This is a genomic window from Peteryoungia rhizophila, assembly GCF_004912145.1.
Taxonomy (GTDB): domain Bacteria; phylum Pseudomonadota; class Alphaproteobacteria; order Rhizobiales; family Rhizobiaceae; genus Allorhizobium; species Allorhizobium rhizophilum.
Genome location: NZ_STGT01000001.1, coordinates 279,435 through 337,105 on the forward strand (window position 1 = coordinate 279,435; position 57,671 = coordinate 337,105).

A 57,671-nucleotide genomic window follows, 5' to 3' on the forward strand; every position below is an offset into this window, starting at 1 on the left:
TCGACACTTCCTGACCGGACTTGGTGATCAGGGACTTGATATCCTTTGCCGCAGTCGCAGAACGCTGCGCGAGTTCGCGGACTTCCTGAGCAACGACGGCGAAGCCCTTACCCGCCTCGCCGGCACGCGCTGCCTCGACACCGGCATTCAGCGCCAGCAGGTTGGTCTGGAAAGCGATCTCGTCGATGACATTGATGATCTTGGAGATCTCGCTCGATGCCTGCTCGATGCGGCTCATCGCATCGACGGCACCGCCAACGATCTCGCCGGAGCGATCGGAATTGGCACGTGCCTCGCGGGCGAGCTTCGAAGCATTCTCGGCGCGCTCCGAGGAGTGGCGGATCGCCTCCATGATCTGGCGGATCGCCGTCGAGGTTTCGACGAGAGCTGCGGCCTGCTGTTCCGTGCGGTGGCTGAGATCGGCGGTCGCTGAGCTCACGGTGCCGCTCTTGCGATTGATCTCGGCGACATTGCCGTGAACGGAGGCGACGGTGGCCGACAGCCGTTCGAGCGAAGTGTTGAAGTCGAGGCGGAGTCGATCAAGATTGCCGACGAGCGGCTTGCGGATCGTTGCGGTCAAATCACCATTGGCGAGACGCTGCAGGCCCGTACCCAGAACCTCGATCGCCTCGGTAAGCTCGGCCTGGGCGGCGGCGCGTTCTGCCTCGCGCTGGTGGCGTTCGCTTTCGGTTGCCGTGCGGCGGCTTTCGTTTTCCGCCTCCAGTTCGCGCTTATCGATCTCGGCCTGGCGGAAGACGGCGACGGACCGGACCATGTCGCCGATTTCGTCGGAACGGTCGATGCCCTTGAGGTCGATATTCGTATTGCCGTCCGCGAGCTGTCCCATGGAAGTGACGAGTTCGGAAATGGGTCGGGTGAGGCTGCGCGAAAAGACGAAACCGACCAGCGAGCCGACAAGCACGAGGATCGCGCCGATGCCGAGGGACTTCAGTCCGGCGGACCAGACCTGTGCCAAGATTTCGTCTTCGCCCATCAGCGCTACCACGGCCCAGCGGACATCGCCGAAGTCGAGCGGAACGACGGCCGCGTGGCTCGACATGCCGCGATAACCTTCGATATCGCCGCTGCCATCCTGCCCGTTGATTGCGTCCGTCAGGAGCGGGGCGCTCATGCTCACCCTGAGGCTGTCCATGTCGGCGGTGCGCGGGCTGTCGGAGACGAGCAGGCCAGCCCTGTCGACCAGAACCGTTTCACCTGTCGTGCCGAGGCCGCGTGTATTGGCAAAGATGCTGTTCAGCTGATCGTTCGGCAGCTGATAGGCGAGCACGCCGAGCTTGCGCTCGTTCATGATGATCGGAACGGCGACGAAGGCTGCGGGGTCGCCGGCCGAGGGTTCGTAGGCTTCGAAATCCGAATTGGCGAACACCGCCGGATCGTCGCTCTCACTCGCCTTCCTGAACACCTTGCCGAGCCCGGTATCCTTATAGGGTCCGCTGATCAGGTTGGTTCCGAAGTCCCGTTCCTTCTGGACCGTGTAGACGATGTTGCCATCCACATCGATCAGGAAGATGTCGTAATAGCCTTGCGCCTGAAGGTGCTTGAGAAACGTGGTGTGCCCCTGCCGATGGGCGCGGTCGTAACTGTCCTTCTTGGCGCTGTCGAGATTGTACTTTTCACCGATCGGACTGGGGTTGTCGTCGATATAGCGCTTCTGGAGTTCGGCCGCCGGGTTGTCGCCGAGCTTCGGCCAGGCGCCGGTTATGCCGAACAGCGCCTGCTGTGTCATCATGTCGGACGCGGTGGCGCGTGCGTCGAGCTGGATGGCTTCGAGGAAACGACGTGCTTCGTTTCGGCGACCGTCTGCGGTCGCCTCCAGTTTCTGATAGACCTGCTCATCGAGGATGCGGCTTTGCTGCACGAGGCCGATCGTCACGGAAGCACTCAGGATTACGAGGGCGAACAGCGTCGCGGCCAAAGGCAGCTTCGTCGATATACGCATGAAGGGTCTCCAGATAGGTAGCGCGTCAGGCACTTCATGGCTGACACACGCCCGTTAGCAACAGGTTACTTCCCGCCACTTTTCCCGGCATATTCCACAACGCATATGTTTATTTTAGCATTCACAAAAAAGCCCGGTCCAAAATAATTGGGACCGGGCAAGAGGCAGGGCTATTGGCTGTCACCCTGCGGGGATGGAAGTGGGCTCAGTCGAACTTCTGGCCGCGCAGGGACTGCTCGGCACGGCGGCGTGCGAGACGGGTCAGCTGCAGCGAAGGATCGTCAGTGTAGCCGTGTCGGCGCAGCACATCCTGAACCTCCCCGCGGCTCAGGCCGAGGTCGTTCAAAAGGCGCTCGTCGAGATCGGCGAGGCTGTTCGCGGCAAGACGATTGCGCAGCGCAACGCGAAGGGATCCGAACCACCGGTTGAGGCGGGCGAGACGCGCGGCAAGCGTCTGGCTCGGCCGTTCAACGGCGAGGTCGAGGTCAAAGTCGAGGATCCGATCGTTCGTGCGCATGGCAGTGTCCTTTCAGCGGGCACGAGAAGATAGCCCCGTCCGCGAAAGCGGATAGGCGATGAGGGTTGGAGGTGGAAGCTTGGCCGGAAACCGGTCGGTGAGGATTACGAGAATGAAGATCGCAAAAGGATATTGATCAGTCCAACGAATGTTTCTAATGGTAGTCATCAACCCTTCTGATGGATGACCTCCCATGTCGGCCCCACTCGATATCGATCAGTTGCAGACCTTCATCGCCATTGTGGACACAGGCAGCTTCACCAAGGCGGCCGGTCGCGTGTTCAAGACCCAATCGGCCGTTTCCATGCAGATGCGCCGGCTCGAGGAACGGGTCGGCAAGCAGCTCTTCATCAAGGACGGGCGCGGCAACCGCCTGACGGCCGATGGCGACAAGCTGCTCAACTATGCGCGCAGGATCATCCGATTGAATTCGGAGGCGATGGCCGCCTTCGACGACAATAGGCTGGAAGGCACGCTCCGCATCGGGACGCCGGATGATTATGCCGACCGTTACATGCCAGAGATCATCGGGCGTTTTGCCAAGACGCACCCGAATGTCGAGCTCTACATCGTCTGCGAACCCTCGATGGACCTCGCCGACAAGATGGCCAAGGGCGAGCTGGACATCGCGCTGGTGACGCACAACCCGCTGCTGCGGCAGTCCGATGTGGTGCGCACCGAGCCGCTCTGCTGGGTCGGATCGGCCAACCATCCGCTGAAGGATGATGCACCCGTTCCGCTCGCTGTCGGGCGGCGTGACTGCCAGTGGCGCCAGCTCGCCTGTTCGGCGCTGGACGCGGATGGTCGCAACTATCAGATCCTGTTCACCAGCTGGTCCTCAACCGTCGTGGCGGCTGCTGTCCTCGCCGGTATGGCGGTCTCGATCCTGCCGGAATCGGCACTTCGGACTGGCATGAAGGTGCTGACGGCGAATGATGGCTTTCCACCGCTGCCACCGGTGCAGATCGGCCTTATGAAGCGGCCGGGTCTTTCGACCTCACTGGTCAACGCAATCACGGACCATATCACCGCCTGCCTCGACAACATCACGCCAGCACAGGTGGAAGACGACATGGACGGCGAGCCGAAGACCTATTCACGCTATTATCCGCGCCTTCGTGCCGGCAACATGATCCCTGGCTGGTAACGCGGCCGACGATACTGCTCAATAGGCGAACAGGGACACTCGCAGAATGCGACGCCACTGATCAAGGTGTTCGCGCGCGACGTCTTCTTCCTGCTGCGTGGTGTAGCGGATGACTTCGCCGGTCGCGAGGATCATCAGCTTCAGGTTGACACAGAATCGCGGATAATCGCTTTCGGGAACGAGATGCGACAGATCGCGATAGAAACACGCAATGACATATTCATGGTAGTCGGCGGATATCTGGCTCAGGTCACGATCCGCCACGATCGCTTGCCACAGAGTCATGTAGATCCGTTCTTGGCGGAATAGGGCATAAAGTTCGATCAGGCTGCCAGCTGCGCGTTCAGAGGCCTCCTCCAACGTATCGACCCCCAGAAAAATCTGTCGGATAAATCCATCCAGCCGTGCCGAAAAGCGGTCATGCAGTGCTTTGATGATCGCAGCCTTCTGCGGAAAAAACTGATAGAGCGAGCCGATTGAAATTCCCGCCCGTTGAGCGACCTCGCTCATGGTGGTCTCGGTGATGCCCTTCTCCAGGAAGAGCTCGACCGCCGCCTCCAGGATCGCCTCCAGTCGCTGGATGCTTCGTTCCTGTTGCGGCTTCTTGCGCAACTGAAGCCGCCCCTCCACCATCTGATCGTTCATTGCATTCCCCGAGCGCGGCGGCCTTCATGGCCGCCGACAGATGTCATGGCAATAGGCCAGGGGTCTGGCCAAATCGTTAACGATTTCCGTCTGCCCCATGATTGGACGATTTCACACAAAAATGGTGCGTCTCGACGTCAACCGACCACCTGAAGATGTCGCTCTCGCGCCAGGTCGAAGGTCTGGATGCCGTCCTTGGGGCGGCCACGATTGCGCCACTTCGGATGCTTCAGGGTATAGCTCGCGTCGTCATAACCCGCCTTCCAGTGTTCCTCGATCGAACGACGGGAAAATTCCACGTCCATGGCATGGGTGGCATGCGAGGCACGGCGATGGATGAGATGCACGATCGTCACGTCGTATTCGTGGCCGATGGAACGGAGGATCTTCGCATCCTCGTCATCCTGGAACTCCGGCGGCAATCTTTCCAGGAGGCGCTTGGCGGCGCGGCGGACGATCTGACGCCTGGCGAAATCGTCGGTGTTCATGCGGGTCCGGCTGGAGTAGCGGATTTCCTTTATGCGGCTCTCCACCTCGAACTGGTCGCGGGGCATGTCGCCCCGTGCGTTAAAGAGGTCGACCTGGAAGATCTCCAGATCGCGCGAGGCATCGTTGACGTTGAGCACATGTTGCAGCGGCGTATTCGAGACGAGGCCCCCGTCCCAATAATGCCGGCCGTCGATCTCGATCGGCGGAAAGCCGGGCGGCAAAGCGCCGGACGCCGCGACATGACGGGCATCGAGCTTGGTTTTACGGTTGTCGAAATAGGCGAAGTTGCCGGAGCGAATTTCGACGGCACCGAGGCTCAGACGGGTCTGACAATCGTTGAGCAATTCGAAATCCACCAGACGGTCGAGGGTCTTCATCAGTGGCTCAGTGTCATAGGCACTGACACGCACGTCCGGATTGGTAAAAAGCTGCTGCGGTGTCGGCAGGCGGGGTGAAAAGAAGCCGGGAATGCCGAAGGCGGTGGCGACGAGCGCGGCCGCATCGTTCTGGATGCGTCGCAACGAATTGTCTTCTGTCGGCCAGCCGAAGTCGAAACCCGACGACACTGTCTGCCAGAAGTCGCGCAGATTGGCGATCCGCCGCTCACGCGGACTTCCCGCAATGATCGCCGCATTGATGGCACCGATGGAGATTCCGGCCAGCCAATCCGGCTCGACGTCGTTCTCATGCAGGGCCTCGTAAGCACCCGCCTGGTAGGCTCCGAGTGCCCCGCCGCCCTGAAAAACGAAGATGCGATCGGTCGCCGCGTTTGTGCCTGTCTCTGCCATCTGCCTGCCCAATCATTGCTGCAGTGCAATAGATAGGCCTGTTCAAGGCTCTCTGCCAGTGCGTACGGCTTCACGCAGCGTTCACAATTGCAGCGCTTTCTTCGCATTCGACCCAAAATAAATGCAATGCGCGCTTCGATTTCCAGATTATGAAGGGCCACACGTTCTCATGACAGGAAAAACGATGATGCGTTCCAGAGCCACCCTTGCCACCCTGCTCGTCGGCGCGACCCTGTTCTTTCCAGCGCCGAGCTCCGCCGACGAGGCTGACATCGACCAGCAGATCGAAGCCCTGCTCGGAGATCCCCAGATCTTCCGGAGCACGATTGCCGACCTCCAACAGCGTGTTGCCGACGAAGATTCGATCGCGGTATCCGCCTTCATCTCCTATCCGATCACCGTCTCCATCGACGGCAAGCGCAAGACGCTTCGCCAGGCAGAGGATCTGGAGGAATATTACGGCGACATCTTTACGCCTGACATTGTCGAGGTGATCGTCAACCAGGACTATGGAAACCTCTTCGTCAACGGCGACGGCGTGATGTTCGGCAGCGGCGAAGTCTGGATGAGTGCCGTTTGCCTCGATGACGGCTGCAACGAGATCGAGGCCAAGATCATCACGATCCAGGCGGCGGAGTAACACGCGGCTACGGATGCCGAACACTGAAACGGCGCGGACCTGCCGCGCCGTCTTGACGTGTCGAATGTGCAGATCAGGCTGTGAGATCCAGAACGATACGGCCGTCGATCTTGCCCTCTTTCATGCGCTCGAAGATGGCGTTGATGTTCTCCAGCTTGTCCCAGCTGAAATGCGACGCGACCTTGCCTTCGCCGGCAAACTGCAGGCTTTCCTCGAGATCCTGACGGGTGCCGACGATCGAGCCACGCACGGTAATGCGCTTCAGGACGGTCTCGAAGACCGGCAGCGAAATGAAGCCCGGTGGCAGGCCGACCAGGGCCATCGTGCCTTTGGAGCGCAGGAAGCCATAGGCCTGCTCCATGGCCTGGGGCGACACGGCTGTCACGAGAGCGCCATGCACGCCACCCGTTGCCTTCTGCACCTGCTCGATGGCGTCCGCAGCCTTGCCATTGACCACGACATCGGCGCCGAGATCCGTGGCGAGCTTCAGCTTGTCTTCGTGAATGTCGGCTGCGACCACATGCATGCCCATGGCCTTGGCATATTGCACGGCCATATGGCCAAGACCGCCGATTCCGGAAATGACGACCCATTCGCCGGGCTTCACTTCGGTTTCCTTCAATCCCTTGTAGACAGTGACGCCGGCACAGAGAATGGGAGCCGCGGCGCCGAATTCCAGATTGTCCGGGAGGCGGCCGACGAAATCGGGATCGGCCAGACCGTATTGGGCGAAGGTGCCGTTTACTGAATAGCCAGTGTTCTGCTGGCTACCGCACAGCGTTTCCCAGCCGGTGCGGCACGGATTGCAGCAGCCGCAGGCCGTGTGCAGCCATGGCACGCCGACGCGGTCGCCTTCCTTGATGCGGGAGACGCCGGCACCGAGCTTGGCGACGTAGCCGACGCCCTCATGTCCGGGAATGAAGGGCGGGCTGGGCTTGACCGGCCAGTCGCCATTAGCTGCATGCAGGTCGGTGTGGCAGACGCCCGTCGCCTCATACTTGACGAGGATCTGGCCAGGACCTGGATCCGGGATCGGCCATTCTTCGATTACCAGCGGCTTGCCGAATTCGCGGACCACCGCAGCCTTCATCATCGATGCCATATCACTCTCCCTCGCTTGTTTGCGCGCGGCGCGTGTGCCGGCGGGCATGGAGAGACGTTATGCGCGGATGACGTGCGGCGGTTTGATCGGTGTCAAAGCGTCGATGGATTTCATGCAAATGTCATGGAAGGCGGGGAGCCTCAGAGCTCCCCGCCTCTCGATCAAGCGAGGTTCTTCTTGAGGAACTCGACCGTGCGCGACCAGGCGAGGTCGGCTGCGGCCTTGTCGTAGCGCGCCGACGAGGTGTCGTTGTTGAAGGCATGGTTCACGCCCTCATACATGTGCAGTTCGTAGGTCTTGCCATTGGCGTCGAGGGCCGCCTTGTAGGCGTCGATGCCGGCATTGATGCGCTCGTCGAGGCTCGCATAGTGCAGCATCAGCGGCGCCGTGATCGACGGCACCTGATCGGCCGGGGCCTGCGAGCCGTAATAGGCGACGCCGGCGCCAAGCTCCGGAGAGGCAACCGCCATGCGATTGACCATACCGCCACCCCAGCAGAAGCCGATCGCGCCGACCTTGCCATTGGTCTTCTCATGCCCGGCAAGGAAGGCGCGCGTCGCCTCGCCATTGGCCGTGGCACCGGCCATGTCGAGCGACTGGAACATGTTGCGCGCCTCGTCCTCATTGGCCGGCGTGCCGCCATTGGGCGACAGAAAATCGGGCGCGAGTGCGACGAAGCCTTCCAGCGCCATGCGACGGGCGACATCGCGGATATGCGGATTGAGGCCACGGTTCTCGTGAATGACGATCACGGCCGGCAGCTTGTCAGCAGCGTCCTTCGGGATTGCGAGATAACCTTTCATCTCGCCCGCAGCACCGGGGTAGGTCACGTCTTGCAGATCGAGGCGCGCGTCGTTTTCTTCCACGATGGCCGCATTGGCCTGATTGGCCGCCAGCATCGGCATGATGGCGGCGGCGGCGGCGCCGGCGAGCGCCGTCAGCTTCTGCATGAAGCCGCGACGGTCGAGGGTCAGGTGGGTGTATTCATCATAGGCATCGATCATACCTTGTGTGATTTCGGGCTTCGACATGACACTCTCCTCGGGGGACGGATTGGATGCCTCCGAAAGATAGCGCCGGGGTCCATTCCGCCCACACACGTTGCCGTGAAGGCTGAAGGCGTCAGCTGGTCGCCATCCAGGCGACAAGCCACAGCCACATCAGGAAGAGAGCCACGAAGCCCAGCATGAAGGAGAGGCGACGGAGGGGCAGGTTGCCGCTCAGCTGCATCGCGGCCTGGACATAGCGTGCCACGACGAAGAACCAGGCCAGGACCACGGCGACGAAGTTGTCCGCCTCGGTCATGAACAGCAGGACGGACACGGCGTAGAAGAGGACGGGCAGCTCGAACTGATTGGCGATCGCCTTGTTGACCACGCGGCTCTCTTCCGGCTCGGCCAGGTTCTCGCGGAAAGCGATGCGCTCGACCTTGCCGGCGCGCACCACGGCGGCGCGGCGGACGACGAGAAGGGCATAAAGGCAGAAGACGAGGAAGGCATGGGCCACCATGGGCCAGAACATTTCAAAACCGGTCATCTGAAAAGGACGTCCTTAAAATTCATGCGTGGTTGTGCTTCGGGCCGAAGGCCAAACGTAGCACCAGAATGCCCGAGATGACGAGTGCGGCAAACTTTACACGTGTCAGCCAGGCCAGCACTTCCGCCAGCAGGTTCGCTGTTTCCGGCAGTGGTATAGACGGTGGGAAGAGCATGAGGCTGGCAATGTTTTCAGCATAATCGACGACGATATAGGCGATCGGCAGGGAAAGCAGCGCGGGCAGCAAGCGTTCGGCCGGGCGGCCATAAAGGCCAGAACCGGGTGCCACCCGACGCATCAGCAGGACGAGGAAGAGGCCGAGAAAAGCCGGAAGGAAAAGGTCGGGGCCGAGATACATGCTCCGAAGAAGCTCGGCTGCCTCTGGCCTCGTCTCCAGCACGCCCGTGAGGGCGAGCAGCCCCTCCCCCGTGCTCTCGATATCGAGATCGGGCAGCGACCTCCCGCCGGTCAATTCAGCAAAGCGGGATGCAAAGCCAAGGTTCATCCACGCGAGCAGCGCGGCCGAGAAGACGCCGCTCGCCCAGAGGAGCGGCGCCTTGATAGGTCCCGGCAACGGCCCCAGGATCATGCGGCGCCCGGATAGTTGGGGCTTTCGCGGGTGATCGTCACACCATGCGGGTGGCTTTCGCGAAGGCCCGCTCCGGAAATGCGCACGAAGGTCGCCTTTTCCTGAAAGTCCTTGATGTCTTTGCCGCCGACATAACCCATGGCGGCCTTCAGACCACCGGCGAGCTGGTGCAGGACGGCCGAGACCGGACCCTTGTAGGGAACCTGGCCTTCGATGCCCTCGGGCACAAGCTTCAGCGTGTCGCGCACTTCGGCCTGGAAGTAGCGATCGGCCGAGCCGCGCGCCATGGCGCCGACGGAGCCCATGCCGCGATAGGCCTTGAAGGAGCGGCCCTGGTAGAGGTAGACCTCGCCCGGGCTCTCATCGGTGCCCGCGAGCAGCGAGCCGACCATGACGGCCGAGGCGCCGGCAGCAATGGCCTTGGCCACGTCGCCCGAAAACTTGATGCCACCATCGGCGATGACAGGAATGTCGTGCTTGTTGCCTTCCTCGACGGCGGCCATGACGGCTGCGAGCTGCGGAACGCCAACGCCGGCGACGACGCGGGTGGTGCAGATCGAGCCCGGGCCGATACCGACCTTGATGCAGTCAGCGCCGGCATCGATCAGGGCGCGCGTGCCCTCGCTCGTGGCGACGTTGCCGGCGATGATACGGATCGCGTTCGACATCTTCTTCACATGGGCAACCGCATCCAGAACCTTCTGGCTATGGCCGTGGGCGGTATCGACGACGATGACGTCGCAGCCCGCGTCGATCAGGCGCTCGGCGCGCTCGACACCGTCGTCACCGGTGGAGATGGCGGCCGCGACGCGCAGACGACCCTGGGCGTCCTTGGCGGCATGCGGGTTCAGCTGCGACTTCTCGATATCCTTGACGGTGATCAGACCGACGCAGCGGCCTTCATTGTCGACCACCAGCAGTTTCTCGATGCGGTGGGAGTGCAGCAGGCGCTTGGCCTCCTGCTGGTCGACGCCGTCCTTCACCGTGATGAGGTTTTCGCGGGTCATGAGCTCGTAGATCTTCTGGCTCGGATCGGAGGCGAAGCGCACGTCGCGATTCGTCAGGATACCGACGAGGCGGCCGGGACGGCTGGCGCCTTCGACAACCGGGATGCCGGAAATGCCATGCGCACCCATCAGCGCCTTGGCCTCGGCGAGTGTCGCCTCGGGGCCGATCGTGACAGGATTGACGACCATGCCGCTTTCGAACTTCTTCACCTGGCGAACTTCTTCGGCCTGTTCGATGGGGGTCAGGTTGCGGTGGATGACGCCGATGCCGCCGGCCTGGGCCATGGCGATCGCGAGGCGGCTTTCGGTGACCGTATCCATGGCGGAGGAGAGAATCGGCAGTGAGAGTTCGATGTCCCGGGCAATCCGCGTCGCGATATTGGTCTGCCCCGGCATCACTTCAGAGTGCCCCGGCTGCAGGAGGACGTCGTCAAAGGTGAGCGCTTCTGCGCCTGTTGCCGACATTACGATGCGTGCCATTGCCAATTCCTTCGTTTGAATAGGCAGAATCCGCCCGGAAAACGGGAAAGCCCGTTCGGTCGCTTCTGCATGAAATGCTTGGAAGTTGGCGAGGGCTGGTAACACGTTCATGACAGGAAGGGAATAGCAAAACGCGGCGCTGTTCCCGCCTTCCCGGCTTGCTGCGCGGCGCATACAGAAAAATCGACAATCATTCGAATTTTAATCAGCTGCTACACGGTCTCTGAAGTCATCGCTTATATAAGGGACGTGTTCTCAGGGGCTGGGGGCATAAAAACAATCAAGAAGACGTAGGGGATCGTCCATGACCGCATTGAAGAAGCGTGCCCAGGCACTCGAAAACCAGTTCGCCCGTCAGGCGGAGATCCAGTTCAAGGCTCGCGTGCGCGGCAGCAAGATGGTCGGCCGCTGGGCCGCCTATACGATGGGTCTCGACGATGTCGAAGCCTATGCGCGCACCGTCGCCGTCAAGCAGGTCGTCGAACCGCACAGGCTTCTGGAGCAGTTGCGCCAGGACTTCTGCACGGCCGGTGTCGCCGTGAGCGATGCAGATATCGACAGCCGCATTCATCACTTCATAGAACAGGCAACCGACGAGATCTTCGCCGGGCAGTGAGCGAGAAGTGAAGGGGCCGACGCTCCCGCGCGGCCCCTCTTCGTATCGTCAGATGTCGAACTGATAAGCCTTGGGCACGAAACGGTAGCCCTGATCGATCTTTTCGACGAAGCCCACCGCCGGGAACGGCATGTGGTAGCCGAGGAAGGCGAGCTTGTCGGTCGCGAGCATATCGAAGACCTTGGCGCGGGTCGCTGCGGCGGCTGCCTTGTCCATGTCGAAGCGCACTTCCCAATCCGGCCGCTGGAGCGACAGCACGAAGTGGTTTGCCGTATCCGCGGTGAGAACCAGCTGGCGGCCTTCCGATTCCAGGCGGTAGATCATGTGGCCAGGCGAGTGGCCAAAAGCTGCCATGCCGGTGATGCCGGAGACGACTTCTCCACCGTCACCGATGAAGGTCATCTTTTCAGCCATCGGTGTGACATTGGCCAGAACACCCTTGTGACCGTTCTCGGCCGGCGTGCCGACGCGGGCCGGATCTGCCCAGAAGTCATATTCGGCCTGGCCGGTGACATAACGCGCATTCGGGAAGGCCGGCTGTCCGCCTTCCATCAGGCCGCCGATATGGTCGCCATGCATGTGGGTGAGCACAACCGTCGTCACGTCTTCGCGCTTGTAGCCGGCGGCCGTCAAACCTTCCATGAACCGTCCGAGGCCATTCGCGCGACCACCTTCGCCGAGGCCGGTGTCGAACAGGATGACATCTGAACCCGTGTTGACCAGGACCGGCGCGAAGCTGTTCACGAAATTGTCGGCGGGAAGGAAATTGGCCTCCAGCAGAGCACCAACGGTTTCCACGCTCTGATTGGTGCCGAAGGTCTCCTGCGGGCTTCCGGAGGCGCGGGCGCCGTCCTTGACCACGAGCACCTCGAATTTTCCGACGTTGAACCGATGGGTTTCTGGCGGCATGGCGTGGTCGATATCCATCGAAGTCTCGGCGCCCGACTGCTGTGCAATGGCGGCCCGGGTCATGATCATCGGGGATGCCAGAGCTACACCGGCACCACCGAGAAGCATACGTCTCTTGATCGAAATCATCCAAATCTCCTCGGAAAAAATCCTCCGCCCGTATCGCGGGCTGCACCGCAAATAGGCGGTGGGCCAGCGGCGGAAAGCTCTCTCACACCATCGTGATGGCAAAAGCCTGGAACAGCGGAACCCGAAGGTCTGCCCTCCCCTTGTTTTTGCGCAATGAACTGCAAGATCGATTGCCTGGGATCGCAGAACGGCTAGAAGTCGTCACGCCCAGCGCCGTCCCGTCCGGAATGCCGATGAACCGCATCACGCCTCTGATCCTCGCCGTCGCACTCTTCATGGAGCAGATGGACTCCACCGTCATCGCCACGGCCTTGCCGACGATCGCCAAGGATCTCGGCGTCGGCCCGATCACGCTGAAGCTGGCGGTCACCTCCTATATGGTGGCGCTCGCGATCTTCATTCCGGTGAGCGGCTGGATGGCGGACCGATACGGCGCCAAGCGGGTATTCCGCGCGGCGATCGTCGTCTTCATGTTGGGCTCGCTGTTTTGCGCCATCTCGGACTCGCTCGTCACCTTCGTGGCCGCGCGTTTCCTGCAGGGCATGGGCGGGGCGATGATGACGCCGGTCGGGCGTCTCGTTCTCCTGCGCACGACGAAGAAAAGCGACCTTGTCTCGGCCATGGCGCTTCTCACCATTCCGGCCCTGCTCGGTCCGATCACCGGCCCGCCCGTCGGCGGCTTCATCACGACGTTCTTCAGCTGGCATTGGATCTTCCTGATCAACATCCCGATCGGGCTCCTGGGCCTGTGGTTATCAAGCATCTACCTGCCCGAGATCCAGCCAATCGAGACGGGGCGGATCGACTGGAAAGGTTTCCTGCTGAGCGCTTGTGCTGCATCCGGTCTCGTCTTCGGGCTTTCCGTCATGAGCCTACCGGCCCTCCCTGTTTGGGTCGGCGCGGCGGCGACCGTCGCCGGGATCCTGTCGATGATCCTCTATGTGATCCATGCGCGACGGCACCCGGCACCGCTGCTCGACCTTACGCTGTTTGCCAATCGTAGCTTCCGCGCCTCGATCATCGGCGGCACGCTGTTTCGCATCGCCGCCGGCGCCACGCCCTTCCTCTTGCCCTTGATGCTCCAACTCGGTTTCGGCATGTCGGCTTTCGAGTCCGGGATGACGACCTTCATCGCTGCCGTCGGCGCGATCTCCACCAAGTTCATCGCAAGGCGGGCCTTTGCGGCTGTCGGATTTCGCAACGTGCTGATCCTCGCCGGCATCTTCGGGGCGATCACGACGGGTGCGAACGCAGTCTTTACGCCTGCGACACCGATCGTGCTGATCATGGCGATCCTGCTCCTCGGCGGTTTCTGCCGCTCCTTCTTTTTCACCGGGGTGAACACGCTGGGTTATGCCGAGATCGAAGACCGTGCCGCGTCGCAGGCCACTTCACTCACATCGGTTCTGCAGCAGGTGAGCCTGGCAATCGGAGTGGCGGCAGCGGCTTCGATCCTGGAGGCGAGCACGCGGATGTCGGGGGAAACGCTGTCGCTCGGCGATTTCCACCTCGCCTTTGCGATCGTCGCGGGACTATCGGTCTTCGCGATCCTGCCCTTCTTCGGACTGCCGCGCGATGTCGGGTCGGCCGTTTCGGGCTATCGGCGTGTGCCCGAGGACGAGACAATCAGCGTGAAATAGTCACGTAGAATAGTCACTCTGGCCGCTCGCAAAGGGCCGAGAGCTTGTTGCCATCGGGATCACGCACGTAGCAGGCATAGAAATTCGGATGATGGGAGCGGATGCCGGGCGCGCCCTCGTCGGATCCGCCATGGGCAAGTGCTGCAGCGTGGAAGGCATCTACAGCCGCACGGGTGGTCGCCTCAAAGCAGGGCATCGAGCCATTGCCGACAGTGGAGGGCTTGCCGTCATAGGGGCGGGTAACCCAGAAGCGGCAACGACTGTCACCGGGGACGCCATAACCGACCTCGTCGGATTCGGTTGCACCCCGGATAAGGCCGAGTGTCGCCATGACCGGGTCATAGAAGCGCGCCGCGCGCTCAACATCGTCAGTGCCGAGAGTTATGTAGCTGAACATGCCGCCCGCGCCTCAATCTTGATCTTCGTCGGCGGGCATGTCCTCCCGCGGATCGCGGGCGAAACCTTCCTCGTCGAGTTCGACGATGCCCGGTCCGTTGCGGCCCTTGAAGCCTTTTGCCAGCAGGAACATCTCGACCGATTCCTGCCGCGACGACGCCGGCTTGATGTGCAGGACCTGGCGGAAATTCTGCTTCAACATGTTGAGCAGCTCCTTTTCCGTGCCGCCCTGGAAAGTCTTGGCGAGGAAATGCCCGCCCTCGGCCAGAACCTCGACGGCGAAGTGGGCGGCCACCTCGCACAGATGCATGGTGCGGATATGGTCGGTTTTCTGGTGTCCGGTGGTGGGGGCCGCCATATCGGACAAAACGAGATTGGGTGTGCCGCCGACGGCCTCGATCAGCTGGCGCGGGGCGTCCGGATCGAGAAAGTCGAGCTGCAGGATCGTCACGCCCGGGATCTGCGCCATTTCCAGGAAGTCGATCGCCGCAACGCGGATGTCGTCATCGGTGGAATCAGTGACCTTGGCTGCGATCTGCGACCAGCTGCCGGGGGCAGCGCCTAAGTCGATGATGCGCTTGGCGCCCTTCAGGACCTGATGCTTCTCGTCGATCTCCAGCAGCTTGAAGGCTGCGCGGGCGCGGTAGCCCTCGAGCTTGGCCCGCTGGACATAAGGGTCGTTGATGTGCCGCTCAAGCCAGCGCCTGGACGAGGCCTTGAGCTTGCCCTTCTTGACCTTCTGGCCGAGTTTGCGGCCGGTTCTGTTACCGGCGACGGGTGGTTTTGCCATGGTCAGCGCTCCCTGGAGACTGGAGGACGGCGGTTGCGGCCACGGCGCCAGACGCCATCATCGGCCATCATGTCGGTCAGCAAGCCCTCACGCAGGCCGCGATCGGCAACGCGCATGCGGCTCGACGGCCAGCGGCGGCGGATCGCTTCGAGGATCGCACAGCCGGCCAGAACGAGGTCGGCACGATCGGGCCCGATGCAGGGATTGGCGGCGCGGCCGGCGTAATCCCATGAGAGGAGCTTCGCCTGCATCGCGGTCACTTCGGCATCGGAGAGCCAGAGGCCATCGACCTTGCGGCGATCGTAGCGCGGCAGGTCGAGATGCACGCCGGCGAGCGTCGTCACCGTTCCCGATGTGCCGATCAGGTGGAAATCATCCTGGCTGCGGGCAATGTCGGGGCAATCGAAATTCGCCAGCATGCCTTCGACTTCGCGGGTCATGGCCTCGAAGACATCCGGGGTCACGTCACGGCCACCATGTCGCTCGGACAGCGTGACGACGCCGACCGGCAGCGAGGTCCAATGGGTGATGTGATTGGCCAGCCGGCTGGAGCGGTTGTCGTTGATCCTGATGACGGCGATCTCGGAAGAGCCGCCGCCAATGTCGAAGAGCACCACCGATCGGGCCTCGCGCCCGACCAGAGAGGAACAACCGGAGACGGCGAGACGCGCCTCGGTTTCCCTGTTGATAATTTCGAGCTGCAGGCCTGTTTCGCCCGTAACGCGCTCCAGAAAGAGCTCGCCGTTTTCGGCCGCGCGGCAGGCTTCGGTCGCAATCAGGCGCATGCGCCTGATGTCACGGCCGGAAAGCTTCGCCGCGCAGACGCGCAGGGCATCGACCGCACGGTCCATGGCATCCTGCGAGAGGCGCCCAGTGGCCCCCAAACCTTCGCCGAGACGCACGATGCGGGAAAAGGCATCGACGACACGGAACTGGCCGGGCCGCGTCGGCTGGGCGATCAGCAGGCGGCAATTGTTGGTGCCGAGGTCGAGGGCGGCATAGAGATCGTCGGGGCCGCCGTCGGTGAAGGCGCGCGGCCGATCCAGGGCACGCGTCTGTGTTTGCAGATGGACGGAACCGCGTGCCTCAGCGGCAGGTGCGGCCTGCTGTTCCGGTCGGCGGGTCTTGGCGTTTCCGGCGGATGGCGGCTCGGAGCCCGCGAGCGGACGCACCTGCCCGGGCTTCTGGGGTGCCGCATGGCGGTTTCGATTGCGCTTGCGCTTGCGCCCGGGACGATGGCCGGCCGGGTCGGATGGGGCGGTCTGCGGCGAAGACGAGGCGTGAAGTAGCGACGCGGCGCCGTCTGCGCCTGCCATGCGCGCAGCATCGTTGCGCACAGCCGTCGACGCATTCGTGTCGCCGCCGGACGGCTCGACATTGCCATTCGAAATGCCATTGAGATCGGAAGGCGGCTGGCCGCCACTCTTGCCACGCCTGCGGCGCTTTCGCTTGCGGATGGGGCCATCCACAAAGGCTGATTCGGAACGTCGCTCGGCGACCGGCGCGACTGCCGATCCTGCCGAGGCAGAAGTCTCGTGACCGTTGCTGACCGGTCCCGCCTTCTTGCCCTTGCCGCGCCGACGGGGAGATCCGCCCTTGCGCTTGCCAGGCGACGCCCCCTCGCTGTTCGGCTGTCCGCCGCGATTGGGGTCTGTCACTGAAGTTATCCACTGCACCGCGCAAGGCGCCAAGATCGACGCATGCCGCTGGTGTCATCATTCGTTTCGTTGGGCGGAGCATACCAGCGCCGGCCCCCGCCGCCAAACGGTTTTTCACAGGGCCGACGCGGGGCCGTCTCAGGCGCCGTCCACGCGGGAGAAGAGGAAGAATGGCGCGCGCCTAGCCCGCCGGCCGCGACATCCATCTCCCCCTTTCTGGCCCGCATGCATTTTTTTCGAAAATCAGTCTTTGCAATGCCGGATGTTTTGGCTATAAGCCCGCTCACCGATCGCCGCGGCGATACCCTGGTGGGGAATAGTTCAACGGTAGAACGACGGACTCTGACTCCGTTAATCTTGGTTCGAATCCAGGTTCCCCAGCCAAACTATTTTTTTCATATTTTTCAATGACTTAGGCAACCGGAGCAACCCCCTACCGGAACAGTTTGCCGCATCACTTTTCCGGAGCACGCCGACCGGAGGTCGACAGTCGGTCCCCCCTCCATATCCGCTCCTTCCCGCCCGCTTTTCATGAGTCTTGATCGGGTCGATTTGATTCCGGTGGACATCTAAAGCTTTGATAGTCCCGTTCGGTTCGTTTTCGCGCGATTATTTGACTATTGTGCTTCAATAGTCCCGAAAGGGATGATTCACATGGCAACAGCCTCCGATAGCGTAGCACTCGGCCAGCTGATCCGTGCTGAGCGAAAGCGTCAGCAACTGACCCAGGAACAGCTTGCCGATGTCGCCGGCGTAGGCATTCGGTTCGTGCGCGAGCTGGAGAGCGGCAAGGCAAGCTGTCGGGTTGGACTTGCTCTGACTGTCCTGCAGACGCTCGGCTTGATTGTGAGCATTACCTCCCGCGGGGCATCCTCATGAGCCGCGTGCTAGACGTCAATCTCAAGGATCGAAACGCCGGCGAGCTCAAGCAGGACGACGACGCCTCGCTCACCTTCACTTATGACGGTGACTACCTTGTCAGTGATCCAGTCGCCTTGTCAGCCTCCCTACCGGTTAGGCAAGATCTTTTCGTCGATCGCGTCGCCCGCCCGTTCTTCTCCGGGCTCCCGCCTGATGAAGGCGCCCGACGTCGATTGACTGCAGCACCTTAAAGAGATCCTCTCACCTGCTCAGACAGAGGCCACTGCTCGGCGGGGAAGCAGACGTGCGCCTCTCGCTTGCCGGCGCCCAATTGCAGTGGCAGGTTTGTTCAAAGGCGCGCCGCGCGGGACCGGCCGGCGAGTATCTGTGCTGGATCTACGGGCCGGGGCGCACGGAGTTCTACCTGGTCGGTGAAACCAAAGTCGTGCTCGATCTGCCCGGCACCAGCGTCAACTTCCATGGCGATCAGTTCCCGTTCGTCATCGAGCGCCGCCACACCAGCGTTGAGAAATGGGAACGGGTCGCCGGCTCGGTGAACATCGTCGTCGCAAACCGCGCCTTCGACGCATTCGTCGAGCAGCCAGGCGCCGGGATGCTCTACCGTGTGCGCCATGGAGGCCGGATCATCCACGAGACGGGGCCAATTGATAAGGCTGAGGCATCTGGATAGGTTGCGGCAACTAGGAGACACTCATGCGACGTTTAGTTACTGCCGTCTTCATCGCAACATTCAGTTTCGCGCCGCCAGTTTCCTCTAAAGAGCTTACTGTCAACGATGTGTTGGATAACAGTGGGGAATCCCAATTCTTCCAAGCAGTCGTCTACTCGACCTGGCAAGGGCTACAGTGGATGCACATCTGGACAGAAACCAGAGACGGGGTTCGAAACTATTGCCAGCCCGAAAAGCTGGGCATGGGTCTGGACACCGTCCGGGGTATGGTCAAATCCTACATTGAGGACAATCCGGCCGATGGTGAACGAGCCAGTAAAGAGCTTGGCCTGGTCATGATCATGGCCGCTCGCGACACCTTTCCCTGCAACTGATCCAACGTCAGTAACCTGCCGCACTCCATGAGGATCTGAGCTAAATTCAAATCATCGAAGCGCAAAGAGAAGACGCATACGATGACCAAGCTCAGTCATATTTGAGGGTAGCTACCTCGACCACGAATCGCCCAGCCTGGATAAAACCGTCATCCGCATACGGTAGGCGGAGGCTGATAGAGGATGGGCCATGGAAAGCGCGCTACCCTTGCCCCGCTGAGTCCGACAGTCGCCCGGCCGTCATGGTCAATCTGGGTGAAACCATCGCAGCCCCTATGCCTCGAATGATCCGGTCCAACGGCCCAGCACGCGGCCGAGACATTGCGCGTCCAGCGAATGCTGATGTTTCACTACCTGATCGGCAATGCCGACGACCATGCCAAAAATTATGCCCTGCTCTATAGCGGGAAGGCGCCGGACCTCGCACCGATGTATGATGCCATCTGCACGGCTGCCTATCCACGACTCTCAAAGAAGATGGCGATGTCTCTCTGTGGCAGGTCACTGCCAGACACGATCCGCTGGAGCAATGGGCGTCGCTCGTGCCGTCCAACAAAACCGCGACGCGCATGCTCGCCGGCGAGTTGATGCGGATGGCAGACGCGATCGGGGCGGAAGCCGACGTGCTGATGGAAGAGATGTCTGAGAATGGCACCTACCATCCGATCTTGCAGACTGTCCGGAAAGTTATCGACACAAGATGCGCCCTGGTGCGAAGGGCGTTGGAAAAGCCGAGCCAGTAGTCCCTACAGCTGCCTCTTACGGAGAAAGGACAGCCTAGCGTTCGACGTCAGTCTCGTTCGCCGGTTCCTGGGCAGCGTCGTTATCAGCCTCGGACAGCCTCAGCGCTTCCATGAGCGCCCCGTGGCGCTCATACTCTCTCCCGACAAGGTCTCCCGCTGCTGACGACTTGTGGCGCTTGGCCCGGCCAATGAGTTTCACGCTGTTGTCGTTCATCGTCTTCGCCTCGCAGTCGACCAGTGGGAGGCAGCGTGGTTCTGCCTGCTCGGCGCAAAGTATCACGCTTCGAGAGCCAATCAGCCGCCCCGAGGCGGGGAATGGCAGCGATCCTAGGGATCGATCGCTGACCTGAGGCACTGGCGCTCACTCGCGATACCTCTTCTTGCCGCGGCTGACTAAGATCCGCTAGCGCCGTGCGAAGACTCGCCGCATGGCAACTATTACCGTATGATCCGCGGATCGGGATCAAATGCGCCTAGCTTGCGGAGCGATGGCGAGACCAGGTTACAAATCATCTCGAGGCGCCATCGAAGAAGGGATCAACAGTGACCGAGAAGGACGTCCGTAGTGGCACCGAAGAACAGGGCTCTTCGCGCACGATTTCGGGCACGGATCAGCCTACATCGACAACCTATCAAGCCCGCCCCAATTCCGAAGAGGTGGACGTCGCCTCATTCGTGAAGGAATTGCTCGTAAGCGACAAGACCATCCTAGACTACCTCAAACAATCTGAGACCGACGAGCGCGCCTGACAGCAGCTCACCGGCACTAGCCCTCCACCCTCGCTGACGCCGACTCCGGCTTGCGGGGCAGTTTGGATGACGTCTACCGTCCCGAAGTCTGATGAACGACAAGAACCTAGGCTCACGCTCCAGCGCGACAACCAACTTTCACTAGGCAACTTCCGATCATGTAGTCCTGTTCAACAAGGACCGCAGCATGTTTCGAGCAAAACTGTCAGGGGGCTGCACATCATCCGGTGCCACGCTCCTGACAAAACTCACCCATGCATCTTCGCCGGCGCTCCTCTCCTGCGGGCCGAGCATGCGCTCCAAGAGGGCAACAGTGTCAGCGCTGTAGAATTGCGCGAGCGACACCCGGAATAGGGCTCTGTCATCGCAATTGAGCATAGCAGCGACGGCGGGGACCTTATCGAGCGGCATCTTTGCGTTTCCGTCCAGGACAAGCCGGACCAGGCGTTCAGGCGAGCCTGATGGGCCGTCGATGTCATGGAGGCTCAGGCCTACAGTTGCGATGCACTCGGTGAGATAGTTGCGGATCGATAAGCTGTTCATGTCGTGCACTCATCTCTTGATGTCGATGAGTTACTTATAGCGGAGGGTTGCGTGGGGGTGTCTCGGGGGCTGACGCCGACGAAGAGAACCCATGCGCCGGATGACAGGGGCTCCATTTAAAGCCCCTAGCAGGTTCCAGGCACGCGCCAGGTAGAGCGAGTGGATCCAGGAGTAGGCCGGATCTCCAAGGCAATACAGGATTGAACAAGCAGTTCAATCCGCCGAAGGCGCGGTCAGTCGATCTTCTTCTCTCTCTTTTCCCTCTTCTTATGCTTCCTTTTCTTCTTCTTTTTCTGCTCTTCCTGTGGCTTCACCTCTTCGAATGAATCAATCATTCGCCACAGGAATTCGTTCAGGTAAGGAAGGTCTTGGGTCTGATGCATGCCTTCAAGTGCGGTGCAGAACAACCTGTTCTCGTCCAGGTTCAGCGCCTGCGCCACAGGCTTCACGAATTCGAGTTTCAGGCGAGCTCTGCCAGTAAGAAGGAAGGTCAGATATGTGCCCCTGATCCCAGCGTCGTATAGCGCATGCCATCCGCCAGATCCGATATCATCCAGGCGAGCACGCAGCGTTACTGCGAGATGGTGCCAGTTCTGGTGATTACCGCCCATAATCGTCTACGCTCCCTTCGACAGGTTGCGCCTCCTGGAACGATTCCTTTCGCCGCCGCCAGCTATCTATGATGGCGTTCACGCGCGGCTGGACGCGCCGGCGGGCTTCCACTCGGTCAATCCCGGTGAGCAAAAGAGTGTCGTAGTCGGTGTGGTGATGGCGCAAGTGCGTTTGCATCGTTATGCCAACCGCCTTGCCTATTGTGGCACCTGTCCAGTTCTTGCTGGCAATCTCGGCGGCAAACCAGGCAACTGCAAAGTCTGGGCAGCCTGGGTGCTTCTTGCGGATGTGCTTGGTTACAGCATCAATCCTGTATCTCGTCATCGTTCGCTCCGATTTAATAGGTGGAGCTCACTAACGATCACAGCGGGTGCCAGATAAACAAACGCTTATTCCTGTGGATTGCGGGGATAATCTGGGGTGCTTTTAAAGCTCGTTGGGCGACGTGTCCTTGCCACAACACCGGGAGGGCATCCTTTAGCGGGAAATCGAAGTCCTAGGTTTCCGAGGAAAGTCGATGGGGATGCCTTTAGACGCCACCGACATTCCTGGCGCCAATCCTCCCATGAAAACGACCACAACCTCAGGGCGCAACCCAACGTTGGCGCTCACGTTGTCACTGACAACTTAATCCCGCTCATAGTGCCTCGAGTGCCAACCTTTCATGCCAAAAAGTTGACGGAGCCTGACTGCGCCTGCCGTTTAACGCACCGTTATGTTGACGGAGCTTTCCATTTAGTTGTCACTTTAGGCACGAAAACAGAGATTTCCCCCATCGTGTCAACTTCTGTTTCAAGAAGGCGCAGAGATGCAACAGCTGTGGTCGCCTCGCTCCGCTGCCCCTGCCACACCACAACCGATGATAGCCGTTCAGCAGTGCAAACGTAGGCTACGATAATACCGACAACCTATACCGGTCAGGGGCGAAAAGGCATTTTTCTGAGCCGATGCGGATACTGCCGTGGCAAGCGATATTCACGCTTGCTTGAACCAGATGGGCTCCGTTGTCGTAGTTCAGAGTCAACAATGCTCGGTCAAATTGATACATTCCTGCATCGACGGGGGAGCGATGGCAGAGCGCCGCCGCAATGTTTTGCCTGCAATCTCCGCCTCGAACCTCCTGTGTAGGTCTAAACTGCGGGGGAAGCATGAGGCAGACGCAACTAAGAAGTGAGGTCTATTTTGACCTGGCCAGAGACAGCGACTGCTCATAGATGACAGACAGCCACCTCACCTTAGCGGCGAGCAAGCGCGACAGTGCTCTTCCGCTTTACCCTACAAGAGCTAAAACCTCCCACAATCTCAACGACTCCATCGGCGCGCAGTCGCAGCCTTAAATATCTTTGTCGTGGCCCTCCGGATTAACGTGAGCACATAGGCGATCAGAACGATAATCGGAGCGATAACGACCGCGAAGAACGGCGCCAAGTTGCGGCCGGCGTCTGATATCCACTCTCTCATCAACCAGACATGCTCCGCTGTTGCCTCGTCGTCGGTAAACATGCCGTCGCCATTCAGGTCGAACGCGTAAACACGCCAGTCCAAGTAGGCATTGGTGACGAACGCAAAGCCGACCAGGACCGCGTAGGCCAGCGCCAAGTTAAGCACGACTTTCGCCCATCCAGACATGGGCTTTGTGCGAAGGTCAATGATCAGAAACAGCAGAAATGAAAGGCCGATAGCGCCAAAGTGGGCGATCAATGGCGCGTAGGTGACTAGTGTCTGCTCAATCATCTTTGAAATTTAATGGACAGAAATGGCTATCAAGTTCGGCTCACGGTTGTATTCCGCTAGTCTTTAAAGAGCAAGCGTCAGGCGGCGGTGATGAGCTACACTAATCCCGACGCGAATGCAGAAGGCCTCCGTGACGCGCGCGGCTCTCTTCCTGCCCTTCGCATCGATCAACATATCGGGGCCAGCCAGTGAAAATCCCTGAGTAAACCAGACGCTACTCCCGATATTTATAGGCACTGTAGTAGGCATCGTGCTCTGACATCAGATGGGGCGGTCCGGACCCCAATGGGTCCAGCCACGCAACGGCCTGCTCTGCCCAGGTGAGCCATTCCACTGCTGCGCTGCTCTCGCTAACCGGCGATTGGGCCACGAGCGCTTGGACAGCGGTAACGAATGCTCTCAATTCGGCGGCTTCGCGATGCCGTCGTGCCATAACCCTCAGTTCGCCAACGCGCGCGAACTGGATTTGCTCTGAGCGTTTCCGTTCGGCTTCGCGTTTCTCCCAGATCGCGTATTGGCGGGCTTGCTCCTCCCTCTCCAAACGGCGTGCGTGAAGGGAAAAGCCGGCTGCTGCCAACCCCTCCAAGATGCTAGGCATGGTCGCCTCTAGCCGCTGCTTCTTTCCATCGGCCCAGTTGACGCGCAGTCCGAGATAGCTGGCGTTCGTAATCGTGAGCTTCAACAAACCCGATGGCACATGGTCGAATTCCGGGATCTTGTGCCACGAGTATTCCGCTGCATCCCGCAGTTCTTGCTTAGTCGGAATGTGAGCAACCCTCTTGGTCTGCTCGTTGAAACTGATCCAGATCTCTTCCTCCTGGATGATTAGACGCCATGCCTCGGTATCCTGCTTCTGCAAAATCCAACCTTGCCCTTGTATCTCCCGCACCAGCTGGTCAACGAGGTTGCATATTCGCCCGATGGGGCCGGGCGACGTCATGAATTTGAAGGGCGGCAACGTGATAGTGGCAAAGTCCTCATACCATTTAAGTCTTGCGAGGCGCTTGCGGATTGAAGCCACGATCGGGTGCGGAGGGGGCGCTGTCTGGACGTTTTCGACTGCTCCTGACCTAACTTCGCGAATCTCGACCGGTTTAGCGGCCAGGGTATGGCGTGGCACCTTCGGGCCCAAACGGACAACTAAGCCTCTGTCAGCCCTCTCTGTCGGCAATTCAGGTCTCTCGACTGCTTTGCCGAAAGCCAGCTTCTGCCAGTATCCAACTGGTGGAACGGGTATATCGAAGCGTCTGCAGACGTTGGCGAGCGTTTGACCGGATACGCCGAATTCTGATCCCAGCTTGTTCAGCGGTGTCGACCAAACCAGCTGGTAGATTTCCTCTCGTGTCTTCTTCATCGCTGCCGATCTCGCTTCCCATGAACTCTTGATACGATGGAAGCTGCGGAAATATCGGCTTTGATCTAAATCACACTGCGTATGAGCCGATGGCAGGGTCGACGAGCACGCCAAGGTTATAGGTTATCGCCACTATAGATATCGAGCAGCAGGTCAGGGTTTGAACCCTGACCCTGCAGCTCTTCCAAGATTTGCTCGAGGATCACGCCATATTTGCCCTGAGCGCTGGCGCGGCTATGATGTGCGAGATCAGCCAAGGTTCTCCTCGTTGCTTTGGCGAGGCTATCAGCAACTGGATCGGTGCCTATAACCAGGGCATGTCTGTCGACCATTCGCCAACGGATCAGACCGACGAGGAGAAACGGCGCGTAGTGAAACTTGTTGTAGGTGGTGCCAAGGTTTTCCCGGAACTCCAAAAGCACACGCTTGGCAAGGACTTCAACATTCTGCCTTGTGAGCTGCCGGGGAGCGGTTTCGGATCGAGAGAGCATAAAGGCTAGCGCTGCAGTTTCACGCTGCCACACCCAGTTCTGTATCGGTTTCTGCAGGATCTTGTGTATGGCTCGCAACTCGAGCGTCTTGTCAGAAACGATCCGCCCAAAGCCCTGGTAAGCCAGCTTCCAGTGGCTTGGATGGTTGAAGAGCTTATGGCCCGATACTTGTTGGTCCCAAGCATCAAGAAGAACGATCGCCACGTCGTTCGGGCAAAGCCTGAACAGCCAAGTCAGAAACCGGAGAGAGTCGTTACCGGCATCCAAATTGCCGGACAATCGCAAAGTCAAATGAGTGAGCGCTTGATCAATCAGCTTCCTTAGATTTGCGAGCGTTACGCCGTCGATCTCGGATGGCAGCTGGCCATCGCTTGAAACAGCATAAGACCGAGCGTATCGATCATCTGCTTTATCCGCCAAGGCTTTCCAATCGACCTCAACAACATTGGCGTTCGTGTTCACGAGCTCCGCGAAACCCACTTCGAAGACACTGTCGTCCCACAGAGCTTTGGAGCAAGGTATGACCAGACGACTTGGAACTGTCGGTTCTGGTTTCTCCAATTTGGTAAGAAGTTCAGACCAGTCCTCAACGAGTTCTTCCGCGCTGTCCCAATCAACCAGAAACTGCCTCGTAAGGCTTTCCGCGTAGACAAAAATCCTGGCGCGTCCAGATGCCGGGGCTTGCTCCACACTCAACTCAACCGGCACAGTGCCCGAGAGTTTCAGACCCAGATCGACAATCGCCTTTCTGGGCTTGGCAGTGTTCTGCTTGCGAAGGTATATGGAGAACCGCTCCTGTCCTGCTTGTATCGCGAACTGGGCGGGTGCAGGGCTTCGATAAATCTCACCCGCCGGGAGCGTAGTCTCAGGATCTATAAGGTCGTAACTTTCCGCGCCTGAAGGCCTTTGCACAATTGTTGAAATCTGCGGCAAGAAGTCGAAATAGACGGGTTCCCGCTTGTTCATTCGTGTCGATGCGACCAGAGCGCCCTTGGCGACGGTCGATGGTGGTAGCGATACCAGCGGTATCCCAAGCGCATCAGCAAAATGATCTTGTATATGTTGCCTTACGGCTCCTTCAGTCAGAGACTCAACAAGCACCAAGTCACAACTGCGGAGTAGATCCAGTATTGCGGATGGCAAGTCGGGGAACTCTAGGGAAAGCTTGTTTGGCGGCTCGAGGGCCTCCCAGTCGCCGTTGTTCATGCGAAGCAACTCAGGTTTAGTTTCAAGGCCCAGAGCCAAGCGCCCTACTGAACTTGCGGTGTGCAGTGGTGCGCTCCAATGATTGGAGACTGACGCCTCTAGGCTACTGAGTGCGGTTTGCGCCAGATACTCATATCCAAGTGAGCATTCGATGAGCTGACCAAAGTTTCGGCGCTCAGGTGCGAGCACCCCGCTGCCTTGGCCCTTGTGATTCTTGACTGCGAGCGCCTGAACAGTGAACCCTCGATCAACATGATTGATCACGCCGACGCGACAGGGCTTTTGGATGAGCTCAACTGATAGTCCATACAGAACCGAAAGCACGGGCCTCCAGACCAAGAGCGGTGTAGATATCTTCGACCGCCGCAGAGCGCTTAAAAGCCGTTCCTGAAGGATTTCGCTGCTGTCCGTGACATCGTCGATGCTCGCAACGCCGATGCCCGCTCCGACGAACATCCCTGAAAATGCGTGGCTAAGAGCCAGAACGCTCGGATCAGGAGAGCTCAGCAAGGATCTGACCGATATCCTGCGATCATCGCTTCCTAACGCTCCCCATCCGCCGCCTCGCCCATGCGGAGCAAGCCCGGCTTGTGCGCCCCCGACAAGCCGGCTTGCTTTGCCATCCCCGACCATAACGACTGAGCCGAATACGCCACCTTCCGTGGTATTGTCGTTTACCGCTTCCTCACCATCGGCCGCAATTTGCCAATTACGACTTGCGAAGTCCCGCCAGCCATTTAGGTCATAGCCACAGAGCTTTTTCATTAGGGCCCCGAACTGTAGATGTCGCCGCGGGCGAATGCTCGTATCGCATCAAGACCAAGCTTGAGCCCGGCCCCCGCCGGATCGAAAGCTACGCCCTGGACATTTGTCCGGACATCGCTCGCCTCCACCACCTCAGGCAAACCATTAGCTGGTGTCAGGATAAGGCCCTGCCTCAAGGTTTCTGACGTTGAGACCTTCTGGATGGCCATCAGGCGCCTGTTGGCTTCTACGACAGCTTCCTTCACGTCTATGCGGTCAAGAGTATGAGGTGTCCAAACTGCCACTGTGCGGGGGACGTCAACGCGGCTTGGGTCCGTAATCTTCAATGCCACATGTGAACGCGCATAGCTCAGAAGCCCCCTGGCCTGACTTGGGCGGGAATGAACTTCAACAATACGATTGAGCCGCTTCAGCCAGAAGACTGCGATGGGATTATCCTGATCAAACCATCGGCCGAGGCTTGCTTCCGAGCGCCAGAAGATTGGTGACTGCGCTACAAGCTCGCAATCCTCAACGTCGTGAAGTGCCAATATCACGGCTAGAACACAGAAGTCTGTCCATGTCTCTGCCTGCCATGCCCACAGGTCGTCAACAACCAGCTGGTGCTTGAGCAGTCTCAACCACGCTTGATAGACCGCTCGGTAGTTGGCGTCCTGCATGAGGACATAGTTCGGAGCAATGCCCGCCTCTGCGATCATCACGTCCAGCTCCGCCAAAAGGCGGGAAAAAGTTCTGCAGAAGCGGTATAGCGCGTCCACTTGTTCGTAGCGTCGGCTGGCCTTTGCCTTCGGATGCTCCTTCATCCATTGCCTAGCCACATCCGAGGCAAGAACCGTGTAGGCGTGCAAGACTCGGTTCTCAGCAGTATCGAAGTTTTCGCGGCGAACCGTCGCTAAGATCCGTTGGCTCGACCCTGCCCGCTCTGCAATAGTGCTGCCAGGCTGGCGGACAAGCCAACGCATCGAAGCACGATCCATTTCCCTCACTCTGTCCAATGGCACAAGCTCGCGGGTGCGGCGCAGCACCTTCCGGATCCGCGGTTCAAGGTCCTTGAGCTTCGGGAGGATCTCTCTCGCCTGCCGGATGATCTCGGCCATGCGTGGGTCATCCTCGTGCTCCGCCCTTTCCCACGCGGCCTTGAGACGTGGCCAAACGTGAGCGGGCTCGTCTAATGCCTCCCCCAACTCCTGGACTCGAGCCAGCACCTCGTTCATTCGACGCAAAAGTGCCTGCGCTCGCAGATCCTCTTCTGTCTCGCTTTCGATCGTTTTCGGCGGCCGGACCGGGAAGCCCTGTCGAGTTGGATTTTTTCCAGAACCTGCGCGCGGATATGGATGTAGAAGCAGATCGATCGGTTGCCCCTGGATCATGCCCTTGAGCAACACCGTATGCTCCGTCTTGGAACGAGCAGGTGGGGTCACCTCGCTGATCAGGCAATCCGTCGCCCCGAAGGCATCAAGGCGCTCACTACTCCATGGACGGGGCAGGTGCAGCATCAACGAATGACTCCGTTCCAAACGAATTGCCCAGATCCATCCTGTGCGGCCTGGCGTGAGTCTTCGATCGCCTGAGCCAATGCCTCATCTTCCAGGTCTCTGGCCACGAAATCTCGCAGTTTGCTGAATGGGTCATCAAAGCTATGCACTTCGAGCCCGCGCAACTTGGGGAGCAGCCTCATCTCCACCTGATCTGCCAATGGCGCATGCAGAACCTGGCCTCGATCGCTTAGGGGATAGTTTGCAACATAGGCCACGATTGCTTTTCCAAGCCGGTGACCAAAAGGACGCTTGAAGGCGCTCATCAGCTCGATCATGGTGTTTAGGCTGGACTGGACCAGTGGCTTCTCTTCAACAGCCTTCGAATCGCGAACCCAGCTGCTCCAACGCTTCGCCGAAAGTGCTTCGGGCGTTGGCAGCTTTTCCGATACCGTGGCTGTCTTGAGTTTTTTCGGCGCGGCGAATCTCAGAACGTTGGCTCGGTCTACAACCTTGTCGGAAAGCGACTGAGTGCTCTCGTCCTCGTTCATGGTGCCCGCGAAGAGAAGATTGTAGCCGGGGAAGATTCTGGGCGCCTCCCGACCCTTGGGCATTGGAATTTCCAGTTCGATCTCGGCGTCCTTGCGGAGTTCAGCCTTTTCAACGTTTTTGGCAGACGGTCGGCTCTCGAGCCGGCTGAGAAAGTCAGAGAAGTAATATTCGACGCGCGCGAGGTTCATCTCATCGAGCAGAACCATCAGCATTCGGTCCTGGAACTCCGATTTCGGATTGTTCAGGAAGTCGAGCTGATACAGCGCCCTGGCCATGTCGGTCGGCCTGAAGCGCTTTTCGATATAGTTGTAGAAGCCCATCAAATCCTGAGGGCTATCCCACCTCGGCTGCACGGGAACCTGAAGGAAGCCAATACCCATAGCCGCCGCATACTGCCTGGGCAGCTGGCTCTTGCCCGTCCCAGATATGCCCGCAAGGACAGCCATCTGCGCTGTCTCATTTACCTTCATGGCGGTATGGAAAGCCCGGACCACCCGATCAGGGTAGTCTAGCCCACTGGCCTTCAGTCTGTCCCCGACGTGTTTGAGAGCATCGGCTTCGTTTTCCGGCGCCCGATCTTTCCATTCTTTCAGTCCAGACAGAACAGGTGGGAGAAGGCTCAACTCTTTCAGCCGTTCGTCGACTTGCTTTGAAACGTCGGGATCGGCGCCCGCGTCAGCTGAATTACCAGCCAACTCCTCCAGATGGGCAAGTTTGGCCAGAAGTGCGGCTCTCCTATCCTCCAGAGAGACGACCGACCGTTCAGCAGAACTGATCTGTTCCTGTGCGGCTGCCAGCTTGGCTGCGACGTTTGCCAGCTCAGATCTTGCCTCAACGGCTGCGGCGCGTTCTGCCGCTTGCTGTTCGCGCATCAACTCAAACTCACCGCGGGCCGCTTCAACCCGGCCACTTAGATGGGCGAGTTCGCGTTCGCTTTCAGCCAACGACTGATTTACCTCTTCGAGACGCGCCTCGGAATCCGCTAGATCTCGCTTCTCCTCACGGAGAGCGGTGATCTGACGCTCAAGTTCCGCCAGTTCACTCTTCATCAGCTCGATCTGTGCGAACATGCGCTCGGCCGCAACTATGCGATCCTGCACCGCTTCAAGGTCGAGCCGTGCGGTCGCGAGATCTGCGTCGACTGTCGCTTTCGCTGCGAGAGCAGTTTCCATTTCGACGGTCAGCTTGCGGATCTCAGCTCTCTTTTCGTCTTGGAGACTCCACTCAAGCTTTAGCTCATCCAGCTGCCGCTTTGTGGCATCATACTCGGCCTGAATGTCTGCGATGTTCTCAAGCCGCTTCCGCCGTTCAGCAAGTTCTGTCTCAACATCTCTCAGAAGGTCTCTCTTGCTGTCGATGTCAACTAGAAGGGCCTCCAGCGCACGCTGCGGACCTGCGGCAGAAACGACGCGGTCGTGAAAAATCGCGAAGAACAACTGGATGCCGATGAGTCCAAATAGGCCGATCCCGAGCAGCAGGAATATAAGGGTATTCGACGTAAGCATTGCGGGACCTTATTGCTCCGGGGCAGTGTTGGGCTGCTGGGTTGTGTCAGAGGTTACCGGGGCATCGTCGGTCGGTTCCTGCGAACCCGACGCCGGTATCCTTGCGGAATCGGAATTCAGAGCGCTGAGCATAGACCGCTTGGTTTTGATGTCCTCGGTCAGAGCCGCCTGCTCTTGCCGCAGCTCCGAGACTTGTTGTGTTAAGGTTTTCAGCTGGCCCTGCAGAGCATCGATGTCTGCCGAAATGAGGCGCGTCTGCTCCGCTGTGCCTTGAAGCTTGCTCAACTGGGATCGAAGAGCATCCAGGCTTGCCTGTTCGGTTTCGCGCTGGCTCTGCAACTGCAATAGCTGTCCCTCGGCGCCAGCAATCTGCTGCCTTAAGCTTTGCTGAGCTGCGTCTGCCGCGCTTCTACGTCGCTCTGCCTCTGCCGCCTGAGAAACAACGACGCGGGCAGCCGCAGCGTCTCTTTCAAGTGCTTCGATCGTGGCTGCAAGTTCGGCTTTTTGTTTTTGGGCCGCGTCTATTTGGGGCAGCAGGCTTGCAAGTTGGCTCTGAGCTTGTGTTCTGAGTTCCTCAGCTTGTCTCTGCCGACCTTCCGCCTCAGCCGCAGCAGATCTCGCGGCGTCGGTGGCAAGAGTTGCGCTCTGTTGCTGCCCCTCGAGCCGTGCGATGTCTGTGCGAAGCTGCTGCAGCTTTTTGTCTAGGTCTTCGTTACTCGTCGCTACTGCGTCTCGGGCAATCTTGAGGTCGTCGGCGTCCTTTTCCGCCGATGCGGCTTCAGCCTTCGCGCTCTCTACTTGGCTCTTCAGTGTCGTGAGTTGATCGGCATAGTTTTCGACCTCTTGCTCCAACGAGGCCTTCGTCGATTGTAGGTTCGCCTGGTTCTTTTCTAAACCTTCCACCTCTCGTTTCAGATCGTCTAAGTCGCTACTACGAACTTGCGCATCAGCAATTTTGCGGTTGAGCTCCGAAAGCCGTGCGTCTGCATCTTCGAGATCCTGCTGCTTCAGGCTGTAGGCCTGCTCACTGTCTTTCAAACTCTGCGTCAGACGATCCAATTCCGTCCGAGACTTCTTTTGCTCAGCCTGCAGCTTCGACCTCTCAGCCTGGAGCGACGAGACGGTTGCCTTTAGGCTCGCTGCTTCTTCAATGGCTGCTTGCGCAGCTCCTTGCCGCTTTGATAGTGCCTGCAAGGCAGTCTCGCCTTCGTTCAGCCGAGTTTGCAATTCAACCAACTGGTCCTCAGCGGCTTTCAATGAGCTAACCTTATTGGTGAACTCGCTTTGCAGCTTTTCAAATTCTCGGTTCTTCGACGCGATCTCCGAGTTGATCTCATCTCGCTGTCTGACTGCAGATATGCGCTCATTATTAAAGCGATCAATCTCTGATGCGATCACGCCATAGCGACGTTCCAGCTGATCCATTTGGAAGAAGATCGTTCCAAGCGCTGCAACTGAGACACCGGCCAGCAAGCCGGCCAAAACGGTGAAACGATGCGATTTACGAAAGTTGTTGTTTGACGCGCTCAATGCATCCCTCCAAATCCTTTTCCAGCTCGTCGACCCAGAAGCGCTGAACGCGCCATCCAAGTGATTGAAGCTGCTTGTCCCGCCAGTGATCGGCGAGTTTGCGTTTTCCATCTGTGTCCGCGTGCCAATGGCGTCCGTCGATCTCTAGGTCGAGCTTGATCTCGCCTCGCCCGAACAGTGCAAAGTCGAGCCTGCGGCCGGCAATCTCGAATTGAGGGATTGCTTCAAGCCCCTGCGCCTTGAGTGCGTAAAACACCCGCCGCTCCCATTCGCTGTCGAACGTGGTCTCTGCAGTGCGCTTTCGCGGTTCGGTGGCCACCCTTGCGAGCCTCTGGAGGCTGCTGACTTTGCCCGAGCGTGCGTAGCTGAGATCCCCGAACACGTGAGCAACTGCACGCGCACGACTGATCGCTACGTTCAACCGACGCCAGTCTTTCTGGACAAAGGAAACAGCAGACATGGCGCTGGATGGTCCGAGGCAGGGTGAGAACAGGATCAGGTCACGTTCCTGCCCTTGGAAGCTATCCACTGTTCCAATTCGTAGATCGGCCTTTTCAATCACTTGCTCCGGGATTGCCGCATGGATCGCGTCGCTCAGTGCCTGCACCTGAGGTCGGAAAGGCGCAATAACGCCAACGGTGCCAGAGTATGCTTCTATAAGGAGCAAGAGCTTCAGGTGATGCGTGATGGCAGAAACTTCGGCCAGATTCACATTCGTCGACATGGGCGTCGACGGAGAGGGAACGTCCTTCCAGACGATTCCAGGTTTCAATCCAAGGGGCGCGTTCAGCCTCTCCTGGTCGCCAGCGACACGCAGCTTTCCTCCGTAAAATGCTTCGTTGATGTATTCGACGATGTCTGTTGCTGAACGGTATTGGTCCCGCAACATGACCTTTGACGCTCCCGGCGTAAGGTTAGCCAAGTCGAACAACGATTGCCGGCTTTGTGCGAAGCGGCCCATGGAGGCTATTGGCAGACCTTGCGCCTGCATGAGGTTGCGGTCATGGGCGATCCCCAGCTGACTGATGAAAGACAGCTGCTTATTGTCACCCACAACAACAGCGCGCTTGGCACGCGCGAAAAGGGGCAGCGCTGAAGCGACATCGCACTGACTGGCTTCATCAAAGATGACCAAGTCGAAAAGCCCCGCCGCCAGCGGAATACGCTTTGGAGCACCGAGGACCGACGCGAGCCAAAGCGGGCGGCGACCAACGACCTTCGTGGCCAACTCAGGACGTAAGGGGCCGGTCGACTGAGCGAGCTCAAGATTCGCGTGCTCTTCACCCAATTGCTGTCTTTCAGCCTCGGTCAGCACCGTCCTTTGGAGAAGAGCCCGCGGCATGATCGACTGGACAAGTTCCGCAATCTCCGCCGTCAACGAAACAGGATCCTCTGGCGCGCCAAGGCGCTCACATTCCTGCTGCAATTCGGCAAGATGCCTCTTCAGTGTCTCGTCCGAAGCGCCTTTGGCTGCCGGATCATCGTTAACGATGGCAGCACTTTTTCTCCCGATGATCCGATTGAGCACTTCGAGCAGTCGGGTAAAGATGGAAACGCGTGCGGCGGCTGATGGCGCTTCGGACGGATTAGGTTCCGCCTCGCGACGGGCTTCCAGGCGCTCGATAAGCTCTGCAATATGGCATCGCAGGCGACCAATCTCATCAATCGTCCGCAACGCGTCTGCCCTCAACCTCGCGGTATTGGCAAGCTTCGCACGGGCAATTAGATCTGGGGCAGGACCCGGCCTACTAGGCTCTCGAATCAATTCCGTCAGGATTGCGTTGAATGACAAATCTAAGTCCCTAGCGGGATCGAGTGTCCGAACAATAAATGGCACGTCGTTGGCAATACCGCGCAGCCGCTCTTCAACCGCATCGAGGGCTTGATGGTTCTTCGATGCCACAAGGACAGATCCGTCCGCATTGAGGATAGATGCCACAATCGAGACGATAGCTTGACTCTTGCCGGTCCCCGGAGGGCCTGTGACGACCGTGAGGCTAGAGCCCAGCGCTTTCTCAACTGCTGCAAGTTGTTCTCGGTTGAGCGGTCCTGTGTTGAGCGATGCGGCGGATGTAGGCTCAACCGAACTTTCTAGGCCAAGGATTGGCGCAAGAGCCGTTCTCGAAAGCTCGTCTTGGCTCCATGTCGCAATACGGTCGAGATCACGAACAGCTCCGGCAGTGAATGTGCTGTCTGTTGGCAGAAAGATGCCGGCGATGTTGTAGATTCCAGGTTGAGCTGGATCGAGTTCTGTCGAAAGGCTACGTCCGGAAAGCTTTCCCTTGATGCTGCCGCCCACTGCCTCTTTCAGTCGCACTAAAAAGTCGTCCATTGGCAGACCGGTGCCTTCCGGTTGACTGAAAACTTCGCGAAGAGCTTTTTCAGTCCATCGCTCACTACGTGCCGCCCCTTTGAGCCAGTCAGGATTCACCAGAAGATCATCGGCGTCGATGGTAAGCTCCAGATGTGTCTCGGTGCGCACCCAGTCCGCGCTAATCAGACCGATCGGCCAGATGACCGGAGAGCCTTTGGTTTGGCTGACGGCGATAGGCCACCCGACTGCCATTGTCTGTTCGTTGGCTTCACGTTTCAGCAACGCCTTTCTGAACTCGTCAGAAAGATCACCAAGCCCGATCTTGACTTGGATACCTTGCCCATCGTCGCCGGTAAGTGGACCTGATCCCGTTATGAGATGAAATTGGATTCCATGGCGCTCTTCAGCCTGAGAAATCGCGCCACGTGGATCGGAGCGAAGAGCTGAGCGGTAGTAACGTAGTAACGCCGCGGGCTCAGGCACATTCGGCGCATCAGTTGGCTCAGGCAAATCGCCACTTTGGGTGAGGCTGAGAAAGACTGCGGGCGCTGCCTGCAGAACTCCCGCACCTGATGAATCGGCTGGTGCGCCGACAGCGGTTGCCATGGGACGCATGGCAGAGACTGCACGCCAGCGGCCGTCGCGACCTTTCGAGATCTTGCCGGCTTCGGAAAGGGCGGCAAGCTCGGCATAAATGGAAGCTCTCATCCTCGGATCGAAATCGACATCCAGGAGAGCAAGCAGCTCACTCGTCGTTCGTCCGCCTGGCAACGCAGAGATCGTTCGGAGCAGAAGAGACATAAGCTTTTCTCTATTAGGATGTTAAGCTATTAAGCTTCTGGCGAACCAAGAGAAGAGCCGAATGGTTTGAAGGTAACCCAGGAATCTGCATTACAGTCATTGAACGGTATGTCATCGCTTCGCACGGCATAGGTGCACAATCATTCAGTGAAATGTCAATGATGATTGAAGCAAATGAGACCGATTTCCCGCCACACTTTTGGGCTTGTGGAAAGCGATTTTAACGGTTCAGCCCCGCGCGGTTCAGTTGACCGAGGAAGCTAGGAGTTTTCCTTAGGTAGGCTCGTGGTCTCGTGGAAATCTGCAATGCGATTATGCCACCGGCTTCACCTTCTCCCACCCCAGCATGTGCTCGTTCTTGTCGAGCCAAGCCTTACGCTCCTGCCAGTCTGGCAAAACGCGCCCAACGAAGTCCCAGAACTCCGGTTCATGGTTGCGGTGCTTCAGATGGCACATCTCGTGGACCACCGCATATTCGAGCACCGGCTTCGGCGCGAAAATCAGGTGCCAGTTGAGGTTGATCTGCCGGTCCTGGCCGCAGCTGCCCCACATGTGTTTCTGCTCCTTGATCACCACCCCGCGTGGCTTCAATCCGTGGCGTTCGCCATGCTTGCGGACGAAATCGCGGGCGTCGTCACGCACGCGGCGTTTCAGCCAGAGACGGAGCGCGCTCTCGATGATGGTATCGGATGACTCCGGCGAGAGGTCGACGGGCTTGTGGATCTGGAAGCCGTTGCGAAAGCTGACCTCGACCAGGGAGCCATCGAAGGGCTCGATGGTGAGCCGGGCCATCCGGCCGCGATAGGGGATCTTGGCGCCAGTCACGAACTGGTAGACGCGCGTCTGCGCTTTGGCGCGTTCCGCCATATGCTGCACGGTCTTGATGATCCAGGCGCGCCGGCGGTCCAGCACCGCGCTGATCTGTTCGTCGGTGGCGCTGTCCGGCACCAGGAGCTCGAAGGATTTTGGCGTGACGCTGAGGCTTGCCCTGCGGGCTTTGGGCGAGCGCCGCAAGGTGTATACGATCTCCTGGCTGCCTATGCGATAGACGGCCATGTCACTGCCCCGCAAAATGCTTGAGCGCGTAGGCCTCGACCTCTTCCGGGATCTCCCTGAGCTGCTTCAGACCGGCTAGATGCGCGATCGAGCGCACCTGCTGGCGCAGGCTCTTGCGAAGACCATCCTTCGCCCACCAGCCTGATGGAGCGGTCACGGGGTCGGTGTAAAGTTTCTCCAGCCGCATTGCCAGATCCTCGCCGTGCGGTCCGGAAGTGAAGCCGTTCAGGATCTGCAGGATGCCGTAGGCGCCGGGAGAGAGACCTGCCTCTAAATGCGCGGCGTCCTCAGCCGTGATGTCCTTTGCCAGTTCTTCGGCTGCCTTCAGCTTCTCGCTCCAAGATAGCTGCGCGCTTTCGAGCTTTTCCAGAAGTTGGCGCAGGCGCTCCGAGAACTTGCCGTATTGGTGCGGACTGTCGTCAATCCGCTCGGTGACGGTCTTGCGCAGCTCCGTCGTCTTGCGGATCGCCGCCGTCATCAGGTCTTCCTCGGTCTTGCCCTCGGGATCGAAATCCTCCCAGAACTCCGGATCCGTGATGTGGCGCAGCTTGACGGTGACGCTCAGACCCGTTGCCTCCAGATGCTTCTCCAGCATCTCGCGGATCTTCTCGCTGTAATTCATCTGGTCGAAGGCCTGGCGCTTTTCGAAGTGCTGGGTGCCATAGAGCAGGAAGTTCGCGACCCATTTCAGATCGGCGGTGAACTCCAGAACGCTCGGGTCAGGGCTCAGCGTTTCATAGAGCGCGATGAAGCTGCGCGCCCTAGCCTTGAAGTCGAACCACTTATCCTCGGTGCCCAGCAGCTTCACGAAGGCATCATATTCCGCCTTCAGCGCGTCCTTGTCGTTCGCCTTACGTTTCAGCGATTTCATCAGCGCGGCGACGGCGGAGTGGGCTGCCTGTAGCTGATTGCGCAGATCGTCCAGGTCGCGCATGGCGTTCTTCACGTCATCGGCGCGGTAAGAAGAGAGCGCCTCCTCCAGATGGCCGGAGACGCCAATGTAATCGACGATCAGCCCGTTGCGCTTCCGGGCGTCGGAAACGCGGTTGGTGCGGGCGATGGCCTGCAACAACCCGTGCTCCTTCAGCGGTTTGTCGAGATACATCACGCTTTCGATCGGGCAGTCGAAGCCAGTCAAGAGCTTGTCGCAGACGATGAGGAACTGTGGATCGTCGCCCTTGCGGCCAAAGGCCTTCTTCGCCAGCTTTTCGGCCTCGGCATCCAGATAATGCGCCTTCAGCTCAGTGCGGATGGCCTGCTTGTGCGCATCCTCGCTCGGCTTGCTGTCTTCCTGGTTGATCGAATAGACGCAGGCCGACATGGCATTGGCGCGGGCTAGCGCCTCGGCAGGCTCGATGCCCTCGGCTTTCAGATCCTCGGCAATGACCTTCGTCAGCGCCTGCTTATAGAGAATCACCGCCTCGCGATCGATGGCGACGATCTGCGCTTTGAAACCATCTGGCCGGCCATATTGCTTAAAATGCGTCCAGATGTCGTAAGCGATCAGTTCGATGCGGCGCGGATGCTTGACCAGATCCTCGATCTGCACCCCGCGTTTCTTGATCTCGTTGAGCTTGTCATCGTCCAGCTCGGCAAACCAGGTGTCGAACAGGATATCGATCTTCGCCTCGTCGATATGCCAGTCGGTCTTGCGACCGGTATAATAGATCGGCACCGTCGCGCCATCGGCAACGGCGTCGTCGATGCCGTATTTGTCGAGATAGCCTTCTCCCGGCACACCAAAATTCTCGTAGGTGTTCTTGTCGTCCTTCTTCACCGGCGTGCCGGTAAAGCCGAAGAAGCGGGCGTTGGGCAGCGTTGCGCGCAGATAGGCGCCGAGATCCTTCTCCTGAGTGCGGTGGGCCTCATCCACCATCACGATCCAGTTTTCGGAATTGGCAATCGCCTCCTTCGAGCCCTGGAATTTGAAGATGGTGGACAGCGCCGTATGTCCGTCCGTGCCGCTGCGGATCAGCGCGTGCAGATCTCTGATGCTCTCGATCGGCGTCGGGTTCGGCAAGCCGCAGGCGACAAAGGTGCCGCTGATCTGGCTGTGCAGGTCCACCCGGTCGGTCAGCACCAGAATGTTCGGATTGGTGAGCCGCTCGGACTGTATCGTCCGGTGCGTCTTCAGCTTCAGCGCTGCAAACACCATGGTCAGCGATTTGCCGCTGCCCTGCGTGTGCCATATCAGCCCCTGCCGGTGCTTGCCCTCAATGACGCGTTCAACGATGCGATTGACGGCGCGGAACTGCTGATACCGGCATATCTTCTTGATCGTGCCTGTCTCGGTCTTTTCGAACACGACGTAATGCGCGATCAGATCCAGCAGCCGGCTTGGCTCCAGCAGGCACCAGAGGCCCTTGGCGAGCGTATCGGTAAAATCACTCTCCAGCTTCGGCCAGGGGTCGCGCCATTCGGCATAGTATTTGGAGCCGGAGCCGCTCGCGCCATACAGCACCAAGGCGCCGTCGGTGACGATGTTGCAGACATTGGAGAAGAACAGGCGCGGAATGTCCTGCTCATATTGCCGGATCTGCTCGAAGGCCTCGCCGGTCTTGTCTTTCACATTCAGCGGGCTTTTCGCCTCGATCACGATCAGTGGAATGCCGTTCACATAGATAACGACATCGGGCTTGCGCGTATTCTCCGCCTTCACCCGCAGCTGATGCGTGACGGAGAACAGGTTGTTGCTGGGATTAAGAAAATCGATCACCCGCAGCGTCTGGCGCGTCTCCTGGCCGTTCACCTTGCGGGCATAATCGCCGCGCAGCACTTTTAACCAGGTCTCATTGCCGCTGATCGCCGCAAGCTCGCCATAGGCGGCCTCGGCAGACGCGCGGTCGATCCCGTTGATGCGCATCAGCGCGTCGATGAGCTGAGGGCGAAACAGAACCTGGTTCTCGCCCTGGCGCAAACTGGCATGCTCCGCCGGCGCCACGAAGCCATAGCCCATGGCCTTCAGATGCTCGATCGTCGGGCGCTCGGCAAAATGCCATTCGGGGCCTTGGCTCATTGGGCGTTTACTCCGCAGCCATGGGCAGAGCGTCGGTGACGCGCTTGCGACCGGTGAGGAGGTCGGACATCAGGGCGGATTTCAGGCGCTCCCCTGAAGAGAGGCTTTGCATGAGCAGGTCTGCTTGCGTATCCAACGGTTTAAGTATCGCAGCTATGGCTCTTTGCTCTGCAAGCGGAGGAAGAGCGACCGTGCAACTCTCGATGTCGGAACGGCTTATATGTGGAAGGTCCGTGCCGACCTGCTGCTTTTCGAGGTGCCTTCGGACACTTCCGGCTGACGTGATCTGCCAAAGCCAATCCGGATCGCAATCTCCCGTCGGAGTAAGGCGTCCAACGCGTTGAAGCAGCAGGCAGGGCAAATCCGACTTCCTCAAACGGGCAACTTTGAAACCCGCCGAAATGAACGGTCGGTCCATCGCGATGATGATATCATTCTCGCCAAGCAGATACTCGGAAAATTCATCGACACGTTCTGCAGGAAAACACTTGGTCACGCCTTCCGACCAATCAAATGAACCGACGCCGACATTCGATCCACGCAAAAGCTTGATGCCGCTTTCGGTGAACTCCGCACTCTTGAACGCATAGCCAGGCTGGAGCCTCGCGAATTGCCCAACCTGTGCAACCTCCCACCCCTCCGGAATTTCCCCGATATCCGTCTGTTTGAAACACGTGTGGTCGATGCCTTTGGTCAGCAGGCGTTCCAGCACGCCCTGTTTCAACTTCCTGGTCTGCTCGATCACCGCGCACATTGAGGCAATGGCCTCATCGACGCTCGCCAGGATTTCGGCGATACGGCGCTGTTCCTGGAGTGGGGGTAAAGCGACCTCTACTTCGTGAACGACGTTTCGGTTCAACGTCGGCACTCCGGTTCCTGTGCCAAAACGATCAAGTTTGAAATGCTTCAAGAAGCATGCAACGAATTCCGGATCGTTGCCGTGGAAATCTTTCACATAGAGAGTGGTGTTCAGAGGCCAGCAGCCTTCTGAGATATGGAAGACCTTGCCGAGAGTGCCGCTTCGTCCTGTTATAACTGACGGACCGGGAATTCTCGGTTCCGAGTGACTGTCTATCTGTCCGTTTGAGGCGATTACAGCGAACGTTCCTTGCCGCCGATCCTGCACCGGAAGATCAAAGCCCCTTTGCAGCGTGATGAATGTGTCGAACTTACCCGCTCTCCACCCCTCCGGCACCTCACGCAACATAACCAAGCTCCCGCAGAAAGCCCATCATTCGGGCTTCCGCCGCATTGCGCTCGGCCTGAAGCTCGACCAGCTTTTCCACTTCAGCCGCGACATCGACCTCGTCCGCCTCTTCGCCTAGATGCATATAGCGGCTGATATTGAGGTTGAAGTCGTTCGCCTCGATCTCGCTCACCGGCACCACCCGCGCCAGCCGCTCGGCATCGTCAAAGTCGCCATAGGCCTTCGCCAGAGTGGCGACATTGGTCTGCGACAGATGATTCTGTGCCTTGCCCTCGACGAAATGCTCGGCGCCGTTGACGATCAGGATTTGGCGCTTGCGTGCCGTCCGCTTGTGCTTGCGTAAGATCAGGATGCAGGCCGGAATACTCGCGCCATAAAACAGATTGGGCGCTAGGCCGATCACGGCCTCGATCAGGTCATCCTTGATTAGCCCCTCGCGGATCTTGCCTTCCGCCCCGCCGCGAAACAGCACGCCATGCGGTAGCACCACGCCGCAAACGCCCTCTTCCTTTAGGCTCGCCACCATATGCTGCACGAAGGCGAGGTCGCCGTAGGATTTCGGCGGGCAGCCGTAACGGTCGCGGCCATAGGCATCGCCCTTCGACCAGACATCATGGCCCCAGCTTTTCAGCGAAAACGGCGGGTTAGCCAGCACCCGGTCAAATGTGCGGATGGCCTTCACGTTATCGCCGGTCAGATGTTTCGGCTCCAACAGTGTGTCGCCGCGCGCCACCTGCGCATCGTCGATATCATGCAGGAACAGGTTCATCTGGCAGATGGCCCAGGTGTTGAGGTTACGCTCCTGGCCGAACAGCGAAAGGCTTTTCGGGTTTTTGCCCTGCCGCTCCAGATGATGCACCGCCTCCAAGAGCATGCCGCCTGAGCCGCAAGTGGGGTCATAGATCGACATGCCTTCTTCCGGCTTCAGGCACTCGACGATCAGCCGCACGACCATCTTCGGCGTATAGAACTCGCCACCCTTCTTGCCGGCATCATCAGCAAACTGCGCGATCAGATATTCATAGGCCTGGCCCAGCACATCCGGCTCGACATCGCTATTGCGCAGCCGATAGGTCTCGAAATGCTGCAGCAGCTTTTCCAGCATTGCATCCGGAAAGCGTTCCTTGTTGTTGAAATCGACATCCTGGAAGACGCCGCGCAGCTTCATGTTCGCGTCTTCAATGGCGCGGAATGCATCGTTCAACTTCGGACCGATATCGGTCGAGTGCTTGCGCATATCCTTCCAGAAATGGCCCTTGGGAATGTCAAAGCGGTGCTCGTCCGGATCAGCCGCCAGATCGGCATCATGATAGCGCGCCAGCCGCTCCTCATACTCTTCCTCCCAGACATCCGAGAGGCGCTTGAAGAACAGAAGACCGAAAATGTAGTGCTTGTAATCACCGGAATCGATCGATCCCCGCAGGATATCCGCTGCCCGCCAGAGATGATTTTCCAGCTGTGCCAGGCTTAACGTCGTCATCTATGCTTATCCCTCACATCAGCCGCAGGCCGATCCTACCAAATCGCTGCGCACCGGCAAATTATCTGGACAAGGGCGACAAAGCGAATAGAAATTTGAGCACAATCTGTGGTCACACCCGAGGTGAATCTTGAGCGATATCAAACTGTTTCACTTTGGGGGCGCTCAAGTGACCGAGCTGCCGGGCACGGCCATGCAGGTGGAGAAGTCCCTGCAGGTGCTGTTTGAGGCCAATCTTGAGGCGCTGCTTGGCATCCGCTTCCTGGCGACGGAGCACTCGACCGGTCCCGTGCATGGCGGCCGCATCGATACGCTTGGCCTGGATGAGGACAACTCGCCCGTCATCATCGAATACAAGCGCTCGGTGAACGAGAATGTCATCAATCAGGGCCTGTTCTATCTCGACTGGCTGCTCGACCACCGCAAGGAATTCCAGTGGATGGTGATGGAGCGGCTTGGCGCCGATGCTGCCAATGCTGTCGAGTGGACAGCGCCGCGCCTGATCTGCATTGCTGGCGACTTTACTCGCTATGACGAGCATGCGGTCAAGCAGATCGCGCGTAACATAGAACTAATCCGCTATCGCCGGTTCGGTGACGATCTGCTGATGCTGGAGCTGGTGCACGCGCCGAAGACGGCGAGTGTAAGCACGCGGCAAGCTCCGAAGACACTACCAGTCACTCCCGGCATCACTGTTGGGGAGACACCAGGTGAAGAGCCTGATCCTTACTTCACGCAACGACAGGCCTATCGCCTAGCGCAGTCATCGAGCGAGCTCCGCGACATCTTCGACGCCGCCTACCAGTTCCTGATCGGTCTCGGGGACGATGTGCAGGTGAAGGAGCTCAAGCAATACACTGCGTTCAAGCGGATCAAGAACTTCACTTGCCTGCAGATCTATCCGCAGGCCCGCAGCATCGCGGCCTATGTCAGACTCGATCCGTCAACTGTCGAGCTGGAGGAGGACTTCTCGCGCGACGTGACGAATATCGGACATCACGGGACGGGTGATCTGGAAATCATGCTGCGATCGATGGCTGATTTCGAGAAGGCGCAACCGTTGTTGCGGCTGGCGTATGAGGGTGGGTGATGCTGCGTCAGCAATGACCACTTCCGTTGTTGGCTTCGATTCAGCCTGGACCGACAATCCAAAAGCGCCAGGTGCAATTTGTGTTATCCGGCTCGACGCACACGGCGCACGGTTGCATATGGAGCCGAGGTTGGCTTCATTTAGTGAAGCCGCCGCGCTTATTCATGCAGAAAGGCTTGAGGTCAACAAGTGTGTCGTCGCGCTAGATCAGCCGACCATTGTTCCAAATCTCAGTGGCTCACGTCCGGTCGATAAAGTGGCGGGAGCTCTAATATCCTGGGCTGGCGGTGGAGTGCAGCCGGCCAATCGGTCGAAGCTTGGTATGTTCGATGACGCTGCACCCATCTGGCGGTTCAAGCATGCGATTGGCGCTTTTGAGGACCCAGACGCGGCACGGACTGCATCGACAGGGCTGTTTCTGATCGAGGTATTTCCCGCGCTTGCCCTGGTTGCTATCGATAGCGCCTATTGCAGGCGCCTGGGGGCTCCAAAATATAATCCCGCCAACAGACGCATGTTTCAACTGGATCACCTGCACTCCGTAGCTGAGACAATCCGGGCATTCGGAACACGAAATGGCTTGGAGCATCTAGAACTTTGGTGTTCAACCGCGGCGGCGAACCTGACGCCGACTAAAGCTGACCAGGACAAAATCGATGCGATGATCTGTGCTCTTGTCGGTTTACACTGGCTCGTGGCACCCCGTGAGCAATCTGTCATGATTGGTGACCTGGTCAACGGATATATGATTGCTCCGGCGCTTAGCGGCGTCCACGAGCGACTGGCCATAGCTGCACGAAAGAGGAATGTGCGGATTAGGTAGTGCGCCCTTAAGTTGCCGGCACGCAGCGGTCATTGTCAGGCGGATATAATGCATGCTCTTCAATTAACATCTCGAACTTGCCGCCATGCGATAGCCCGCCCCCAACCGCCGATCAAGTGTCACCGGACGAGGCTAGCACTTGGCACACACGCGTTAGAGACGAGCCGCCCAATTCAATCATGCAGCACCGATGGCTTCTGCAAATTGATCCAACGTCCATATCTCGAAATGCGCGTCCAACAGCGCTCGCACCTCTGCAGTCAAAACCGGATGGGCAATTTTTCCACGAGACCAATCAGGCTTTGCATCGTGACTTAAAAGTATGACGTTGTCGAAAGAGGCACCAGCAGCCTTGGCGTCCAGCAGACCGAACAGAAGGTCAGCCCACACAAGGAAATCGCCACTTCCTTCATCCTTGAAGCCAGGCGGGGTCTTAGCTTTTTTTCGATCCGCAGCAACTTCGACCAGCGTAGACCGCGGAGCATATGGAACTAGCGCCTTCTCTACCAATCGCTCCAGAAAAGCTGATGTCTTGCTCACAAGCTCCGGCTCGAAAATATGCTCGTTGGTCTCTTTGAAGTAATCCAAAGCACTGGCGACGGAATCTATCCCCGAGACACCGGACTGCTTATACCTGTCGATCTCCCGCGACATCTCAGTGTGCTTCTTTGATACACTCTTAAAGATTGTATCAATTGCGCTCAGCTGATTGTTCCAGAATTCCTGAATAACTTGCCCAGGCACCACCACTGGCTTCTCGTGCAGCCCCACCAAATAGTCCATGATGTCCGAGCTCTTTCTGTGAGACGGGATACGCAGAAAGACATTAGCGTCCAGCACAATGGCGGACGAGGCCAACTCAAGATTTGCTGACGCGCCTTTTATCGCAAGCGCGAGACACTGGAGTGCTGGAATTTCTCGCTGGCGATTTAGAGTTTGTAGAAGCTGAGCGATAGAACTTTGTGGCGTAGAACCGTCAGCCATACCATACCTCAGCCGCTCTGTGCGCCAACAGTTCTCCCATAGTTCGCAGACTTTCAGCAGTCCATTTATCGAATTCTTGCAAGTCTTCAATAAATTCGCCTGGTGCTGCTAAAGGAAGCATCTTCTCGAGAAAGCTGCTCCAATCATCACCGCCATCCGCACGCTTTTCTTCAGTGCTCAAAAATGTGTTCCCAAGCGTGCTGCCCCAATAAGAAAGCTCACCATCCTCGAAGTCAGGATGATCCTTTATCGACTTCGGCATTATAAAATGCATGAAGTAGTAAGTATCAGGAGAAATTTTTTGAGATATCGCTGTATTTCTAATGAAGCTCAAAACGTTCTTGTTCAAACTCCGCTTAATAAGCCTATCGATGAAATAATCCTTCTCAGGACTGAGATCGTTCAGCTCATAAAGTGCGTCGATCCACTGTCCGGAATTCGAAACTTTCCTAGCAGCTTCTGAAAACCGTCGCTCAATGTTACCCGTCCCTAAGTTTCCAACAACTATGCGTCGCGTTATCAGCTTGAGTAGGTAGTGCAAGCCTTCATCGGCATCATCAACAGCAACTATCGCCATCATAAGCGGTCGAACTGTTATTACATTTAGGCGGCCTATGGCTCGGAACACAGACAGAGCGACCTCGTTCGCTGGGCCCGGAAGGCTTGGATCCATCATCTGGAGGTAGAGAGGAAGATTTTCCTCTAAAATATCGACCAAGTCTAGCGGTGCCGGCGCCAGTCTATTTCCAAATTCCTGCCGCGACGCGAGAAAAGCAAACAGGTCCTTTGGCGGTATATGCCCGCTCCTCACGGTTACACAGTGCCTAATATACTGCACAAAACTGTTTGCTGCATCACTGGGAAAGGAGTCCGATATTCGCTTCCACCTATCGTAAATCTGCGTGCGAGCGGCCGGCGGCGATTCGCTGATAACGAAATTCTTAAGAAGATCTGCGGTTGTAAGATCCCTCCCTCTAGTATTGATAACCTCGAAAACTTGATATGCGGATGAAGGCGTTGGATGGACAAACACCGCAAAGTAGAGCCGATTCGTAATGAAGTCGGTCCATTTTCCAAGCCTTTTGAAAGCATCCGGTCGGAGATCATCTCGCAGCTCCTTCACTAAGAAATTGAAAGATTTTACAAGCTCTCCGGATACTGTGTCCCCCTGTGCTTTCCCGCCAGGAACCTCCCCAGTCGAAACTATATGCTGAAGCGTAAAGTTATCCGCCTCGTCAGTAAGTATAACTCGAGGATCATTTTCATCCGTTTCGTAGTTTATTGATGTCAGAAAATCAGCATTTAACCGATCCGCCAAAGCAGATCTCCCACGGCGCTTAGCTTCATGGTAAAGAGCGGCAGCCAGCAATGTCAGAGTTACAACTCGTTGCTGACCATCAACAATTTTTTTTCGTCCATCTTCGTCCGTTAGTATGATAAGCCCAAGGAAATAGGAGTTGGAATCGAGGCTCCGCTGTATGTCCTCAAAAAACTCTCTTACCTCATCTTCTCGCCAAGAATATTCTCGCTGATAGGGCGGGACCTCGAATGTAGATCCAGAAATAATCCCACCAGCTGTGCTGGCAGATGCATTTAGCGGGGTATCCAAACATTCCTCCGTCGTATTTAATCACAAGCCAAGACTGACAGCACCTGGTATCAATAGAAGCGTTTTAGGCGGCAGACACTTTGTTTCACATCTAACTCGCTTGCAGATGAGCCTACTTTCCAAGCATCGGCTGACGCCGAGGACTGCAATGCGCTCATCGGAAGATGCCAAAGGCCGCAGCCAACTCAGACAGCCAATCAATGCAATCGATATTCCGTTCGCGCAAAAAGACCTGGCAGGCCCCTTGCAAGTGCGCAAATTACAAGCTGCTTGGTATTCCCTCCAACTGCAAGGCCGAAACATTGAAAGCCACATCTGTGTGCGTCACTCAATTTCGACTACTCCGACAAGGGGCCGAAACCGCGTCATCAAACTACATTGGCTCAAAGTGAGCAATTAGTTCCAGGTAGCTCCATCCGCTTCCGTTTGGACTGTCGGAGGGGCGGTCGAAATCTCAGGCCGCCACCGCAGAATAGCGCCATGGCACCCTCTACGCTAGCACAACGCCATGAAGCGCAGTATCGTCTAGAGACCGATTTGGACACCGCTCACTCTCTAAACAGGCTAGATCAGCTCTTTAACAAATACCAACTCCGGAAGAACGACATTCCAGACGTCTTGCCTCAGTGCTCCCTGAAACTCCTCACCGTTATCAACCCTGCGCCATTGAATGATGGCTCGCGCCGACCCTTGAGTGAACCGCAGCCCCTCTGGCGGTCGATAGCTTTTCGCCATCCGCCCGATTATCACACCATCCGCGTTCTGGATCAGCCACCGGCCGTCACTCTCGACCAACGTTACCGGATCATTGGTTCGTAGTTTTGCCAAGGCAGTATGGACCGCATGTGATGAGCTCTGCCGTCCTGACCAAGAGAGATCGACCATCTGCGGCTCGATCAACTGATAGCGGATCGAGTGATCTGAGGCCTCATTCGCTTTCGCTGTGATCTGTCGCTGTAGTATGCCGTGGGTGTCGGGTCCCACCAGTGGGTGCTGACCCTTTGTTGACATGATTGCCAGACTGCGCCTGGCACGGGTCATGGCGACATAGAAAAGCCGCCTCGGCGCATCCCGATCTTCCCCTCGTGAATTCCGATCCCAGCCACCATCCAAGATCACCACATCATCGAATTCGAGCCCCTTGGCTCGATGCGCAGTCAGGAGCATCAGGCCGCGTTGTTCCTGACGAGCATCTCGTGCCCATTCGGCCAGCATTTCGATAAGGTCGGCGACCGGAACTGCCTTGCCATCCAGCTCCAAGCTGAATGCCGACAGGGCGTCAGATATCATCGTCCACCAACAGTTCGCGGTCTGTGCGGCGATGAACTCCTGCATCTGTGAGATTGTTAGCATCTTTGCAGGTTTCGCCCTCAAGAAGGTGCGGAAAGCCCTTACTTCACGAAGACGCCAGAAGGGCGGCAAGGTCTCGCTCGCAAGCTGCACCGGAATGCCCCTCGCCTCACAATAGCTTCGCACCGGTTCCAGCAGACGCCACTCCCGTGCAATGATTGCGGTCTTTGACCAGGACCAATCCGGCACCAGCTGTGACAATCGGACCAGCTCATCCACTGCGGCTTGAGCCTGTCCGTCAGTGCTGCAGTGCAAAAGTTGAACCCGCCCCTGGGCTACAGGATCGAGATTGGCAAGCGTGCCGCCGGCGGGAGCTTTTGCTCGATCCCGATTTATGAGGATATCATGCTCTGCCTTCATTCGACCCGCAGCCGACGCAATGACCCAATTGGCGGCAGCAATAATCGCTGCGGTCGAACGATAGTTTTCGATGAGATACGTCGGCTTGGCGTTGTAATCCGTTTCGAAGCGCCTGATGAACTCGATCGAGGCGCCGGCGAACGCATAGATGTTCTGATCATCATCTCCCACGGCAAAGAGGCTGAGGCGTTGATCCTGGTCATCGAGGGAGCGGCCGGCTACCGCTGCGATCAACCCATACTCCTCGGGACCAATGTCCTGGTATTCATCTACCAGGATCCACCGATACCCCTCGATCAACGTTTGGCGAAGTGCCTCGGCTTCTTCCTTCTGGAGACCATCGCCCTTCAGCAAGGCCGTTGCTTCCACCACTACCTTGTCGAAGTCGCGCTCGCTGTCTGTGTCAATCTGCCCGGCAAAGCTCGCGCCCACCAACCGCATAGCCAATGCGTGGCAAGTCGACACTGTCACGGCGATTGCGTCGTCGCCGATGAGGTCCTTCAGTCGCCTGCGAATTTCAACGGCGGCATGGCGATTGTATGTAAGCACCAGGATACCGCGCGGATCCTCGCGCCGTATCCGAACCAGATATGCAACGCGATGCACCAAGACGCGCGTCTTGCCGGATCCAGGGCCCGCGAGCACCAGCACATTTGTCTGCTCACGATCGTCTGCAACGATCTTTGACTGCGTTTGACTGCCTAGATCATCTACGATCCGACGCCAGCTTTCCGGTGTCGTCTGTCTACGAAGCTCTCCGGCGCGGTCTGGCATCCACCGCTTGAGGAATCTTTCCTTGTCCAACTGGAAGTAGTCCGACGCCAATCGCTCAGCCTCATTGATAGAGATGAGGCCACGAGACGCGTAGGCCGCCATGATGTGGGTCTGAATGGTTTGTTCGCTGTAATGCTCTTCGAGAGGCAGAAAGTCCTTCTGGGTGAATTGGCCTGTGCCAGGGCGTAAGTTCACGGTAATCGCAGGCCTGAAGATCGTCAGGCCTCGCCCGAGCGTGATGACCCCCTGCTCGTGAAGCCACATCAGCGCCCGGCTCAAGAGCTTTGTTTCATCACGGACAGATCCTTTCAGAAAGACGTCTTCCATGATGGCGCCTTGCAGCTTGCCGATCGTCGTCTCGACTCTGATATCCTTGCCGCGTGTTCCCTTGGGCACTAGCCCCTCTAGATGCAACAGTAGCAGCTCCGATCCACGTCGCCGGAGCTCTGCTGTTTTGCTAAGCGCCTCCCAGGATCGTTGTAGCCGCACCAGGCATGTGCTCCTGTTGAGCTTCTGGAAATGCACATTGCCACGCCCACCGTCCTCATCACGCCCATCCTGCGCAAAACTACGAAGGTGAGCTTCGACCAAATCAGGACGAACGCTTGCATGACCCTGGTCACGTAGCATCTGACAGGTCGTCGCAAGGTGCAGGGGGTAGGCCTCCCCATCTTCGGCATCTGGCGCATTTTCGCGCAAAGCCCCAATCAGCGCAGTCTCTAGAGAAGCTGCAATCTGAAACCTGTGTCGCGAAGCCCCTTCAATACCAACATGCACGAACATGGTGATCGCGGTGTCGTCGGTTGCAATGCCGAGGGTTTCGAGATCGGATAATGCCTTGCGGAGGGCACCTCCTGTAAGGCCGCTCGCACCCGAAAGTTCATCAGTGGATACTCCGGCGTCCGAAGAGGCCGTCATCAAGTGCTGAACCAGGGCTATGAGCTGCTTGCGCCGCGACCCCGTGATCTCCGCCTTTGTCAGGATGGTATCGACCTCCTGCATGGTGCGAATTCGCAAAGATGAGGGGAATACCTGCACGCGGTTTTCGTCGCGTGTCAGCAAGGTGGATTCTTCAAGCCAAGCAATCGCGGTCTTGACCCTCGTGTCGTCGGTCGCACTGTCACGCTCAAAATCCTGCGATGTGTCCTCACGAACGATCTCGCCAGGCGTCGCAACGACTCCACCTTGGTGCTTGCCCTTTGCATCCAGGCGACGCAGTGCCTTCAGGATCCCACTGATCTCGTGACGCGCCAGGCGTGAGCGTGCGCTGAGCGAAAACTGTCGCTCGACATCATCCGTGTTGAACAACAACACGCACACGGCAGGACTGCGATCTCGTCCGGCGCGTCCCGCTTCTTGCAGATAGTTTTCCAGCGAGCCCGGTATATCGCCATGGACCACAAGCCGGATGTCGGGCTTGTCGATCCCCATGCCGAAAGCATTGGTCGCGGCAATGATCCTGAGGTCACCGACCCGGAAGCGTTCTTGCGTATCCTGCTTGCGTTCGGGTGTTAGGCCGGCATGAAAGTAGTCAGCGGCCAATCCCTGCTGCTGCAAGAAGCCAGCAACTTTCTCGGTTGCAGCACGCGTGGCGCAGTAAACGACCGCTCCCGACACTCCCTCTTGCGGGAGTGCGCGCTCGATGGTGTCCAGGATGTCCGCCAGTTTACGACTGCGGTGGGTTTCTTGGACTTCGAAGGTGAGGTTGTCTCGCGTTGCTCCTCCGTCGAGCAGCAGGAGCTCCACCCCAAGCCGAGAATGAAAGTGGTCCCTAATGTCGCGCACTACTTCGGGCTTGGCCGTCGCAGTCAGACAGATGACTGGTGCCGGCTCTCGGTCCCCGGTGTATTCGCGGATGAACCGCGATACGTAGCGATAGTCCGGTCTGAAGTCGTGTCCCCACTTTGACACGCAATGGGCCTCATCGAGGATCCAGTAGCCGATCTCACGCTGCGACAGGATCAAGCGCACGGAAGCATTTCGCAGCTGCTCAGGCGAAATCAGCAAGATGGCCGCCTCACCCATCCGGATCTGATCTAGTGCTGCATGCCGCTCTGGCAGTGACAGGAGGCCGTTGATCGTCACGCAGCTGGAGATGCCATGTCGTGCGAGACCTTGGACCTGATCGGCCATAAGGGCCACCAATGGGGAGATCACGACAGACAGAGCGCCGGTCTTGTCGAACCGTGAAAGCGCTGGGATTTGATAGCAGACAGATTTGCCAGTGCCAGTCGGCAGGATGCCGAGCACCGATCGGCCAGCCATTGCCTCTGCGACAATGCGCTCCTGCAAAGGGCGACCGGCATCATCCTTCGGTTCGGCCCGAAACCCGTCAAACCCGAACCAGCGCGACAACGCTTTCTTTGGATCGCTTCTTTCCGGGCACCACTGACAACGGGCGTCGTCGCACGCCTTGTCGCGGAGGTGCCTGACGATCTGCGCTGCCTCACGGAACTGCGCCCGCACCCAGGGTGGCATGACAGAATCTCCGCCAGCGACGGAGATCCAGGAGAGCGCATAGGCCATTGGCCACCCAAGGTGGGGCGAGGACAGGCGTTGCAATACATCTTGCACTCGGGCTGCGCACGCCTGGCCTTCCAGGAGCTGTAAAATCGACCGCTCGGCGGCCGAAGGTGTAGGGCGGGCCGCTCGGCGCAAGTCGGCGAAAAACTCGTCGAACCCAGCACTGCCTGGTGCGCAGGTCGAGAGATAGTGGTAGGCTTCGAGGATCGCCGGCACGCGATCAGCAAGGCTCTTGAATGCCTCTATCTGATTAGCCAGGACTTGTAGAACAAGACGGGCGTCCAATTCTGGATCGTTGATATGCCCAGCTTGAAGCCTTCCATCATGATGGTGCTTGACTAGGTGGTGATAAGGATTACGCGGAAAAGCCAGCGGATTCAGCCAGAGCGTATCGACAGGCTTCGATGAGAGCCGGCCAAAGCTAGGCCTCGCTGCAGCAAGATGAGGAAGATCATGACGCAGAATGTTGTGCCCGAGCATAAACTCGGCCTCTGACGCCAACTTCTCCAGTTGATCAAAAGCGGCCTGGCGATCTCCATTCTTGAAAACAACCGTTTCCTGGTCGCGGCCTCGGACGGCCGCGAAGGCAAATATCTCGGCCTTTTCGGGATTCACCTCAAGATCAATCGAAAGGCATCGGTCAATGAAGAGAGAAGCTGTATCGCCTATTTTATGTGCCCCTTAGCGCTCCCAATCCGCCCACTCCTCCCTGATTCCTTCTGGAGCCAAGGCGGCGCCATGGATCAGTTGACGGTATTCTCATGAAACAACAATGGCGTGCATGCCGCAAGCGCATTCACTCGCGCCTCTGATCTATCCCTCCATCGGCAGGACAGATCGACAGACTCCATACACTTGGCGTAAGCCTAGTGTTTGCAAACGGTCGGGGACAATGCTCCGACGAGTGGTTACCGGGGACTAATGGCAAAGGGCGACTGGACAGACATTGAGAATGATCTGATCGTCTCAGACTACTTCGCGATGCTCGCGAAGGATTTCGCAGGAGATCGCTACAATAAGGCTGAGCATAATCGACGACTCCAGACCTTGATACATCGTGGACGTGGCGCCATCGAATTCAAGCACCAGAACATTAGTGCGGTTCTGATGTCTCTCGGCGAAGCCTGGCTCCCAGGCTACAAGCCAGCGTTCAATTTCCAAATGTCACTTGTCGACGTGGTGGTGCGGTGGTTAGCTCGAAACCGAGAATGGTTGATCCGCGATACCACCGCCCCTTGGGCGTTCCAGGACGCACTGCAGCTCTGGGTGGGGCCTCCACCGACGATGTCCAACGAGCCGCCGCCCGAGGAGCTTGAAAAGACCCTGCACATCGCGCGTAAGTTTGACGTAGCGGGAAGAGACGAACGAAACCGAGCATTGGGACGCGCCGGCGAGGAGATGGTCGTTCGCCACGAGCGCTCTGTTCTCCGGTCGGCCGGACGCGAAGACCTTTCTCGAGCTGTCAGGTGGATATCCCAAGAAGACGGCGATGGTGCGGGCTTCGACATCTTGAGCTTCTCACCCGATGGGCGGTCGAGGTTGATCGAAGTAAAGACGACGAACGGATGGGATCGAACCCCATTTCATATCTCCAGGAATGAGCTCGCGGTCGCCGAAGAGAGGCCGAACGAATGGCGGCTGCTGCGGCTATGGAATTTCTCGCGCGAACCGAGAGCCTTCGAGCTTGCGCCTCCGCTGGCTGCGCATGTGTCTTTGACTGCGACAGCCTTCCAGGCAACCTTTAACTAGCACCAATTGGCCGATCATCAGATCGTCACAGCCGCCCGTGGACGAGCGCCATTCTCACGTAGCGTGCGGCTGCACCTGGCTGCGCAATGCGCCTCCCTGAGCATCCTTGAGTCAAAGAGAGACGATCAGATAGTTGTGGGCGCCGGAGAGGCACCCTGTGACCGATCGGACCTAGGCATTATGGCTTGAAGGTCCCTAGGGATAGAGCATGTGATCGGATGCGAGTAATCAGTGATGAGTATTAGAACGCCGGTGCTGTCGATCCCATTGCGAAGCATCAAGACGCCGGCAGTCGTTGGCTTGCTACACTACTACCGGGTAGACCTGGGAATGGGCCAGAAGCGATTGCGCAATCGCTACGCCTTGGTCCCTGAAGTGGACTTGCGTGCATTCGAGACCCGGGCAGTCATCGACTGGTTGACGGTGGAGGTCAAACTCAACAGGTCAAGTCAGTTTCAATGGCTTCAAAACGAGATCGAGGACTTCTTCGATCGGCCGCTGTATGTTCGAAACGACCGTCCGCTGCCGAATGACGCCGCCACGACGTTCACGATAAGGGTTCAGGAGCCGGCGGTGCTTCAGGTAAGGAAGGCCCTAGCTCGCCTCGAGGCCAAGTTCGGATTCACAGAGCCTCCGAAGCTTTTCGGAATCGAGATCAGCGTCGACTTCACCCCCAGCAAGCCGGATGATCTAGCAAGGGCGACGATGATGCGCGTTCTCTCTAACCACCTGGTCGTGGAGCGGGACTATCTGCAAGCTGGGCTCAGTCGACCCAGAACCGTTTGGGGCGGCCGCGGTAAGGTCCTACAGCTTGTCGATGGGAGCGGCGTCGCCCGGCAAGATCCATTCACTGACGGAACGGTTGAGATAGGTGGTGAAACGGCTGACGTTCGTTGGCGGATCATGGACAAGATCGTTGACCGGCAGAACCGGGCCGCCGGGACCCACGTGGACTTGCCTCAGGACTTGAGGCGCGCTCGCATTGAGGTGACGCTGAATTCCTGGGAGATCCAGCAAATCGGGGTGTCAGCTTTCGACAAGCTGGCAGGCGTGAGCTTCACAACCTTCCAGGGCCGATACTTCCGCTTCATGCTTCCTACGTTCCCTAAGCAATCGACCTCCAAAGGACGAGCTTCAGAGGCTATCCACGCGTGGACAGCACAGCAGCGTATGACGAATTTCCGCCAGGCCGGAAACCTCAGCATTTCAGCTCTGGACAAGCAGTCCGTGGCTCACCGCCTGAACCTTCGGAAATCCGAACGAGGGACAATGAAGAGGTTGGGACTGCGCATCCCAAAAGACCTCCAGGAGGCAAAAGGACGTGACGGCACTTTCATCGCTTACGAAGACCTGAATGAGCGCGTCCGCGAGGCACTGCGGCGTCTCGGCAACCGCGTCGCCGCCGACTTCGCCTCTGGGCTTTGACTCCCACGTCTGGCGGGGCGTTGGCTTCCCTCTCTCCATGCAAGTGTAAGGATGAGTGGTATAGGGAGTGTAAGGCAGTTACTAGGTTTGCCGTCACCCAGCCAGGTCAATAGCCTTGTGTTTCAAGGGACGGCGCCCGGGCTGGCCACCCTCAAGCTCCTCGGCAGAGACAGAAATAGTTCTAAATTAGATCCTCTTCAACGCGCCTTGCCGTGCCAGCCGTCACCTGACAATCAGGTGGGCTAAGTCCAGCCCCGGATAGGCGATCGCGTTGACCAGCTCGGCGCGCTGCTCAAGGACGCCCTGCGTCAAGACCCCGTAACCTTGGGTCACACGATTACCGGTGCTGACATGTCCGAAGATGAAATTGAACTGCTCATCAAGATAGCCTGCTCTTCTCATTGCATCAAAGGCACCGTGGCGGAAGGAATAGAGCGACAACCCGCGACCATTCTTGAGACCAATTTTCTCAAGGTATCGCCCGAAGTCCCGGCTGAAATCAGATAACATCTGCCCGCGCTCGTTACGGACTGCGAGTGGGAAAACGCGCGTATGTCCGCCGTCTCGAATTGCCGCCAAGTAGTCGAGGAAACCTAGCTCAATTAGCTCCTGGTGGACCGGCACAACACGGCGAGAACTTTCAGTCTTCAACCTTTTCACTTCATCGCCGCCATCATCTGCGGTTTCGGTGATATCAAAGATCCAGGTCTGCCGCTCCTCCCGGACATCTGATAGGCCGAGCTGCGCAATCTCGCCAGGCCGGGCGCCTGAGTAGAGCATGATCAATGGTATCCAGTATCGATGGTCACGGATTCTGACATCACCCGGCTTGTTCCAGAACCGAGGCGCATCGTCACTTACACACCCTGTGAACAACGGCGACCGGAAAAGAGCGTTCATTTGGTCGACCGTAAATGGGTAGACCTTCTTCCGCTTGTCCTTGGCCAGGAACATCCCTTCGGTTGGATTGTAATCGATGTATCCATGTCCGACGAGCCAGCTGCAAAAAGCGGCAAGGTTGGATAGATAGCGGTTCACGGTGTTCACACTCAGGACCGACTTACGGACCGTCTCGTTGTGCGCGACGATCTGGGCGATCTTCATGCCCTTGAACTCTTTTGTCTCAGTCGCCTTGACAGGATAAAGCATCAGAAGTGCCTTCCATTCGCGGACAGCTTTCTTGTCGATCTTCGACACGGGAAAGGTCGTGCCGACATGGTCCACGAATAGACCGATATCGCGGCGAGCCTGGGCCAACGTGTCGGGAGTGACGCTGCGAGGATTTTCGCGGGCGTAAACTTCGAACAGCTCCATAACTGATTGACCGGGCGCCGCAGTCTCGCGGGGCTTGGCGAAGGCCGGTTTGACGATGGGATCCTTGGGTTTCCCGGAGTAGTCGCCGACATCTCGCTCTACTGTCCGCTCAAGGGCCTCGATATCGGCGCGCATCATGAGTGCACTGAGTTCGCGAAACTGCTCGGATCCGTCGTCAACCAACAGCTGATTGCTCTCTTTGAAATGACGCACGTCCTCCTCGACCAAGGCATACCTGCCGGCCGCCAGGTCTCGTTTAAGGGCAATCAACCGACGAGAACGAAGGTTAGCGTCATCCTGCCGAGCGCGCTTGAGGAGCTCAAGGTCTGCATAGCCGTTGATCATGCTTACCATGTCATCAGACCGGATCTCGCCGCGATCGATACGCAGCCAGACCAGGGCAGCTTCCCTTTCAAGGTCCGCATCCGTCGGCATCGCGCGCCGCCTCTCTGCGTCCTCGTTCAGCCTCGCCTCGTAGTGCTCCCAGACGGCGACCGCTTTGTCCTGGGCACTCAGATGCCGGCGGGCGCGCATATCATCGAACTTGGCGTCCCACTTGTCGACTTCAGCATTGAGACGACGCTTAGCGGTCGCCTCGTCCTTAGTTCGAAGTGAGATCTTCTTGTCCTCACTCGGGAAGTGATCTCGCAATTCCGCAGGGATGTAGATCCGGGCATAGTAGGTGCCGCCTTCGCGGCGAATGAGGTTTGAGCGTCGTGTCATCAGGGGGCTCCCGGAACAGCTTACCGGAACAGTAAACCGGAACACCTCTAGACGAGAAAGCTGTTTCCTGGCAATATGTTGAAGTGAATCAAAGCCGTGAGGAAAGTTGGATTATCGTCCAGGTTCCCCAGCCAATTCTCCCTAAAAGCCCTTAATTCCTTGATTTTCCAGTCGTGCCGGATATCGTTTTGGCATCATTGGCGACCTGATGCCCAGAACTGATGCCCAAAGGTGATGCCCAGCCGAATTCGGCGCCGTCAAACCTTCAGGCTTGATACAGGGTCTGTTCGTCATGGCTGTGCGCCACGAGGTCGAGAATCTCATCCGCCGCGGAAACATCTTCTACTGGCGCCCCCGGGTACCGGCCGCTTTCACTCAATGCCAGCCCGGCAGCCGGCTTTCACTCAGCCTTCATTGTTCCGACCATAAAAAGGCGCAAGTCATCGGCCGGAAGCTCAACACCAGGTTGGCCGAATTGAAACTGCATTCGAAGGAAGCGATGTCCAAGCAGCAGCTCCAGAAACTTTGACTGACCGCGCCTGTTGAACGCGCGAGCAATGACTAATGCTGATCTAAAGGCAAACGGATCTCGAAACGTGCGCCCTTTTGGGAAGAGACGCATAGGGAATTCCCTCCATGCGCTTCGGCGATATCGGCAACGATGGCAAGCCCCAGGCCACAGCCATCGCCAAAGTCGAGATCGGCTCGAAAGAAGCGGTCAAAGACCCTGTCCCGAAGTTCTTCATTGATCCCGGGACCGTCATCCTCCACGACGATGGCAACCTCTTCCTTTGAGAACGACAGCATGACATCCAGCTCGCCGCCTTCGCGCAAACCGTAGCGCAACGC

The 57,671-nt window shown here is 58.3% G+C and carries 49 protein-coding genes and 1 tRNA gene (2 of these 50 cut by a window edge); 17 read left to right on the forward strand and 33 right to left on the reverse strand.

All coding sequences use genetic code 11. The features are described from left to right. Both E9677_RS01420 and E9677_RS01425 read right to left on the reverse strand, forming a co-directional pair. Window positions 1-1,960, reverse strand: the 5' portion of a protein-coding gene (locus E9677_RS01420) for a methyl-accepting chemotaxis protein (protein ID WP_136556317.1). Its footprint begins 539 nt before the window's first position; 1,960 of the gene's 2,499 nt are visible here — the first part of the coding sequence; it begins with the start codon at window positions 1,958-1,960; its stop codon lies beyond the left edge, outside the window. A 205-nt stretch (window positions 1,961-2,165) separates the two neighbouring features. Beyond that, complete coding sequence (locus E9677_RS01425) at window positions 2,166-2,477, reverse strand: DUF1127 domain-containing protein (RefSeq protein WP_136556318.1); 312 nt, start codon at window positions 2,475-2,477, stop codon at window positions 2,166-2,168. A gap of 193 nt (window positions 2,478-2,670) precedes the next feature. Between E9677_RS01425 and E9677_RS01430 the strand changes: the two genes are divergently transcribed. After that, window positions 2,671-3,624 carry a LysR substrate-binding domain-containing protein gene (locus tag E9677_RS01430; protein ID WP_136556319.1) on the forward strand — a complete coding sequence of 318 codons (954 nt, stop codon included), beginning with the start codon at window positions 2,671-2,673 and terminating at the stop codon, window positions 3,622-3,624. A gap of 18 nt (window positions 3,625-3,642) precedes the next feature. Here the strand turns inward: E9677_RS01430 and E9677_RS01435 are convergent, their stop codons facing one another. Both E9677_RS01435 and E9677_RS01440 read right to left on the reverse strand, forming a co-directional pair. Next, window positions 3,643-4,269, reverse strand: coding sequence for a TetR/AcrR family transcriptional regulator (locus E9677_RS01435; protein ID WP_136556320.1), 627 nt, complete (start codon window positions 4,267-4,269; stop codon window positions 3,643-3,645). Window positions 4,270-4,406: 137 nt separating this feature from the next. Next, window positions 4,407-5,546, reverse strand: coding sequence for a DUF3734 domain-containing protein (locus tag E9677_RS01440; RefSeq protein WP_136556321.1), 1,140 nt, complete (start codon window positions 5,544-5,546; stop codon window positions 4,407-4,409). Window positions 5,547-5,730: 184 nt separating this feature from the next. On the opposite strand from E9677_RS01440, the gene E9677_RS01445 reads away from it, so the two are divergent. Then, window positions 5,731-6,186, forward strand: a complete 456-nt coding sequence (locus E9677_RS01445) for a hypothetical protein (protein ID WP_136556322.1) — start codon at window positions 5,731-5,733, stop codon at window positions 6,184-6,186. A gap of 73 nt (window positions 6,187-6,259) precedes the next feature. Here E9677_RS01445 and adhP read toward each other — a convergent pair whose 3' ends face one another. The 5 genes from adhP to guaB form a co-directional block, all read right to left on the reverse strand. Continuing rightward, window positions 6,260-7,288 (reverse strand): alcohol dehydrogenase AdhP, encoded by a 1,029-nt coding sequence (gene adhP, locus E9677_RS01450; RefSeq protein WP_136556323.1) that lies wholly within the window; start codon window positions 7,286-7,288, stop codon window positions 6,260-6,262. Window positions 7,289-7,449: 161 nt separating this feature from the next. Then, the gene (locus E9677_RS01455; protein ID WP_136556324.1) at window positions 7,450-8,319 is read right to left on the reverse strand and encodes a dienelactone hydrolase family protein; all 870 of its coding nucleotides are present in this window, start codon (window positions 8,317-8,319) and stop codon (window positions 7,450-7,452) included. Between the two features lie 91 nt (window positions 8,320-8,410). Next, the gene (locus tag E9677_RS01460) at window positions 8,411-8,824 is read right to left on the reverse strand and encodes an MAPEG family protein (RefSeq protein ID WP_136556325.1); all 414 of its coding nucleotides are present in this window, start codon (window positions 8,822-8,824) and stop codon (window positions 8,411-8,413) included. Between the two features lie 22 nt (window positions 8,825-8,846). Next, on the reverse strand, window positions 8,847-9,413 hold the full coding sequence (locus E9677_RS01465; protein WP_136556326.1) for a hypothetical protein: 567 nt from the start codon (window positions 9,411-9,413) through the stop codon (window positions 8,847-8,849). Then, window positions 9,410-10,900, reverse strand: a complete 1,491-nt coding sequence (guaB, locus tag E9677_RS01470) for an IMP dehydrogenase (protein ID WP_136556327.1) — start codon at window positions 10,898-10,900, stop codon at window positions 9,410-9,412. The genes E9677_RS01465 and guaB overlap by 4 nt, the downstream gene beginning before the upstream one ends. 304 nt (window positions 10,901-11,204) lie before the next feature. Here guaB and E9677_RS01475 point away from each other — a divergent pair, with 304 nt between their 5' ends. Next, window positions 11,205-11,516: an ATPase inhibitor subunit zeta gene (locus tag E9677_RS01475; RefSeq protein WP_136556328.1), complete on the forward strand. Its 312-nt coding sequence runs from the start codon at window positions 11,205-11,207 to the stop codon at window positions 11,514-11,516. Between the two features lie 48 nt (window positions 11,517-11,564). On the opposite strand, the gene E9677_RS01480 is transcribed toward E9677_RS01475, so the two are convergent. Beyond that, on the reverse strand, window positions 11,565-12,554 hold the full coding sequence (locus E9677_RS01480) for an MBL fold metallo-hydrolase (protein WP_136556329.1): 990 nt from the start codon (window positions 12,552-12,554) through the stop codon (window positions 11,565-11,567). A gap of 233 nt (window positions 12,555-12,787) precedes the next feature. On the opposite strand from E9677_RS01480, the gene E9677_RS01485 reads away from it, so the two are divergent. Beyond that, window positions 12,788-14,194 carry a DHA2 family efflux MFS transporter permease subunit gene (locus tag E9677_RS01485; protein WP_136556330.1) on the forward strand — a complete coding sequence of 469 codons (1,407 nt, stop codon included), beginning with the start codon at window positions 12,788-12,790 and terminating at the stop codon, window positions 14,192-14,194. Window positions 14,195-14,207: 13 nt separating this feature from the next. Here E9677_RS01485 and E9677_RS01490 read toward each other — a convergent pair whose 3' ends face one another. From E9677_RS01490 to E9677_RS01500, 3 genes are read right to left on the reverse strand one after another with little or no spacing between them, the layout of a single operon-like run. Continuing rightward, window positions 14,208-14,591, reverse strand: a complete 384-nt coding sequence (locus tag E9677_RS01490) for a VOC family protein (RefSeq protein ID WP_136556331.1) — start codon at window positions 14,589-14,591, stop codon at window positions 14,208-14,210. Window positions 14,592-14,603: 12 nt separating this feature from the next. After that, complete coding sequence (locus tag E9677_RS01495) at window positions 14,604-15,380, reverse strand: RlmE family RNA methyltransferase (protein WP_136556332.1); 777 nt, start codon at window positions 15,378-15,380, stop codon at window positions 14,604-14,606. A 2-nt stretch (window positions 15,381-15,382) separates the two neighbouring features. Further along, complete coding sequence (locus E9677_RS01500) at window positions 15,383-16,849, reverse strand: Ppx/GppA phosphatase family protein (protein ID WP_456238976.1); 1,467 nt, start codon at window positions 16,847-16,849, stop codon at window positions 15,383-15,385. A 499-nt stretch (window positions 16,850-17,348) separates the two neighbouring features. On the opposite strand from E9677_RS01500, the gene E9677_RS01505 reads away from it, so the two are divergent. From E9677_RS01505 to E9677_RS25370, 7 genes are all read left to right on the forward strand, one after another. Next, window positions 17,349-17,422: transfer RNA gene (locus E9677_RS01505), tRNA-Gln, on the forward strand. A gap of 261 nt (window positions 17,423-17,683) precedes the next feature. Next, window positions 17,684-17,917, forward strand: coding sequence for a helix-turn-helix domain-containing protein (locus E9677_RS01510; RefSeq protein ID WP_136556334.1), 234 nt, complete (start codon window positions 17,684-17,686; stop codon window positions 17,915-17,917). Beyond that, the gene (locus E9677_RS25355; protein ID WP_205910083.1) at window positions 17,914-18,150 is read left to right on the forward strand and encodes a HipA N-terminal domain-containing protein; all 237 of its coding nucleotides are present in this window, start codon (window positions 17,914-17,916) and stop codon (window positions 18,148-18,150) included. The genes E9677_RS01510 and E9677_RS25355 overlap by 4 nt, the downstream gene beginning before the upstream one ends. Before the next feature lie 53 nt (window positions 18,151-18,203). Further along, entirely contained in the window at window positions 18,204-18,590 is a 387-nt protein-coding gene (locus E9677_RS25360) for a hypothetical protein (protein WP_205910084.1), read from the forward strand. Between the two features lie 23 nt (window positions 18,591-18,613). Continuing rightward, the gene (locus E9677_RS01520) at window positions 18,614-18,964 is read left to right on the forward strand and encodes a hypothetical protein (protein WP_136556335.1); all 351 of its coding nucleotides are present in this window, start codon (window positions 18,614-18,616) and stop codon (window positions 18,962-18,964) included. A gap of 342 nt (window positions 18,965-19,306) precedes the next feature. Further along, complete coding sequence (locus E9677_RS25365; protein ID WP_205910085.1) at window positions 19,307-19,552, forward strand: HipA domain-containing protein; 246 nt, start codon at window positions 19,307-19,309, stop codon at window positions 19,550-19,552. After that, entirely contained in the window at window positions 19,507-19,707 is a 201-nt protein-coding gene (locus E9677_RS25370) for a hypothetical protein (protein WP_205910115.1), read from the forward strand. The genes E9677_RS25365 and E9677_RS25370 overlap by 46 nt, the downstream gene beginning before the upstream one ends. Window positions 19,708-19,741: 34 nt before the next feature. On the opposite strand, the gene E9677_RS01530 is transcribed toward E9677_RS25370, so the two are convergent. Then, on the reverse strand, window positions 19,742-19,921 hold the full coding sequence (locus E9677_RS01530) for a hypothetical protein (RefSeq protein ID WP_136556336.1): 180 nt from the start codon (window positions 19,919-19,921) through the stop codon (window positions 19,742-19,744). A 329-nt stretch (window positions 19,922-20,250) separates the two neighbouring features. On the opposite strand from E9677_RS01530, the gene E9677_RS01535 reads away from it, so the two are divergent. Next, a complete protein-coding gene (locus E9677_RS01535) occupies window positions 20,251-20,457 on the forward strand; it encodes a hypothetical protein (protein ID WP_136556337.1) in 207 nt (68 codons plus the stop codon). Between the two features lie 156 nt (window positions 20,458-20,613). Here the strand turns inward: E9677_RS01535 and E9677_RS01540 are convergent, their stop codons facing one another. The 14 genes from E9677_RS01540 to E9677_RS01605 form a co-directional block, all read right to left on the reverse strand. Next, the gene (locus tag E9677_RS01540; RefSeq protein WP_136556338.1) at window positions 20,614-21,000 is read right to left on the reverse strand and encodes a hypothetical protein; all 387 of its coding nucleotides are present in this window, start codon (window positions 20,998-21,000) and stop codon (window positions 20,614-20,616) included. A 233-nt stretch (window positions 21,001-21,233) separates the two neighbouring features. Next, entirely contained in the window at window positions 21,234-21,611 is a 378-nt protein-coding gene (locus E9677_RS01545; protein ID WP_136556339.1) for a hypothetical protein, read from the reverse strand. After that, on the reverse strand, window positions 21,601-21,936 hold the full coding sequence (locus E9677_RS01550) for a DUF2293 domain-containing protein (RefSeq protein ID WP_136556340.1): 336 nt from the start codon (window positions 21,934-21,936) through the stop codon (window positions 21,601-21,603). The genes E9677_RS01545 and E9677_RS01550 overlap by 11 nt, the downstream gene beginning before the upstream one ends. 978 nt (window positions 21,937-22,914) lie before the next feature. After that, window positions 22,915-23,346, reverse strand: a complete 432-nt coding sequence (locus E9677_RS01555; RefSeq protein WP_136556341.1) for a hypothetical protein — start codon at window positions 23,344-23,346, stop codon at window positions 22,915-22,917. Between the two features lie 214 nt (window positions 23,347-23,560). Beyond that, a complete protein-coding gene (locus E9677_RS01560) occupies window positions 23,561-24,700 on the reverse strand; it encodes a PIN domain-containing protein (RefSeq protein ID WP_136556342.1) in 1,140 nt (379 codons plus the stop codon). Between the two features lie 116 nt (window positions 24,701-24,816). Further along, window positions 24,817-27,162 carry a hypothetical protein gene (locus tag E9677_RS01565; RefSeq protein ID WP_136556343.1) on the reverse strand — a complete coding sequence of 782 codons (2,346 nt, stop codon included), beginning with the start codon at window positions 27,160-27,162 and terminating at the stop codon, window positions 24,817-24,819. Next, complete coding sequence (locus E9677_RS01570) at window positions 27,162-28,658, reverse strand: DUF2357 domain-containing protein (protein WP_136557152.1); 1,497 nt, start codon at window positions 28,656-28,658, stop codon at window positions 27,162-27,164. Before E9677_RS01570 ends, E9677_RS01565 begins: the two co-directional genes overlap by 1 nt. Next, complete coding sequence (locus tag E9677_RS01575) at window positions 28,658-30,694, reverse strand: chromosome segregation ATPase-like protein (protein ID WP_136556344.1); 2,037 nt, start codon at window positions 30,692-30,694, stop codon at window positions 28,658-28,660. The genes E9677_RS01570 and E9677_RS01575 overlap by 1 nt, the downstream gene beginning before the upstream one ends. Window positions 30,695-30,703: 9 nt before the next feature. Beyond that, on the reverse strand, window positions 30,704-32,224 hold the full coding sequence (locus tag E9677_RS01580; RefSeq protein ID WP_136556345.1) for a coiled-coil domain-containing protein: 1,521 nt from the start codon (window positions 32,222-32,224) through the stop codon (window positions 30,704-30,706). Further along, the gene (locus E9677_RS01585) at window positions 32,196-35,339 is read right to left on the reverse strand and encodes an AAA domain-containing protein (protein ID WP_136556346.1); all 3,144 of its coding nucleotides are present in this window, start codon (window positions 35,337-35,339) and stop codon (window positions 32,196-32,198) included. The genes E9677_RS01580 and E9677_RS01585 overlap by 29 nt, the downstream gene beginning before the upstream one ends. A 312-nt stretch (window positions 35,340-35,651) precedes the next feature. Further along, window positions 35,652-36,395, reverse strand: coding sequence for a M48 family metallopeptidase (locus E9677_RS01590; RefSeq protein ID WP_136556347.1), 744 nt, complete (start codon window positions 36,393-36,395; stop codon window positions 35,652-35,654). A gap of 1 nt (window position 36,396) precedes the next feature. Beyond that, entirely contained in the window at window positions 36,397-39,411 is a 3,015-nt protein-coding gene (locus E9677_RS01595; RefSeq protein WP_136556348.1) for a type I restriction endonuclease subunit R, read from the reverse strand. Between the two features lie 7 nt (window positions 39,412-39,418). Then, a complete protein-coding gene (locus tag E9677_RS01600) occupies window positions 39,419-40,618 on the reverse strand; it encodes a restriction endonuclease subunit S (protein ID WP_136556349.1) in 1,200 nt (399 codons plus the stop codon). After that, window positions 40,608-42,098, reverse strand: coding sequence for a type I restriction-modification system subunit M (locus E9677_RS01605; RefSeq protein WP_136556350.1), 1,491 nt, complete (start codon window positions 42,096-42,098; stop codon window positions 40,608-40,610). Before E9677_RS01605 ends, E9677_RS01600 begins: the two co-directional genes overlap by 11 nt. 130 nt (window positions 42,099-42,228) lie before the next feature. Between E9677_RS01605 and E9677_RS01610 the strand changes: the two genes are divergently transcribed. Both E9677_RS01610 and E9677_RS01615 read left to right on the forward strand, forming a co-directional pair. After that, complete coding sequence (locus tag E9677_RS01610) at window positions 42,229-43,188, forward strand: DUF5655 domain-containing protein (RefSeq protein WP_136556351.1); 960 nt, start codon at window positions 42,229-42,231, stop codon at window positions 43,186-43,188. 13 nt (window positions 43,189-43,201) lie between these two features. Further along, window positions 43,202-44,011, forward strand: a complete 810-nt coding sequence (locus tag E9677_RS01615) for a DUF429 domain-containing protein (protein WP_235882824.1) — start codon at window positions 43,202-43,204, stop codon at window positions 44,009-44,011. A gap of 177 nt (window positions 44,012-44,188) precedes the next feature. On the opposite strand, the gene E9677_RS01620 is transcribed toward E9677_RS01615, so the two are convergent. From E9677_RS01620 to E9677_RS01630, 3 genes are all read right to left on the reverse strand, one after another. Beyond that, window positions 44,189-44,995 (reverse strand): PIN-like domain-containing protein, encoded by an 807-nt coding sequence (locus E9677_RS01620; RefSeq protein ID WP_136556353.1) that lies wholly within the window; start codon window positions 44,993-44,995, stop codon window positions 44,189-44,191. Next, window positions 44,988-46,604 carry a DUF262 domain-containing protein gene (locus E9677_RS01625; protein ID WP_136556354.1) on the reverse strand — a complete coding sequence of 539 codons (1,617 nt, stop codon included), beginning with the start codon at window positions 46,602-46,604 and terminating at the stop codon, window positions 44,988-44,990. Before E9677_RS01625 ends, E9677_RS01620 begins: the two co-directional genes overlap by 8 nt. A 564-nt stretch (window positions 46,605-47,168) precedes the next feature. Then, window positions 47,169-52,226, reverse strand: a complete 5,058-nt coding sequence (locus E9677_RS01630) for a RecQ family ATP-dependent DNA helicase (protein WP_235882825.1) — start codon at window positions 52,224-52,226, stop codon at window positions 47,169-47,171. Between the two features lie 306 nt (window positions 52,227-52,532). Here E9677_RS01630 and E9677_RS01635 point away from each other — a divergent pair, with 306 nt between their 5' ends. Together E9677_RS01635 and E9677_RS01640 are read left to right on the forward strand one after the other, a co-directional pair. Continuing rightward, window positions 52,533-53,360, forward strand: a complete 828-nt coding sequence (locus E9677_RS01635; RefSeq protein WP_136556356.1) for a DUF3883 domain-containing protein — start codon at window positions 52,533-52,535, stop codon at window positions 53,358-53,360. A 234-nt stretch (window positions 53,361-53,594) separates the two neighbouring features. Continuing rightward, window positions 53,595-54,785, forward strand: coding sequence for a hypothetical protein (locus E9677_RS01640; RefSeq protein WP_136556357.1), 1,191 nt, complete (start codon window positions 53,595-53,597; stop codon window positions 54,783-54,785). Window positions 54,786-55,007: 222 nt separating this feature from the next. Here the strand turns inward: E9677_RS01640 and E9677_RS01645 are convergent, their stop codons facing one another. Next, window positions 55,008-56,822: a site-specific integrase gene (locus tag E9677_RS01645; protein WP_136556358.1), complete on the reverse strand. Its 1,815-nt coding sequence runs from the start codon at window positions 56,820-56,822 to the stop codon at window positions 55,008-55,010. Between the two features lie 292 nt (window positions 56,823-57,114). On the opposite strand from E9677_RS01645, the gene E9677_RS01650 reads away from it, so the two are divergent. Continuing rightward, on the forward strand, window positions 57,115-57,351 hold the full coding sequence (locus E9677_RS01650) for a DUF6538 domain-containing protein (RefSeq protein ID WP_136556359.1): 237 nt from the start codon (window positions 57,115-57,117) through the stop codon (window positions 57,349-57,351). Between the two features lie 32 nt (window positions 57,352-57,383). Here E9677_RS01650 and E9677_RS01655 read toward each other — a convergent pair whose 3' ends face one another. Then, a protein-coding gene (locus E9677_RS01655; RefSeq protein ID WP_136556360.1) for a sensor histidine kinase crosses the window boundary here: on the reverse strand, window positions 57,384-57,671 show its 3' end. It continues 1,086 nt past the right edge of the window; 288 of the gene's 1,374 nt are visible here — the last part of the coding sequence; its start codon lies beyond the right edge, outside the window — the gene reads right to left on this strand; it ends in the stop codon at window positions 57,384-57,386.

Coding starts and splice junctions, on each gene's coding strand:
- E9677_RS01555 (WP_136556341.1), bottom strand. CDS start 23,346: ATGATTGAGCAGACACTAGTCACCTACGCGCCATTGATCGCCCACTTT.
- E9677_RS01490 (WP_136556331.1), bottom strand. CDS start 14,591: ATGTTCAGCTACATAACTCTCGGCACTGACGATGTTGAGCGCGCGGCG.
- E9677_RS01575 (WP_136556344.1), bottom strand. CDS start 30,694: ATGCTTACGTCGAATACCCTTATATTCCTGCTGCTCGGGATCGGCCTA.
- E9677_RS01465 (WP_136556326.1), bottom strand. CDS start 9,413: ATGATCCTGGGGCCGTTGCCGGGACCTATCAAGGCGCCGCTCCTCTGG.
- E9677_RS01520 (WP_136556335.1), top strand. CDS start 18,614: ATGCGACGTTTAGTTACTGCCGTCTTCATCGCAACATTCAGTTTCGCG.
- E9677_RS01530 (WP_136556336.1), bottom strand. CDS start 19,921: ATGAACGACAACAGCGTGAAACTCATTGGCCGGGCCAAGCGCCACAAG.
- E9677_RS01460 (WP_136556325.1), bottom strand. CDS start 8,824: ATGACCGGTTTTGAAATGTTCTGGCCCATGGTGGCCCATGCCTTCCTC.
- E9677_RS01565 (WP_136556343.1), bottom strand. CDS start 27,162: ATGAAAAAGCTCTGTGGCTATGACCTAAATGGCTGGCGGGACTTCGCA.
- E9677_RS01600 (WP_136556349.1), bottom strand. CDS start 40,618: ATGTTGCGTGAGGTGCCGGAGGGGTGGAGAGCGGGTAAGTTCGACACA.
- E9677_RS01620 (WP_136556353.1), bottom strand. CDS start 44,995: ATGGCTGACGGTTCTACGCCACAAAGTTCTATCGCTCAGCTTCTACAA.
- E9677_RS01510 (WP_136556334.1), top strand. CDS start 17,684: ATGATTCACATGGCAACAGCCTCCGATAGCGTAGCACTCGGCCAGCTG.
- guaB (WP_136556327.1), bottom strand. CDS start 10,900: ATGGCACGCATCGTAATGTCGGCAACAGGCGCAGAAGCGCTCACCTTT.
- E9677_RS01650 (WP_136556359.1), top strand. CDS start 57,115: ATGGCTGTGCGCCACGAGGTCGAGAATCTCATCCGCCGCGGAAACATC.
- E9677_RS01425 (WP_136556318.1), bottom strand. CDS start 2,477: ATGCGCACGAACGATCGGATCCTCGACTTTGACCTCGACCTCGCCGTT.
- E9677_RS01585 (WP_136556346.1), bottom strand. CDS start 35,339: ATGTCTCTTCTGCTCCGAACGATCTCTGCGTTGCCAGGCGGACGAACG.
- E9677_RS01455 (WP_136556324.1), bottom strand. CDS start 8,319: ATGTCGAAGCCCGAAATCACACAAGGTATGATCGATGCCTATGATGAA.
- E9677_RS01635 (WP_136556356.1), top strand. CDS start 52,533: ATGGCAAAGGGCGACTGGACAGACATTGAGAATGATCTGATCGTCTCA.
- E9677_RS01480 (WP_136556329.1), bottom strand. CDS start 12,554: ATGATTTCGATCAAGAGACGTATGCTTCTCGGTGGTGCCGGTGTAGCT.
- E9677_RS01485 (WP_136556330.1), top strand. CDS start 12,788: ATGAACCGCATCACGCCTCTGATCCTCGCCGTCGCACTCTTCATGGAG.
- E9677_RS01475 (WP_136556328.1), top strand. CDS start 11,205: ATGACCGCATTGAAGAAGCGTGCCCAGGCACTCGAAAACCAGTTCGCC.
- E9677_RS01440 (WP_136556321.1), bottom strand. CDS start 5,546: ATGGCAGAGACAGGCACAAACGCGGCGACCGATCGCATCTTCGTTTTT.
- E9677_RS25365 (WP_205910085.1), top strand. CDS start 19,307: ATGTTTCACTACCTGATCGGCAATGCCGACGACCATGCCAAAAATTAT.
- E9677_RS01445 (WP_136556322.1), top strand. CDS start 5,731: ATGATGCGTTCCAGAGCCACCCTTGCCACCCTGCTCGTCGGCGCGACC.
- E9677_RS01615 (WP_235882824.1), top strand. CDS start 43,202: ATGACCACTTCCGTTGTTGGCTTCGATTCAGCCTGGACCGACAATCCA.
- E9677_RS01590 (WP_136556347.1), bottom strand. CDS start 36,395: ATGGCCGTCTATCGCATAGGCAGCCAGGAGATCGTATACACCTTGCGG.
- adhP (WP_136556323.1), bottom strand. CDS start 7,288: ATGGCATCGATGATGAAGGCTGCGGTGGTCCGCGAATTCGGCAAGCCG.
- E9677_RS01595 (WP_136556348.1), bottom strand. CDS start 39,411: ATGAGCCAAGGCCCCGAATGGCATTTTGCCGAGCGCCCGACGATCGAG.
- E9677_RS01640 (WP_136556357.1), top strand. CDS start 53,595: ATGAGTATTAGAACGCCGGTGCTGTCGATCCCATTGCGAAGCATCAAG.
- E9677_RS01605 (WP_136556350.1), bottom strand. CDS start 42,098: ATGACGACGTTAAGCCTGGCACAGCTGGAAAATCATCTCTGGCGGGCA.
- E9677_RS01430 (WP_136556319.1), top strand. CDS start 2,671: ATGTCGGCCCCACTCGATATCGATCAGTTGCAGACCTTCATCGCCATT.
- E9677_RS01645 (WP_136556358.1), bottom strand. CDS start 56,822: ATGACACGACGCTCAAACCTCATTCGCCGCGAAGGCGGCACCTACTAT.
- E9677_RS25355 (WP_205910083.1), top strand. CDS start 17,914: ATGAGCCGCGTGCTAGACGTCAATCTCAAGGATCGAAACGCCGGCGAG.
- E9677_RS01435 (WP_136556320.1), bottom strand. CDS start 4,269: ATGAACGATCAGATGGTGGAGGGGCGGCTTCAGTTGCGCAAGAAGCCG.
- E9677_RS01545 (WP_136556339.1), bottom strand. CDS start 21,611: ATGGGCGGTAATCACCAGAACTGGCACCATCTCGCAGTAACGCTGCGT.
- E9677_RS01560 (WP_136556342.1), bottom strand. CDS start 24,700: ATGAAGAAGACACGAGAGGAAATCTACCAGCTGGTTTGGTCGACACCG.
- E9677_RS01540 (WP_136556338.1), bottom strand. CDS start 21,000: ATGAACAGCTTATCGATCCGCAACTATCTCACCGAGTGCATCGCAACT.
- E9677_RS01495 (WP_136556332.1), bottom strand. CDS start 15,380: ATGGCAAAACCACCCGTCGCCGGTAACAGAACCGGCCGCAAACTCGGC.
- E9677_RS01550 (WP_136556340.1), bottom strand. CDS start 21,936: ATGACGAGATACAGGATTGATGCTGTAACCAAGCACATCCGCAAGAAG.
- E9677_RS01570 (WP_136557152.1), bottom strand. CDS start 28,658: ATGCTGCACCTGCCCCGTCCATGGAGTAGTGAGCGCCTTGATGCCTTC.